This is a genomic window from Metabacillus sp. KUDC1714, from assembly GCF_014217835.1.
GTDB classification, from domain to species: domain Bacteria; phylum Bacillota; class Bacilli; order Bacillales; family Bacillaceae; genus Metabacillus; species Metabacillus rhizosphaerae.
In genome coordinates this window covers 1,995,001-2,052,500 of the sequence record NZ_CP055263.1, presented here as the reverse complement: position 1 = coordinate 2,052,500, position 57,500 = coordinate 1,995,001, and the positions used below count along the sequence as shown (strand labels likewise).

57 protein-coding genes, 2 tRNA genes and 2 rRNA genes (2 of these 61 only partly in view) are annotated in these 57,500 nt (G+C 36.3%); 1 reads left to right on the top strand and 60 read right to left on the bottom strand.

Going from position 1 to position 57,500, the window contains the following annotated elements; genetic code table 11:
- From lysS to metG, 47 genes are all read right to left on the bottom strand, one after another.
- Window positions 1-1,045 carry the 5' portion of a lysine--tRNA ligase gene (lysS, locus tag HUW50_RS09665; RefSeq protein WP_066333379.1) on the bottom strand. The gene continues 455 nt to the left of window position 1, outside the view, so only the first 1,045 of its 1,500 coding nucleotides appear in the window; the start codon lies at window positions 1,043-1,045; its stop codon lies off the left edge, out of view.
- Window positions 1,046-1,180: 135 nt separating this feature from the next.
- Window positions 1,181-2,182: a tRNA dihydrouridine synthase DusB gene (dusB, locus tag HUW50_RS09660; RefSeq protein ID WP_066333389.1), complete on the bottom strand. Its 1,002-nt coding sequence runs from the start codon at window positions 2,180-2,182 to the stop codon at window positions 1,181-1,183.
- A gap of 27 nt (window positions 2,183-2,209) precedes the next feature.
- Window positions 2,210-2,413 carry a helix-turn-helix domain-containing protein gene (locus tag HUW50_RS09655; RefSeq protein ID WP_066333393.1) on the bottom strand — a complete coding sequence of 68 codons (204 nt, stop codon included), beginning with the start codon at window positions 2,411-2,413 and terminating at the stop codon, window positions 2,210-2,212.
- Window positions 2,365-2,892: a 2-amino-4-hydroxy-6-hydroxymethyldihydropteridine diphosphokinase gene (gene folK, locus HUW50_RS09650; protein WP_066333397.1), complete on the bottom strand. Its 528-nt coding sequence runs from the start codon at window positions 2,890-2,892 to the stop codon at window positions 2,365-2,367. The genes HUW50_RS09655 and folK overlap by 49 nt, the downstream gene beginning before the upstream one ends.
- Window positions 2,889-3,251, bottom strand: coding sequence for a dihydroneopterin aldolase (folB, locus tag HUW50_RS09645; RefSeq protein WP_066333597.1), 363 nt, complete (start codon window positions 3,249-3,251; stop codon window positions 2,889-2,891). Before folB ends, folK begins: the two co-directional genes overlap by 4 nt.
- Entirely contained in the window at window positions 3,244-4,095 is an 852-nt protein-coding gene (gene folP / locus HUW50_RS09640; RefSeq protein WP_066333401.1) for a dihydropteroate synthase, read from the bottom strand. Before folP ends, folB begins: the two co-directional genes overlap by 8 nt.
- Window positions 4,096-4,110: 15 nt before the next feature.
- Window positions 4,111-4,971, bottom strand: a complete 861-nt coding sequence (gene pabC, locus HUW50_RS09635) for an aminodeoxychorismate lyase (RefSeq protein ID WP_066333407.1) — start codon at window positions 4,969-4,971, stop codon at window positions 4,111-4,113.
- Window position 4,972: 1 nt separating this feature from the next.
- Window positions 4,973-5,560: an aminodeoxychorismate/anthranilate synthase component II gene (pabA, locus tag HUW50_RS09630; protein WP_066333410.1), complete on the bottom strand. Its 588-nt coding sequence runs from the start codon at window positions 5,558-5,560 to the stop codon at window positions 4,973-4,975.
- A gap of 10 nt (window positions 5,561-5,570) precedes the next feature.
- Complete coding sequence (locus tag HUW50_RS09625) at window positions 5,571-6,989, bottom strand: anthranilate synthase component I family protein (RefSeq protein ID WP_185653866.1); 1,419 nt, start codon at window positions 6,987-6,989, stop codon at window positions 5,571-5,573.
- A 205-nt stretch (window positions 6,990-7,194) separates the two neighbouring features.
- A complete protein-coding gene (cysK, locus tag HUW50_RS09620; RefSeq protein WP_066333415.1) occupies window positions 7,195-8,118 on the bottom strand; it encodes a cysteine synthase A in 924 nt (307 codons plus the stop codon).
- Window positions 8,119-8,226: 108 nt separating this feature from the next.
- Entirely contained in the window at window positions 8,227-9,102 is an 876-nt protein-coding gene (locus tag HUW50_RS09615) for a peptidyl-prolyl cis-trans isomerase (RefSeq protein ID WP_185653865.1), read from the bottom strand.
- A 30-nt stretch (window positions 9,103-9,132) separates the two neighbouring features.
- Window positions 9,133-10,008: an Hsp33 family molecular chaperone HslO gene (gene hslO, locus HUW50_RS09610; protein WP_066333421.1), complete on the bottom strand. Its 876-nt coding sequence runs from the start codon at window positions 10,006-10,008 to the stop codon at window positions 9,133-9,135.
- Between the two features lie 97 nt (window positions 10,009-10,105).
- The gene (locus tag HUW50_RS09605; RefSeq protein ID WP_066333424.1) at window positions 10,106-10,900 is read right to left on the bottom strand and encodes a type III pantothenate kinase; all 795 of its coding nucleotides are present in this window, start codon (window positions 10,898-10,900) and stop codon (window positions 10,106-10,108) included.
- A 109-nt stretch (window positions 10,901-11,009) separates the two neighbouring features.
- Window positions 11,010-12,950, bottom strand: coding sequence for an ATP-dependent zinc metalloprotease FtsH (gene ftsH / locus HUW50_RS09600; protein ID WP_066333431.1), 1,941 nt, complete (start codon window positions 12,948-12,950; stop codon window positions 11,010-11,012).
- Window positions 12,951-13,058: 108 nt separating this feature from the next.
- Window positions 13,059-13,595, bottom strand: coding sequence for a hypoxanthine phosphoribosyltransferase (gene hpt, locus HUW50_RS09595; RefSeq protein ID WP_066333434.1), 537 nt, complete (start codon window positions 13,593-13,595; stop codon window positions 13,059-13,061).
- A gap of 21 nt (window positions 13,596-13,616) precedes the next feature.
- Window positions 13,617-15,002: a tRNA lysidine(34) synthetase TilS gene (gene tilS / locus HUW50_RS09590; RefSeq protein WP_066333436.1), complete on the bottom strand. Its 1,386-nt coding sequence runs from the start codon at window positions 15,000-15,002 to the stop codon at window positions 13,617-13,619.
- Window positions 15,003-15,135: 133 nt separating this feature from the next.
- Entirely contained in the window at window positions 15,136-16,161 is a 1,026-nt protein-coding gene (locus tag HUW50_RS09585; RefSeq protein ID WP_066333448.1) for a protein kinase domain-containing protein, read from the bottom strand.
- Window positions 16,145-16,882: a VWA domain-containing protein gene (locus tag HUW50_RS09580; protein ID WP_066333453.1), complete on the bottom strand. Its 738-nt coding sequence runs from the start codon at window positions 16,880-16,882 to the stop codon at window positions 16,145-16,147. The genes HUW50_RS09585 and HUW50_RS09580 overlap by 17 nt, the downstream gene beginning before the upstream one ends.
- A 126-nt stretch (window positions 16,883-17,008) precedes the next feature.
- Window positions 17,009-19,480 carry a stage II sporulation protein E gene (gene spoIIE / locus HUW50_RS09575; protein ID WP_066333458.1) on the bottom strand — a complete coding sequence of 824 codons (2,472 nt, stop codon included), beginning with the start codon at window positions 19,478-19,480 and terminating at the stop codon, window positions 17,009-17,011.
- Between the two features lie 250 nt (window positions 19,481-19,730).
- Window positions 19,731-19,802, bottom strand: a tRNA-Glu gene (locus HUW50_RS09570).
- A gap of 93 nt (window positions 19,803-19,895) precedes the next feature.
- Window positions 19,896-19,972: transfer RNA gene (locus HUW50_RS09565), tRNA-Met, on the bottom strand.
- Between the two features lie 331 nt (window positions 19,973-20,303).
- The gene (locus HUW50_RS09560; RefSeq protein WP_066333461.1) at window positions 20,304-20,774 is read right to left on the bottom strand and encodes a S1 domain-containing RNA-binding protein; all 471 of its coding nucleotides are present in this window, start codon (window positions 20,772-20,774) and stop codon (window positions 20,304-20,306) included.
- A gap of 87 nt (window positions 20,775-20,861) precedes the next feature.
- A complete protein-coding gene (locus HUW50_RS09555; RefSeq protein WP_066333464.1) occupies window positions 20,862-21,230 on the bottom strand; it encodes an FtsB family cell division protein in 369 nt (122 codons plus the stop codon).
- Window positions 21,231-21,241: 11 nt separating this feature from the next.
- Complete coding sequence (gene yabQ, locus HUW50_RS09550) at window positions 21,242-21,877, bottom strand: spore cortex biosynthesis protein YabQ (RefSeq protein ID WP_066333466.1); 636 nt, start codon at window positions 21,875-21,877, stop codon at window positions 21,242-21,244.
- On the bottom strand, window positions 21,874-22,185 hold the full coding sequence (gene yabP / locus HUW50_RS09545) for a sporulation protein YabP (protein WP_066333471.1): 312 nt from the start codon (window positions 22,183-22,185) through the stop codon (window positions 21,874-21,876). Before yabP ends, yabQ begins: the two co-directional genes overlap by 4 nt.
- Before the next feature lie 346 nt (window positions 22,186-22,531).
- The gene (locus HUW50_RS09540; protein WP_066333476.1) at window positions 22,532-22,795 is read right to left on the bottom strand and encodes an RNA-binding S4 domain-containing protein; all 264 of its coding nucleotides are present in this window, start codon (window positions 22,793-22,795) and stop codon (window positions 22,532-22,534) included.
- Between the two features lie 12 nt (window positions 22,796-22,807).
- Window positions 22,808-24,268, bottom strand: coding sequence for a bifunctional methyltransferase/pyrophosphohydrolase YabN (locus tag HUW50_RS09535; protein WP_066333478.1), 1,461 nt, complete (start codon window positions 24,266-24,268; stop codon window positions 22,808-22,810).
- An 18-nt stretch (window positions 24,269-24,286) separates the two neighbouring features.
- On the bottom strand, window positions 24,287-25,864 hold the full coding sequence (locus HUW50_RS09530; RefSeq protein WP_185653864.1) for a putative polysaccharide biosynthesis protein: 1,578 nt from the start codon (window positions 25,862-25,864) through the stop codon (window positions 24,287-24,289).
- 180 nt (window positions 25,865-26,044) lie between these two features.
- The gene (spoVT, locus tag HUW50_RS09525; protein WP_066333486.1) at window positions 26,045-26,581 is read right to left on the bottom strand and encodes a stage V sporulation protein T; all 537 of its coding nucleotides are present in this window, start codon (window positions 26,579-26,581) and stop codon (window positions 26,045-26,047) included.
- A 276-nt stretch (window positions 26,582-26,857) separates the two neighbouring features.
- The gene (gene mfd, locus HUW50_RS09520; RefSeq protein ID WP_066333492.1) at window positions 26,858-30,388 is read right to left on the bottom strand and encodes a transcription-repair coupling factor; all 3,531 of its coding nucleotides are present in this window, start codon (window positions 30,386-30,388) and stop codon (window positions 26,858-26,860) included.
- A 150-nt stretch (window positions 30,389-30,538) separates the two neighbouring features.
- Window positions 30,539-30,769, bottom strand: a complete 231-nt coding sequence (locus HUW50_RS09515) for an anti-sigma-F factor Fin (protein ID WP_066333502.1) — start codon at window positions 30,767-30,769, stop codon at window positions 30,539-30,541.
- A 91-nt stretch (window positions 30,770-30,860) separates the two neighbouring features.
- A complete protein-coding gene (gene pth, locus HUW50_RS09510; protein WP_066333505.1) occupies window positions 30,861-31,418 on the bottom strand; it encodes an aminoacyl-tRNA hydrolase in 558 nt (185 codons plus the stop codon).
- A 475-nt stretch (window positions 31,419-31,893) separates the two neighbouring features.
- On the bottom strand, window positions 31,894-32,520 hold the full coding sequence (locus tag HUW50_RS09505; RefSeq protein ID WP_066333508.1) for a 50S ribosomal protein L25/general stress protein Ctc: 627 nt from the start codon (window positions 32,518-32,520) through the stop codon (window positions 31,894-31,896).
- A 456-nt stretch (window positions 32,521-32,976) separates the two neighbouring features.
- Window positions 32,977-33,930: a ribose-phosphate diphosphokinase gene (locus HUW50_RS09500; protein ID WP_066333511.1), complete on the bottom strand. Its 954-nt coding sequence runs from the start codon at window positions 33,928-33,930 to the stop codon at window positions 32,977-32,979.
- Between the two features lie 19 nt (window positions 33,931-33,949).
- Window positions 33,950-35,326 (bottom strand): bifunctional UDP-N-acetylglucosamine diphosphorylase/glucosamine-1-phosphate N-acetyltransferase GlmU, encoded by a 1,377-nt coding sequence (gene glmU, locus HUW50_RS09495; protein WP_066333513.1) that lies wholly within the window; start codon window positions 35,324-35,326, stop codon window positions 33,950-33,952.
- Window positions 35,327-35,684: 358 nt separating this feature from the next.
- Window positions 35,685-35,975: a septation regulator SpoVG gene (gene spoVG / locus HUW50_RS09490; protein ID WP_046517517.1), complete on the bottom strand. Its 291-nt coding sequence runs from the start codon at window positions 35,973-35,975 to the stop codon at window positions 35,685-35,687.
- Window positions 35,976-36,270: 295 nt separating this feature from the next.
- Window positions 36,271-36,645 (bottom strand): RidA family protein, encoded by a 375-nt coding sequence (locus HUW50_RS09485; RefSeq protein ID WP_066333523.1) that lies wholly within the window; start codon window positions 36,643-36,645, stop codon window positions 36,271-36,273.
- Window position 36,646: 1 nt separating this feature from the next.
- Window positions 36,647-37,492, bottom strand: a complete 846-nt coding sequence (gene purR / locus HUW50_RS09480; protein WP_066333527.1) for a pur operon repressor — start codon at window positions 37,490-37,492, stop codon at window positions 36,647-36,649.
- Between the two features lie 59 nt (window positions 37,493-37,551).
- Entirely contained in the window at window positions 37,552-38,421 is an 870-nt protein-coding gene (gene ispE / locus HUW50_RS09475; protein ID WP_185653863.1) for a 4-(cytidine 5'-diphospho)-2-C-methyl-D-erythritol kinase, read from the bottom strand.
- 390 nt (window positions 38,422-38,811) lie between these two features.
- Window positions 38,812-39,000, bottom strand: coding sequence for a small, acid-soluble spore protein, alpha/beta type (locus tag HUW50_RS09470; protein ID WP_066333532.1), 189 nt, complete (start codon window positions 38,998-39,000; stop codon window positions 38,812-38,814).
- A 258-nt stretch (window positions 39,001-39,258) separates the two neighbouring features.
- Entirely contained in the window at window positions 39,259-39,528 is a 270-nt protein-coding gene (veg, locus tag HUW50_RS09465) for a biofilm formation stimulator Veg (protein WP_026562427.1), read from the bottom strand.
- 402 nt (window positions 39,529-39,930) lie between these two features.
- Entirely contained in the window at window positions 39,931-40,812 is an 882-nt protein-coding gene (gene yabG / locus HUW50_RS09460; protein ID WP_066333534.1) for a sporulation peptidase YabG, read from the bottom strand.
- A gap of 355 nt (window positions 40,813-41,167) precedes the next feature.
- Window positions 41,168-42,052: a 16S rRNA (adenine(1518)-N(6)/adenine(1519)-N(6))-dimethyltransferase RsmA gene (gene rsmA, locus HUW50_RS09455; RefSeq protein WP_185653862.1), complete on the bottom strand. Its 885-nt coding sequence runs from the start codon at window positions 42,050-42,052 to the stop codon at window positions 41,168-41,170.
- A complete protein-coding gene (gene rnmV / locus HUW50_RS09450; protein WP_066333543.1) occupies window positions 42,052-42,609 on the bottom strand; it encodes a ribonuclease M5 in 558 nt (185 codons plus the stop codon). The genes rsmA and rnmV overlap by 1 nt, the downstream gene beginning before the upstream one ends.
- Before the next feature lie 171 nt (window positions 42,610-42,780).
- Window positions 42,781-43,974: a G5 and 3D domain-containing protein gene (locus HUW50_RS09445; protein ID WP_185653861.1), complete on the bottom strand. Its 1,194-nt coding sequence runs from the start codon at window positions 43,972-43,974 to the stop codon at window positions 42,781-42,783.
- A gap of 241 nt (window positions 43,975-44,215) precedes the next feature.
- Window positions 44,216-44,986, bottom strand: a complete 771-nt coding sequence (locus tag HUW50_RS09440; protein WP_066333550.1) for a TatD family hydrolase — start codon at window positions 44,984-44,986, stop codon at window positions 44,216-44,218.
- 82 nt (window positions 44,987-45,068) lie between these two features.
- Complete coding sequence (gene metG / locus HUW50_RS09435) at window positions 45,069-47,051, bottom strand: methionine--tRNA ligase (RefSeq protein WP_066333553.1); 1,983 nt, start codon at window positions 47,049-47,051, stop codon at window positions 45,069-45,071.
- A gap of 715 nt (window positions 47,052-47,766) precedes the next feature.
- On the opposite strand from metG, the gene HUW50_RS09430 reads away from it, so the two are divergent.
- Entirely contained in the window at window positions 47,767-48,054 is a 288-nt protein-coding gene (locus HUW50_RS09430) for a transition state genes transcriptional regulator AbrB (RefSeq protein WP_185654051.1), read from the top strand.
- A 68-nt stretch (window positions 48,055-48,122) separates the two neighbouring features.
- Here HUW50_RS09430 and rsmI read toward each other — a convergent pair whose 3' ends face one another.
- The 13 genes from rsmI to HUW50_RS09365 all read right to left on the bottom strand — a co-directional run.
- Entirely contained in the window at window positions 48,123-49,004 is an 882-nt protein-coding gene (gene rsmI, locus HUW50_RS09425) for a 16S rRNA (cytidine(1402)-2'-O)-methyltransferase (RefSeq protein ID WP_066333558.1), read from the bottom strand.
- Between the two features lie 7 nt (window positions 49,005-49,011).
- The gene (locus HUW50_RS09420) at window positions 49,012-49,284 is read right to left on the bottom strand and encodes a GIY-YIG nuclease family protein (RefSeq protein ID WP_066333562.1); all 273 of its coding nucleotides are present in this window, start codon (window positions 49,282-49,284) and stop codon (window positions 49,012-49,014) included.
- 65 nt (window positions 49,285-49,349) lie between these two features.
- Window positions 49,350-50,108: a tRNA1(Val) (adenine(37)-N6)-methyltransferase gene (locus HUW50_RS09415; protein ID WP_066333564.1), complete on the bottom strand. Its 759-nt coding sequence runs from the start codon at window positions 50,106-50,108 to the stop codon at window positions 49,350-49,352.
- 102 nt (window positions 50,109-50,210) lie between these two features.
- The gene (yabA, locus tag HUW50_RS09410) at window positions 50,211-50,582 is read right to left on the bottom strand and encodes a DNA replication initiation control protein YabA (protein WP_066333566.1); all 372 of its coding nucleotides are present in this window, start codon (window positions 50,580-50,582) and stop codon (window positions 50,211-50,213) included.
- Between the two features lie 13 nt (window positions 50,583-50,595).
- On the bottom strand, window positions 50,596-51,423 hold the full coding sequence (locus HUW50_RS09405) for a competence/sporulation regulator complex protein RicT (RefSeq protein WP_066333569.1): 828 nt from the start codon (window positions 51,421-51,423) through the stop codon (window positions 50,596-50,598).
- A 2-nt stretch (window positions 51,424-51,425) separates the two neighbouring features.
- Window positions 51,426-52,418: a DNA polymerase III subunit delta' gene (holB, locus tag HUW50_RS09400; protein WP_066333574.1), complete on the bottom strand. Its 993-nt coding sequence runs from the start codon at window positions 52,416-52,418 to the stop codon at window positions 51,426-51,428.
- Window positions 52,419-52,434: 16 nt separating this feature from the next.
- Window positions 52,435-52,875 (bottom strand): YaaR family protein, encoded by a 441-nt coding sequence (locus tag HUW50_RS09395; RefSeq protein ID WP_066333579.1) that lies wholly within the window; start codon window positions 52,873-52,875, stop codon window positions 52,435-52,437.
- 71 nt (window positions 52,876-52,946) lie between these two features.
- Window positions 52,947-53,276, bottom strand: coding sequence for a cyclic-di-AMP receptor (locus tag HUW50_RS09390; protein WP_066333581.1), 330 nt, complete (start codon window positions 53,274-53,276; stop codon window positions 52,947-52,949).
- A gap of 82 nt (window positions 53,277-53,358) precedes the next feature.
- On the bottom strand, window positions 53,359-53,988 hold the full coding sequence (tmk, locus tag HUW50_RS09385) for a dTMP kinase (protein ID WP_198165153.1): 630 nt from the start codon (window positions 53,986-53,988) through the stop codon (window positions 53,359-53,361).
- 5 nt (window positions 53,989-53,993) lie between these two features.
- Window positions 53,994-55,442, bottom strand: a complete 1,449-nt coding sequence (locus tag HUW50_RS09380) for an aminotransferase class I/II-fold pyridoxal phosphate-dependent enzyme (protein ID WP_066333591.1) — start codon at window positions 55,440-55,442, stop codon at window positions 53,994-53,996.
- Between the two features lie 155 nt (window positions 55,443-55,597).
- Window positions 55,598-55,801 (bottom strand): sigma factor G inhibitor Gin, encoded by a 204-nt coding sequence (locus tag HUW50_RS09375; RefSeq protein ID WP_066333595.1) that lies wholly within the window; start codon window positions 55,799-55,801, stop codon window positions 55,598-55,600.
- Between the two features lie 235 nt (window positions 55,802-56,036).
- A 5S ribosomal RNA gene (rrf, locus tag HUW50_RS09370) occupies window positions 56,037-56,152 on the bottom strand.
- A gap of 80 nt (window positions 56,153-56,232) precedes the next feature.
- Window positions 56,233-57,500 (bottom strand): 23S ribosomal RNA (locus HUW50_RS09365) (it continues 1,663 nt past the right edge of the window).

The window sequence follows — 57,500 nt, the reverse complement described above, 5'->3', positions numbered from 1 at the left end:
GGTTGCGCGCCTCTTCAATAGTCATCTCTTTCCAGAAGTCAGCACCTGTATATTCCTTAATAGCATCTACCATATGAAGTCTAGTCCATTCAGGCGCAAGATTTACTTCGTAGTCACCATATTGAACAGTCGTTGTACCTAATACCTCTTTCGCTATATGTGCAATAACATTTTCTGTTAATGACATAATATCCTGATAATCCGCATATGCTTCATAAAGTTCGATCATTGTGAACTCAGGGTTATGTCGTGTAGAAACACCTTCATTTCTAAATACGCGCCCAATTTCATATACTTTTTCTAATCCACCAACAATTAAACGTTTCAAGTGAAGTTCAATAGCTATCCGCATGTATAAAGGCATATCTAATGCATTGTGATGAGTTATAAATGGACGAGCAGAAGCACCACCAGGAATTGCATGCATAGTAGGTGTTTCAACTTCCAAATATCCTTGGTCATCTAAATAACGACGCATTGCTTGAATAATTTTACTACGAGTAATAAAAGTTTTTTTACTTTCAGGACTCATAATAAGATCTACGTATCTTTGACGATAACGTTGCTCAATATCCTTTAAACCATGGAATTTATCTGGTAATGGTCTTAGGGATTTCGTTAATAGTTCAAAGGTCTTTACTTTAATCGATAACTCTCCAACTTGTGTCTTAAACACAACACCAGTTACACCGATAATATCACCAAGATCTGCTGTATTAAAAATTTCATAGGCATCTTCACCAATTGCGTCCTTACGAACATAGATTTGAATTTGACCAGATAAATCTTGGATATGTGCGAAACCCGCTTTTCCTTTTCCACGCTTAGTCATAATACGACCCGCTATCGTAACAGAAACAGCCTTTTCTTCTAGTTCTTCTTTATCAAAATCGTTATATGAAGCAAGAATATCAGCTGTTTGATGAGATCTTTCAAAGCGTTTACCAAATGGGTCTAATCCTTTTTCCTTTAAAGTATGTAGTTTCTCACGTCTTACCTTTAGCTGGTCAGTTAATTCTTCTTGATTCAATTCATCGTGACTCATAATTAACAACTCCTATTGTTTACTAAATAAAAAGCAGAAAACTGCCAGGGGATACTGGCAGTAAAACAACATAACGTTTAACCAATAAAGTGAGAATTCATAAAATGGGGTTTCCCACTGAATCTCGCCTATTACTTATCCCACTTGACTAGCACTTTCTTGCTTTGCTTCAATTTCTAAAACAAACTCATCTAATAGTGTAACAAGTTCGTCTCTTGTGTTCATTAAATTAATTTCATTTCTTACTTTCGCATTACCTCTAATACCCTTAAGATACCAAGCAGCATGCTTTCTCATTTCTCGGACTGCTATATTCTCATTTTTAAGAGCTATTAAACGGTCTAAGTGGAGTTTACAAACCTCCATTTTCTCGCGTACACCTGGCTCACCCAATAATTCACCAGTTTCTAGATACTTAACTGTACGATAAATCATCCAAGGGTTTCCTAATGCAGCACGACCAATCATGACTCCATCTACACCTGTTTCATCAAGCATACGCTTAGCGTCCAGCGGTGTCGTAACATCACCGTTCCCAATAACCGGAATATTTACAGATTCCTTTACCTCTTTAATGATATCCCAATTTGCAGTCCCTTCATACATTTGTACTCGTGTACGTCCATGTACTGCTACTGCCTTACCACCTGCCCGTTCAACTGCTTGGGCATTTCTAACAGCATAAATATGCTCATCATCCCAGCCCATGCGCATTTTTACTGTTACTGGCTTCTCTACAGCTTCAACCACAGCAGAAACCATATCATAGATTTTATTCGGATCTAATAGCCATTTTGCACCTGCATCACATTTCGTTATCTTCGGGACTGGACACCCCATATTTATGTCTATAATATCAGCTGTTGTATTTTTATCAACAAATCTAGCAGCCTCTACTAGTGTTTCTTTCTCGCCACCAAAGATTTGTAGGCTTAAAGGTTTTTCACGCTCATCAATATAAAGCATACCCATTGTTTTTGCGTTATTAAATAAAATTGCTTTATCACTGACCATTTCTGCACAAACTAAGCCAGCACCAAATTCTTTAACCGTTAAACGGAAGGCTGCGTTACATATACCAGCCATTGGAGCTAATACGACTCTATTTTTTAATTCGATATCACCAATTTTAAACATACTTCTAACCTCCTTTCCTTTTATTGTTTAATTTGGGGTTAGCTCTTCTACTGATACATTAAGAGCTTTAGCTACCTCTTCAATAAATTTTTTGTTGGGTTCACGATTGCCTCTTTCTATTTCACCTAGAACAGAAACAGAAACACCAAGATCCTTCGCAAAACTCTCTTGGGTAAAGCCTTTTAACTTTCTAAAAGCGCGAATACGTCTACCCCATTTTTCTGCTTCCATATTCGTACTCCTTCTTTATCTTGTAATTGATCTATGATAGATGAAAGTGGTTCTTCTATAGTAGGAATGCAGATGTTCTTGTTTAGTTCAAACAAAGGAATTAAAACAAAGGCACGTTCATGCATTCTTGGGTGTGGAACAATAAGATGCTCTGCATCAATATTTTCATGATTATAAAGCAAAATGTCAAGGTCTAATGTTCGAGGACCCCATTTCACCTCACGTTTTCGATCAAGAAATATTTCGGTTTCTTGCAACACATTTAATAGTTCAAATGCTGAAAGATCAGTGTTTATCTTAATCACCATATTTAAAAATTCATCTTGATCTGTATAGCCAACTGGATCAGTTTCATAAATTGAGGAAATATCTTCTACATGTATCGAAGGGTGAAGATGCAACTTTCGAATAGCTTTTTTTAAAAATCCTTCACGGTTTCCCATATTTGATCCAAGTGCAACATATGCTTCTACTTTCATGTCCTACCCCTTTTGATTTCAACAGCTACTTCTTTATAATGACCTGGAATTGGCGGATCAGGTTTTATCATTTTTACCGTACAATAGTGAACAATGTTAAAATCCGCTAATATTTCCTTGGCAATTTGTTCAGCAACTGCCTCAACAAGCTTATATGGTTTACCTTCTACAATTTTTTTACAACAATTATAGAGTGATGCATAATTTACAGTATGCTCTAAATTGTCTGATTCCCCTGCATTTTTCAAATCTAATTCTACAGTTAAATCAACTCTAAATCTTTGACCAAGTTTATTTTCTTCCCTAAGAACACCATGATACCCATAAAACTCCATACCATTTAAATGAATTTTATCGATGATCTTGCCCCCCTTTTCCAAGCATTGCATCCATCATTTTAGCCATCCTTGACATCTCTAACACGTCATGAATTCGGATAATTTGGCATCCCTTTTCAATCCCTAAGCAAATGGTTGCACCTGTTCCTTCCAGTCGTTCAGTTGGAGGTAAATCTAAAACATATCCGATAAAAGATTTTCTTGATGTACCTAATAATACAGGATAACCTAACTGAACAAAAGAATCTAAATGTCTCATCACAAGTAAATTATCATCCATCGTTTTTGCAAAACCTACGCCCGGATCTAGAATAATTTTTTCATCCTTTACTCCAGCATCCTTTACAAGCTTAACTGACTCCATTAAATCAACAATCATATCTGGAATTAATTGATCATAGTCACGATTATGTCGGTTATGCATAAGGATAATTGGTACATCATATGTCGCAGCTACTTTACCCATATCAGGATCTGCCTTTGCGCCCCAAATATCATTGATGATTGTTGCACCCGCTTCAATGGCTTGCTTAGCAACCTCAGCTTTATACGTATCAATAGAGATCGGTACATCTATTTCCTTGCAAAGCTTACGAATTACCGGTATGGTCCGTTCTATTTCCTGTTCAACTGATACTGGATCAAACCCAGGCCTAGTTGATTCTCCCCCGATATCAATAATATCAGCACCATTTTTAATCATTTCCTTAGCATGAAAAATAGCCTTATCTATATCGACATACTTACCGCCATCTGAAAAGGAATCAGGTGTTGTATTTAAAATCCCCATTATTTGAGTTTTCCCACTGTAATCAAGGGTATATTTCCCACATTGAATTGTTTGTTGTTTTGTTGCAAATTTCATTTTTTATTCAATCCTTTACAACTGATCTATACTTAATAGTTTCGACCGATAATGGCAATATAACTCACTGATCTTCTGTACAATTATTCCATTATTGCCCTCAAAAACATATTCATCCACTTTCTTTACTGGAACAACCTCTTGAGAAGAATTTGTAATCATTACTTCTGTTGCATCTAATAATTCTTTTTTCGAGTAAAATCCTTCGCGAATTGGAATCCCAAGCTTATCCAAGCATTTTATGACAAATTGTCTAGTAATCCCATTTAATATACCTGTTTCTACTGAAGGGGTGTATACAATACCTTCTTTCACCCAAAAAATATTTGAAACAATCCCTTCTGCAACATACCCTTGTTCAGTTAAAAAGATCCCTTCCATATCCGGAGACTCTCGTAATTCACGCTTCCCTAAAATATTATTTAAATAGTGATGGGATTTTAACCTATGCGTCCCTTCCGGTGTATTTCTACGCAACTGTAAAATTGCAGTACTTTTTTCTGCATTCCGGATTGGGGGTGCCTTACGTAAGAAACAAAGAACAGTAGGATGATTATACGGTTGCAAAAACTTACCTACCTCGCCGTTTCCTGCAGAAATATTTAAACGGACAGTAACATCCTCTTCCTCAAGATGATTTAACCGTAGCAGTTTCTGAAGCATTTCATAAACGTACTCAGCGTCAATCCTATACGAGATTTCTAGCTCGTCCAAGGCATGTTGCAGCCTAGTTAAATGGTCATGGAGAAGAAAAGGGAAAGCTCTATACATCCTGAAGGTTTCAAAGGCTCCTAAGCCATAAAGAAAGCCATGATCAAATGGAGAAATCGTGGCTTCAGTATCTTTAATAAACTTTGAGTTGCAATATATATACACGTTACGAACTCTTTTCTACTAATTTATATTGATTGATAAAGTTCTTTAATAAATCTTTACCAAATGAAGTCATAATTGATTCAGGGTGAAATTGAACACCTTCGATAGGCAATGTTTTATGACGGATCGCCATAATTTCATTTTCATCTGTCCAAGCTGTTACCTCCAAGCAATCCGGCAATGTCTCATTCTTCACAATTAACGAGTGATAGCGTGTTGCTGTAAAAGGATTGTCCATATCTTTGAATAATGTTTCTCCATTGTGGTTTATCTCTGATGTTTTTCCATGCATTAATCGTTCAGCACGCACAACATCCCCACCAAATACTTGAGCAATGGATTGATGACCGAGACACACGCCAAATATAGGAATTTTCCCAGCAAAATACTCAATTGCTTCCATACTAATCCCTGCTTCATTTGGACTACATGGTCCTGGAGAAATCATTAGAAATTGCGGATTTAGCTCTTCAATTTCCGAAATGGTGATTTCGTCGTTACGTTTTACTATCAACTCTTCTCCAAGTTCACCCAAATATTGCACTAAATTAAACGTAAAAGAATCATAATTATCAATCATTAAAATCACTATACTCACCTCAGCCTAATATTTTCTCTTCTTTACTCAACTCAATTGCCTTAATCATAGCTCTTGCCTTTTTTAAAGACTCTTTATATTCATACTCTGGATTAGAATCAATAACAATACCTGCTCCAGATTGTACATACCCATAACCATCTTTAGCCAGTAACGTACGGATGACGATATTTAGCTCCATGTTTTCATCAAAGCCAATCCAACCTATGGAACCTGTATAAATTCCTCGCCTTGTAGGTTCCAGCTCCTCAATTATTTCCATCGTTCTCACTTTAGGTGCTCCTGTTATTGTACCACCAGGAAAGGTCGATTTGATAACATCTGCATAATTTGCTTCTTTTTTTAAATTCCCTTTTACATTTGAAACAATATGCATAACATGTGAATATTTCTCAATGACCATAAATTCATCCACATGAACAGATCCATACTCACAAACTCTTCCTAAATCATTTCTCTCTAAATCAACAAGCATGACATGCTCGGCTCTTTCCTTCTCATTTTTAATTAATTCATTTGCAAGTCTTGTATCCTCTTCTTCATTCTTGCCTCTAGATCTTGTCCCAGCAATTGGCCGGGTACTTACGGAGCTACCTTGTTTTTTCACCAATAGCTCAGGTGATCCACTCACAATTTGAAACTCAGGAAAATGCAAATATCCCATATAAGGAGAAGGATTAAGCTTTCGCAATACTTCATAGATCTCAAGTGGATAATTACCTTCTAATTGAAAGTGTTGTCTAATAGACAAATTCACTTGAAACACATCACCTTGAGAAATATATTGTTTAATTTTTTCAACTGCTTTCATGAAAGAGGCTTTAGAGAAGGTAATTGGTTCTTTCATAGCTGAATTGTGTACTTCATTTACATGTTTTTGTATATTCGGCCTATTAGTCCAATTATCCTTCATCTTTTCCAACTTCGCTTGGGCAGTCTGTTCTTCCTGCTTATCATAATAATGTGTGATCAACCAGAGCTTGGATGTGTGATGGTCAAAAACAGCAACATCATCAAAAAGCAAAAAATACAAATCAGGCGTTTCTAAATCATCAACTGCAACACTAGGTAGCTTTTCGAAATACCTAACACAATCATAGCTCATAAAGCCAATCGCACCACCTTGAAAATCTGGTAGGCTTGGATCTGTTATCGTTTGAAATTGACGAAACCAATTTTGAAAAAGATCAAGCGGCTCCCCTTCTAAAACACTCATCCCTTGCTTATCAGTAATGAAAAGCTGATGGTTTTTTCCCTTTACAGTAGCAATCGGTCTTATACCAGCAATACTGTATCTACCACCTCGACCACTTTCCAAAAATGCATGCTGATCTTCATCTCTTGTTAAATACTTATATTGGTCAAAAAAGTTGCCCTTATAATCAAAACTTATGCTTAAAGATGCCCTTCGTTGCTGCATGACAAATCTCTCCTTTAAAACTCTTACTTACATTTTACATAAATGTACGGGAGAAACCATAATGATTTTATTATTTTATTTAAAATGTAAGACCTAGTGCTTTTAGTATGCTGCAATCCTCAATGCATATAATGATATAAAGAAAAGAGGTTGACCTTTTTAGTCAAACCTCTTTTCAAGCTATTTTACGGGTATTAAACCGATATTAATCGAATTGGTATAATGGAGTACTTAAGTAACGCTCTCCATTACTAGGAAGCACTGCAAGAACCTTCTTACCTTTTCCAAGCTCTTTTGCTACCTTTAACGCAGCAGAAATTGCCGCACCAGATGAAATTCCACCTAGAATGCCTTCTTCCTTAGCTGCTCTTCTAGCTGTTTCAAACGCTTCTTCATTTTTAACAGTAATAACTTCATCATAAATGTTTGTATTTAAAGTATCTGGAACAAATCCTGTACCGATACCTTGAATTTTATGCGGACCAGGTTTTCCACCTGAAAGAATTGCTGAATCTGCAGGTTCTAATCCATAAATTTTTATAGATGGATAGTTCTCCTTAAGAACTGACCCTACTCCTGTAATTGTTCCACCTGTACCAATTCCAGAAACGAAGGCATCTAATTGCCCACCCATTTGTGACACAATTTCCTTACCTGTTGTTAAGCGGTGAATTTCAGGATTTGCTTCATTTTTGAATTGTTGAGGCATAAAGTAGCCGTGCTTTTTTGATAGCTCTTCTGCTTTACGAATCGATCCTGATATTCCTTCAGAACCTGGAGTTAAAACAAGTTCAGCTCCATAAGCACGCAACAAGTTTCTACGCTCCATACTCATTGTGTCAGGCATAACGATAATAGCTTTTAGACCTTTAGCAGCTGCTACCATTGCAAGTCCAATACCAGTGTTTCCACTAGTTGGCTCAATGATTGTATCTCCAGCTTTTAAATCGCCGCTTTTCTCAGCAGCCTCAATCATAGCAAGAGCAATACGATCTTTGACACTACTACCTGGATTCATAAATTCAAGCTTCAAGTAAACGTCAGCACTATTGTCATCTACAAGTCTATTTAACTTAACTATTGGTGTTTCCCCGATTAATTCATGTATAGAATTTGCTACGCGTGCCATATTCTTCCTCCTCTATCCCGAGTAAATTTATTGGATTTATATGTAATATAACAATTCTTTTCATAATTGTCAAAACCTTTTATGCTATTTGAACTATTTTTTTACTACTTACTTTCCATAAAACCAAGTAACATTCATTTCTTCCCACAATGGTTCAACTGTCACAGAACCATCCATCTGCTCTAAAGCAATTTGTCTCCGGATTTGTTCCTTTACATCCTCATAGCTGTAGGATTTCCCTTCAAGCCTTTCGTGAAGTAAAATTACTGCATAACCTGTTTCGACTTTGAATGGATCACTCCACTCTCCTTCACTTAACTTAGGCGCTATCTCGAGATACTCATTAGAAATAAACTCATTATCTTTCGAAACAAATCCAATATCACCACCTGAATTAGCCGTAAATTCATCTAGTGATTTTTCTAGGGCTAACGCTTCAAAGCTAGAACCACCTTTAAGCTCCTCTACGATTAAGTCTGCTTCATTTTCTGTTTCGACGATTATATGTGATAAATGATAGGATACATCTATATTATATAAATCTTTATTCTTTTCATAAAAAGCCTTCATTTCTTTTTCAGGAATTGTTACATCTCTAGTAAGGATCTCTTCTAACAAGATACTATACCGTATCTGATCTCTCCAAGTGCCTTCATCTAACGAATTATACATTGATTTATAAACAGCTAGCTCTCGTTCAATTACCTCATCAGAAACAGTAATTTTATATTTTTCTGCCAACTCTTCCACTACTCTAATATTAATTAATTCCTTTAACGTTTCCTTCCCAAAACGAGACTCAAGTTCAGCCATCCATTGTTCTCTAGTAATGGAGGTTTCCCCAATAGTAGCAATTGTTTCACTTGTTTGGTCATTACTCGAAACAGGAATAACATTTCGCTCTTTTGAAAGAAAATAGCCAACTGTAAAGCAATTTATAATAACCAAACAAAAGATAACACTCCATAACGTTTTTCCACTCAATTTCTCCACTCCTAGTAATTCAACAGACGTTTATTTCGCTTCTTTCTTTAGTTCCTCTAGATCCTCTCTAGTTAGCAAATAGACCTCATTGCAAAAATGACATTGAGCCTCAGCTTGCCCTTCTTCATCAATCATAGATTGAATTTCTTCCTCACCTAAACTTACAACGGCATTCTCAATACGTTCCTTAGAACATTGACATTGAAATTTTACTGGTTGTTTTTCTAAAATTTTAACGTTTCCTTGTCCAAGAACCTCTTCTAAAATTTCCTCTGGAGTTAGCCCTCGTTGGATCAACTTCGAAATAGGATCAATTTTGATAAGTCTTTCTTCTATTTTTGTAATTGTTTCATCATCTGTCCCAGGAAGTAGCTGAATGATAAATCCACCAGAGGCTAATATCGTATTATCAGGATTTACTAGGACTCCAACACCAACTGATGATGGAATTTGTTCAGATGTAACCAAATAATAAGTGAAATCCTCACCAAGCTCTCCTGATACAATTGGTACTTGCCCAGAGAAATGGTCCTTTAATCCAAGGTCCTTTACAATTGTTAAATTTCCCTCTGTACCTACAGCTCTGGCAACGTCAAGCTTTCCTTTATTATTTAACTCAAAATGGGTTTGAGGATTCGTTACATATCCACGTACTTCTCCTTTAGAGTTACTATCTACTAAAATTGCCCCAATTGGCCCGCCGCCCTCAACTTTTATGGTAAGCTTAGCGTTTCCTTTTAACATAGAACCCATCATGACTCCAGCCGTCATAGCTCGTCCTAAGGCCGCAGATGCAGTTGGCCATGTTTGATGTCTTTTTTGAGCCTCAGAGATTGTCTCAGTTGTCTTTGCTGCATAAGCTCTTACTTGGCCATTATATGCTAATGCCTTTATTAAATAATCCATGGTGTTAGACTCCCTTCGAGTAACGTTTCAATATAAAAATTCAAGTATATACCACTTAATTTCTACTCATAACAGTAGTACTAAGCAGAGCCAAATTTTATAAACTGTGCTCTGTTCCCAATTCCTTTAATGTGTTTCGTTCATAAATTAACTGTAAACCTCTTAGTGTTAAAAATGGGTCAACAATATCAATACAATCTGATTCCCTCGCGATTAATGATGCAAGACCACCTGTTGCAATAACTTTTGGCACTTCCTTTGATTGATCTTTAATTCTTTTAACAATTCCCTCTACTTGTCCAACATATCCATATAAAATTCCAGCTTGCATCGCACTCACAGTATTCTTACCAATAATGTTATTCGGTCTCGTAATTTCTATTCTTGGTAGTTTGGCAGCTCTAGAATAGAGGGCTTCAGTAGAGATATTAATACCAGGCGCAATCGCCCCACCCATATATTGCTTATGTTCATTGATGTAACAATATGTAGTAGCTGTACCAAAATCAACAATAATTAGTGGACTGCCATAATCTTGTATACCAGCAACAGCATTCACGATACGATCGGCTCCAACTTCACGAGGATTTTCGTATTTAATATTCAAGCCTGTCTTTATTCCCGGACCTACAACTAATGGTTTAACATCAAAGTACTTCATGCACATTCTTTCAAGCGCAAACATAATTGGCGGTACAACAGAAGAAATGATAATCCCTTCTATTTGTTTAAAGGGAAGACCTTCGTGTTCAAATAACCCCTTTATTACCATACCAAACTCATCTTCCGTTTTATTACGGCTTGTTTCTATTCTCCAATGATGCTTTAAAACATCCTGATCATATACCCCTAATACAGTATTAGTATTTCCTACATCCAATACAAGAATCATTAGTATCACCACTTTATAATATTTCTTTTTACTAGTTTACATATTCCTTTTCATTTTATCAAAAAAAAGACCGATGACATATTAGTTTGCCATCGATCTTTCATCTTTATTATGATTTTTCAGAAGGATTATCTTCATCTTTTTTTGTTTGAATATTTACTTTAACATCATCAGATTTTGCATCCTTATTTTCACTATCGTTCACGATTACCGGACGATCAGGAAGCTTCCCATGCTCAACAAGACTTGCTATTTGAGCTGCATCAAGGGTTTCAATTTCTAATAATGTTTGTGCCACCAACTCTAACTTTTCACGATTTTCAGTTAAAATTTGGCGAGCACGCTCATAACTTTCTTTAATAAAGCGTTGAATTTCCATATCAATTTCATGAGCAATTGCATCACTATAGTTTTGCTCATTATGAAGGTCACGTCCTAAAAATACTTGACCTCCTTGTGCTTGACCGAATTGCAACGGACCAAGCTTTTCACTCATACCGTATTCAGTAACCATTTTCCTTGCTATACCTGTTGCTCTTTGGAAGTCATTATGTGCCCCAGTACTAACTTCTCCGAAGACAATTTCTTCTGCAACACGACCACCAAGCAAACCAGTAATTTTATCTAAAAGCTCTGGTTTTGTCATAAAGTATCGATCTTCTTTTGGGAGCATGACAGCATATCCACCAGCTTGACCACGAGGAACAATTGTAACTTTATGTACCATGTCAGCTTCATCAAGCACGACCCCAATAATGGTATGTCCTGCTTCATGATAAGCAACGATATTTCGCTCTTTCTTAGAAATAACACGGCTCTTTTTAGCTGGACCTGCAATAACGCGGTCTGTTGCTTCATCAAGGTCTGTATTATCAATTTTCTTTTTATCTCGTCTGGCAGCAACTAGAGCTGCTTCATTTAAAAGATTTTCTAAATCAGCACCTGAGAAACCTGGAGTACGAGCAGCAATTGCCTTTAAATCGACAGATTCATCAAGTGGTTTATTACGAGAATGTACTTTTAGGACAGCTTCACGGCCTGTAACATCTGGTCGGTCAACAGTAATTTGACGGTCAAAACGTCCAGGACGTAATAATGCTGGGTCAAGAATATCTGGTCTATTAGTTGCTGCAACAATGATAATACCTTCGTTTGCACCAAAACCATCCATTTCAACAAGTAACTGATTTAGTGTTTGTTCACGCTCATCGTGACCTCCACCTAATCCTGCACCACGTTGACGTCCAACGGCATCAATTTCATCAATGAAAATGATACATGGGGCATTCTTTTTCGCATTCTCAAATAAATCACGAACACGGGATGCACCGACACCGACAAACATTTCAACGAAATCAGACCCACTGATTGAGAAGAATGGCACTCCTGCTTCACCGGCAACAGCTCTTGCAAGTAAGGTTTTACCAGTACCTGGAGGTCCAACTAAAAGGACACCCTTTGGAATTCTTGCACCTAACTCTGCAAATTTACGAGGATCTTTTAAGAATTCGACTACCTCAACAAGCTCTTGCTTTTCTTCATCTGCACCAGCTACATCTTTAAACCTAACCTTCTTCTTTTCTTCGCTGTATAACTTAGCTTTACTTTTACCAAAATTCATTACACGACTACCGCCGCCTTGAGCTTGATTAAGCAAGAAGAAGAATAAAATAAAGATAATAATGAATGGGATAATGGATGTGAAAAAAGTAACCCATCCACTTGTTTCCTCAGCAGGAGCAACATCAAGTTCTTTGACGTTATTTGCCTCAGCTGCTTTGTCAACTCGATCTAGCCCTTGTTCTGTTGGTATATATGTTAAAAAGGTTTCGTCTTCGTCATAGCCCTTCATTTTACCTCTAACTTCAAATACACCACGAACCGGCTGTACCGTCATCTCTGTTACATTCCCATTATTTAAGTCAGAAATGAAAGTATTATACGTTATTTGTTCCGTTTTAGGATTAGCACCAGTAAAGAAGCTTACAACCCCAATAATGACTAGAAATATTAATAAATAAAATATGGTATTACGGAAGATCCGATTCATTCCTTACCTCCTCCCACAGTAGACACGACTATATTAAATAGTATCATAGAAAATCATGGTAACACAACAATTTAGACTACAATGAACCTGTGTTTCAATTAATTGATATTATTGATAAATTTCAGGCTTTAAAACTCCGATATAAGGAAGATTTCGATATTTCTCAATATAATCAAGTCCATAGCCAACAACAAATGCGTCTGGAACAGCAAACCCTACATAATCAGCCTCAATATCCGCTTTTCTACCAGTTGGTTTATCAAGCAAAGTCACAATTTTAATTGATTTTGCTTTGCGATAGCGAAACAACTTAACTAAATAGCTTAAAGTTAAACCACTATCAATAATATCTTCAATAATTAAGATATCTCTTCCTTCAACAGAAGTATCTAAATCCTTAATGATCTTTACTTCTCCGGATGATACCGTGGATGTGCCATAGCTTGAAACATCCATAAAGTCCATTTCCAAATATGTATCAATATTCTTTAAAAGATCACCCATAAAAGGCATTGCGCCCTTTAGTACACCTATAGCAAGTGGAAAGCGATCATTATACTCTTCAGTTAGGGCCTTTCCTAACTCCTTCACCTTAGCTTGAATTTGTTCTTCAGTTACTAAAATTTCTTCAATATCTTGTCTCATAAAAGTGTGCCCCCTAGAAGATCATAGCTCCTTATAATGTAATACTACGTATTCATCCACGCTTCCATTTTCAGCTTCAAAAATTGATTTTTTTAAGCCTGGTAACCAAAGGATGTTCCCATCTCCATCTTCTACTATCGGCCATGAATATCGGCTTTGTAATGGTACTTTCTCATCAATAAATATATCTTTTACCTTTTTCCGACCGTTCATGCCCTTCAATTTGATTTTATCTCCCTGTTCTCTTGTTCGAACAATAAGCGGTCCAACTAACGTTTTGGGATTTAAAAGGAATGATTTATTTCCTATAGACTCAATAGAATCATTCTTTATTAATTCACACGTTATTTTATACCCATTTGGAAGTATGATAACGGAAGGGATTTCAAGATCAAAACAGTATTCCTTTACTTCATCTTGTTCAAAAGTAAACAAACAATTTTGATATGATTTAATCACTTTTAGACCGCCTGGGTAATTAAGTGAACCTGAAGGGTGATCTTGAGAGAGTAACGTCAGTAAACTCTCAATATGTATTGAAGATAGTGAAGTTGGAATATTTCCGTATAGATAGTTTAATATTAGTTGAATCCCTCTTCTTTGTAAAGGCAAAGGTAGGCTTTTAAACCTATCAATGTCTATCTCGACAGCTGACGTTTCTTTTCTTTTCAATACTGTATTCATATGTTCCTTCGTTAATACCTGTAAATACGTTTCATCCTCTAATAAGGTTTCACTAAAATACTGAAATCTTTCATGTACCAATGGGTTTTCTTTTTTCAGAAAGGGTAGCACATATTTTCTAAAGCGATTTCTAGTATAAACTGTCTTTTCATTACTCGGGTCAAACCTTGGCATTAATTGTTGATCCCTACAATACGTAAGGATATGTTCTTTTGTATACCCAAGCAAAGGCCTTATGATGTATCCATTATGAAATTTACGTTTTAACTGAATACCTGCAAGTGCCTTTCCTGTACTACCTCTTACCATCCTCATTAAGATCGTTTCGATTTGGTCATCACCGTGATGACCAAGTGCTAAGGAACTTGACTCATACTTATCTAAAACCTCTTTAAAAAAATCATATCTACACTCTCTCGAAGCTACTTGAGAACTTAAATTATGCTTAGTAGCGTACGCAGTTACATCAATTTGCTTTGCTTCACATGTTATTTGATGTTCTCTACAGAAATCGAGCACAAACAGCATTTCCTCTTCTGATTGTACACCTCTAAACATGTGATCAACATGTGCAGCAACTAGCTTTAGGTTCCACTTCTCCTTTATTTTAACTAGTAAATGGAGCAATGCTAAAGAATCTGGTCCTCCCGAAACACCAACAATAACTGTTGAATCCTTTTCAAATAATTGGTGCTTTTGAATAAGGGTATAAAATTTTTCCACCTTTTCTTCCCTCTTTTGCACAAAATCCCTTTTTTATTCACTCTCTATCCTACCATTATTTCTAAAGTAACAACAAAGGAGAAGAATGCGTTCACATATTCATCATATTTATTGAACAAATTTACAGCCATTTCTACATTAAATAGTGATAAGCATATAATGAATAAATGATAAATACTCCTAAAATAATAATAATTGTTTCAAGAAAACCACTCGTTTTTTTTCTCCTTTTTTTTTGCTTTGCCTGTTTTCTTGTTTGGTTAGCTTGAGGGTTTGCGCTTTTTGGTGACTGACTCTTTGCCTTGTTAGGTGTAGCTACTTGGGTTTTATAAGTTTTTGTTCTTGGTTTTACTTTGCTAGTTTCTACAGAAAGCAGATGAACAAAGTCTGTTTTCATTTCTAATGCACTTGTATATTTCCCTAAAAGTGCTTTTTGTAAAACTTGCTTATGTTTAAGCAAGTATGGATGTTGCTCAATTCGTTCAAATAATTGAGATTCCCCATCCACATCTACCTTTTTTGTAAAGCGTTTAGGAAATGATGCATTTATAAGGACCATCGCTACTGAAAAAAGATCGTAAGACGGCTCAGCTTTCCGCGTACCTAACCCCCAATATCCTCGGTCAAAAAACTCTGTGAACTCTTTAATTGATCTTCCTTGCTGTGTCGTACCACCAACATCGATACATCTTATTTTTGGGGGCGGGCCTGAAATTAATAAGTTTTCTGGCTTCAAGTCACCAAAAACCCACCCTTGTTGATGAAGCTTTTCTAGATTAGATAGTAACTGAAGGACCAACACATCTGCCCACACTATTCCTCGTTCTTGAATAAATTCGAGGAAGTTATTACCTTGTACATATTCCATCACATAAAAAGGAAGAATTTTTTGCGAATCTACCTTCCAATCATCTACATCAAGCAAAGAAGGTCCAAGCGAAGTACCTTGGACCTTAGAAAAACGCTTAAGCACATTTACCTCTGAAGTAATCGCCATACTATTTTCACTCAGCTTTAGAGCGACTTTCTTATTTTTACTATCAGCTAAGTATACGTTGCCTGTTGCACCTTTTCCAAGTAGCCTTAAAACGGTGTAATTCTCACCGTTCCACTTACCCCGTACTACAGTACCCGAAGAAAGATTACATACCTGATTCATCGTAGTATTCTTCTTCACTTCTTAATAAATTTCTTAAGGAACGCATCTTCTTAAAATGTTGGATTGCATCTCTTATTGCTGGACCAGTAGGTGTAATACCTCCTGTTGAAAGCTTCGGAAAAATGGACGATAGTGATTCAAGCTTAGGAGTCCAATCAAGGACCTGTTCTACCTCATCCTTTTTCCCAGGAAATACTGATACTGAATATTGATTTTCTCCAATTCTTGAATTAAGGCTAATTGAAAGGTCTAGAAGTGCTTCCTTTACTGTGGGAAGCTTCGGTTTCATGCTTGCACTTGTATCAACTAATACAAGGATTTCTAAACTCACAGTTTCCCCTAGTTCATCTACAACCTCCATTACCTCTCCTCTTTTTTCAGGTGGTAACTCTTCCATTGATGTATGCTTCCCAAGAATTTGCTGGAGCTCCTTATTCACAACTCCTTGAAGTGTTTGTGTCATAGCCTTTCTTGTTACCATTTGTACTGTTTGAGATAACTGATGCGCATATACAATTTGGTGAACGCCACCACCTGACATTGCAATTCCTTCGATTTCCTGTATCGCCTTTTGGTCGATTACGTTCTCTTCTATGACACCAATTACATTTATTGTTATCCCTTGTTCCTGAGCTAATGCAGCCATTGCGATTGGATCTTCCCCATGATTTGAGCAACCGTCAGTAATTAATAAAATTTGCTTTAAATGACCCTTTGCCATATACACCCTCCTAGAGAGACGTCTAATTTTTCAAATTCAATATTCACACTTGACTTAAAAAGATTTGAATTTTCATATTAGTATCATCCTCGCCAGAAGGTAGGGTTTTTATACTCTAGTTTATTCTTAACCTATTTTTTTCTTCGTTACAGGAATACTAGCCCATTTCGGGGTATTGTGCTCAATAGATGACACAACCACCGTCATATCGTCTTCGATTTTCCCAGATCTTGTTCTGATAACTTCTTCCATAATGAGATCTGCAACCTCCTGAGGATCAGTTGTCTTAATCTCATTAATTTTCCGCTTCATCCATAAGTCATAATTCTCAACATGTTTCGGTCCCTCAAAAATACCATCACTCATCATGATAAGAAGATCTCCCGCTTTTAGCTTTTCACCCACAACATCCACGTCAAATTCATCAATAATCCCCATTGGTAGATTACTAGCCTGAATTTGAATTATTTTATCTCCCCTTTTTACAAAGCTTGGAGTGGATCCAATTTTCAAAAATTTACTACTTCCATCTTGAAGATCCACAATTGCGAGATCAAGTGTGGAGAAAATTTCATCTGTCGTCCTAAGAGATAAAATCGAATTAATCGTTTTAATCGCAACTTTTTCTTCGATCCCCGATTGTAAAATCTTTTGCAGAAGCTTAATTGTTTCATTACTTTCAAAATGGGCTCTTACACCATTCCCCATCCCGTCACTAATCGCAACAGCGTATTTCCCCACCCCTAAATCAATCATAGAATAGCTGTCACCAGATACTAGGCCACCACCCTTTGCTGCATGTGCTACACCAGTTTCAATTCGAAATTTTTTAGCCGATCCAAATGATACATGACAAAACCCATTAGGATAATTAGCACATTCCTCACTTTTCACAATAACAGACTCCTCTAAAATATCAGACAACATCGGTGCAATAATTTTTTCACATTCTCCATGACCATTACAGAATGGAATACTCATTTCAATATCTACATTACCTTGATCTAGGCTATATATATCTACATTTATAATTTCAATTCCGAAGTTTTGTAATGCATCTAGAATTTGTTCTTCCTGTACAAAGTGATTTTCTCGTTCTCTTTTAATTTCCTTCGAAAGATCCTCCATAACATGAGAGACACCCAATAATTGTTCTGCAACCAATCGTCTACTTTCTTGAACTTCTTTTTTAAGCTTTTGATTCGCTTGAAAATAATTAATTTCCTGCTCTATCGCCTCTTCTACTTTATTTGCCTTTGAACAGTGACGCGCAAATTCTTTTTTTACTTTAAGATTGTTTTGGTAAGTATGTTGTTTTGTTTCATGCATAATTGTCTGCATATAATCATAGGTTTTATCAAAGTTCTCAACCCAGCACTTCTCTTTCTTAAAACAATGCTGACAGGTACTTTCAGTTATACTACTTAAAAATAAATCAGTTTCCCTTTGTTCATCATCCGTTTCTTCTTTATCATAAAAAGTCGCAAAACTCTCAGATAATGCATGAAAAACTTGAGAAAATTGATCAACACGGTGAGCTGTAACATCACGTATTTTCCGAACATATTGCTGTTGTTCCTGGGCATGTTCATTCGTACCAGGTATATGTCTCGCAAGTCTCCCTGTTATTGCTTTCGGTGTAACCAGGAATAATAAAATAGCGATCATCGACTCAAGTAAAGTAGTCATTAAGTCCGCTGAGCCTTGTCCATATAATGAGATCAGTACTGAGCCAATTAGCAGCCCAATAGCCGTTCCTATCTTTTGTCCTTCACGCAAAAGGCCACCTAATAAACCTGAGAAAGCCAGTAGACTCATATGATATAAATTTCCTACATTAGCTAAGCTCAAAATCAGTCCAGTAACGACCCCTACTGTACTCCCTATACTTGAGCCTCCTATGAATGCAAACAAGAGAACAATATATCGAGAAAATATATGCTCCGCCTGGAGATTTTGATAAGAAACCCCAACAAGACCTGTCATTACGGATGCTAGTAAAATCATGATGCAAATAATTTCTTCAACCTTTAGTGATTGCTTGTACTTTCGAGCTGATATGAGTGGAATACTTTGAAGAAAAATTAACGTTAATATAAATGATAAACCAGATTCAACTCCTGCCATCATATAATCATATAATGTCAATGAGGATTTCATCGCAAAGGAATAGACAATCCTTGTTATTGCCACAGTCCCAAAGATAATAAAAGGAAGAATTTTCAATTGATCTTTAAACACATATACCGATAGTCTCTTGATTACAAGAAAGCCTATTATTGACATCACAATTATTAAGGAAACCTCTAAGGAAACTGTAGATCCACCAGCAATTAACGATAGACCTGCTAAAAGTGCTTTATCCTTTTTCATGAGTAAGACTGCTCCGAAGAACGGTAATGCGAATGGCAATACCTCCGATAAAATAATAGCTCGTCCTAATAAAAACCCAATCAAAACATACACAAGTCCTTTATGTAAGAGGAAGACCTGTAGTTTAGAAGAAAATCGATGAAAGAATCGATTGACCACTTGATGGGTTTTTGCCATGCCCAAATCCGAAATCGGCTCCATTAACCTTCTTTCCACTTTTTCCATCGTTCATTCCCCCACTAGTTCATTGTTGCTTGTAATTATATCGAAGGTTTGAACAAGATTTTGTCAAATGAAGGTAGTATATTCCAAAAACAGTTCGACTGTTTTTGAAAAATGCGACAAATATCCAAGAGTTTTGAAGTTTTTTATTATGTCTTTCGTCAAAAAGTTATGAATCAAGTGTTAGCTAGTTAGGATTATGTAAGTTAAAGGGGAAAACAAAAAAAGTTGCTAGCATTAGCAACTTTTTGTATGACCCGTACGGGATTCGAACCCGTGTTACCGCCGTGAAAGGGCGGTGTCTTAACCGCTTGACCAACGGGCCGTTTTAATTATTAGAGATTTGATACGAGATGTCAGAGTTTTTTGTATGACATACATTCATCTAACTTTCAACCTCAAATTTCTATTTCTAGAATGGTAGCGGCGGAGGGAGTCGAACCCACGACCTCACGGGTATGAACCGTACGCTCTAGCCAGCTGAGCTACACCGCCATAACATATCTCATCGTCCTCTTCTGAGGCACAAGATATATAATACAATTGAATTCAAAATTCGTCAATACAAAAATTATTTTTTAGGATTTTCAATAAGAAAAGAGCAAGCGCCTTGATCAGACTAAGGCAGGCATAAGACGCTCAGGAATAGAAGACGTTCTTTGTCTTCAATTTCTGAGTGGCTTATGACCTCGAGGGGCTATTCGCTGGAACTGGATGTCATAAGCTTATCCAAAGTTCAATTTTTTTTAATTTCCTAACCGATAAAAAAGGAAAACATCTAGATGATGTTTTCCTTTTACGCAAAATGTATATGAAAGCAGCAAGCTTAACCTCTTCTAGCTCCACGACCACCGCGTTTAGATTCAGTATTGCGCTTCAATGAAGACAAACGATCTTCACTATCTTTTAAGAAACGACTCATTTTTTGTTCAAAGTTTTCTTTGTTATTACTACGGAAATCATTTCCTCTTTGTCTTGGGCGATCTGAATTCCTTGGACGATCTGTGTTTCTTGGACGTTCTGGACGTTCTGAACGCTCTGGGCGCTCTGGGCGCTCTGGACGATCTATTGCTTTTTTAATAGATAGACCAATTTTACCATCGTTCTCAACATTAATAACCTTTACTGTAACCTCGTCTCCGACTTTTAAGTGATCATTAATATCCTTCACATAATTATCGGCAACTTCACTGATGTGTACGAGTCCTGTTGAACCTCCTGGTAGCTCCACAAACGCTCCAAAATTAGTAATTCCCGTCACTTTACCCTGTAACTTGCTGCCAACTTCAATCGACATAAAAATAATGCTCCTCCTTAAACAGATAAAAAATCATTCGAATCTTTATTATATTATACATAAATAAAAAATCGAGTGTCAACAAGGCTAATCTTTTATATTAAAGATGATCTCATCATCATCCGATAAGAAATAGTCTCTTCTTGCAATCTTAGCAATATACTCATCATCATTAAGCTTAACGATCTCTTCTCTTAATATTTTTTCTTCTTTTTCTAATCCGGTCAGTTGTTTTTCAAGATTTTTTAATTCTTCACGCTTTTCCTCTATCGCACTTGATTGGTTGAAAATGGTGGTTACCATAATAACAGAGGAAATAATCACCAAGAGTCCGATCATTACTAACCTTCTAAACAAGCCTCTTTTACGCCTTTTTGAAAGCTGTAGTTGTCTCTCCTGCTGCTGCATATATTGTGATTGTAATTCCGTAATTTTTCTTGATCTTTCGAGACTCATACATACCCTCCTTACTTCTTCTTTATCCGTAGCCACCACGCTTTTATTTTACTAGCTATATTCTTGATTTTTTTACTGAATCCTGCTAAACGCACAATATTTTTTGTAAGAAAGTTCCTAATTGTAAACGGGACAAGCTTCCATAAAATCCGTACAAGAACTCTAACTGGTGCTAATAAAATTTTAACCAAAGAATATAGAATTTGAAAAGCCCATTTTGTTATTCTCCATAAAAAATTTAATGTACCTAGTATAACTACAATGATTAACTGCACTAGACCTACAATTGGTTTCACGAATAAAATATGACAAACCTTTAGCATAAAGCGATAGATGCTGAGGCTTGTCTGAATTAATCGTTCAAGGACACGTATATAAATTCCTTTAAGGAGACTTTGGTAGGCTGCATATCCACATAAAACAGCTAGGAAGATGTAAATTCTTAGTTCTCCTTCATTCACGAGCAGCAATAGATAGAAAAGGATAAGTCCTTGAACAACCCAAAACATAAAGTCATTGATAAAGATCACCCATCTAGCTCTCAATGGTCGCTTTAAAAAGCGACCATATGTATCAAGAGCTACACCGATCCAGCCTCCCATACCGACCATTGCTAACATTGTGTAAAACTGTGTGGTTAGCGTCATTTAAATAACTTGCTAAAGAGCCCTTTAGCTTTCTCCCCATGCTGTTCATCTAAGTAAATAAGATCAAAAATTCTGCTTCCTTTTATTGAAACAATTCCTTTATCTACATCAAGGTTTTTCATCTGAAGATTTTGACCACGAATAGCTAAAGCTCCCATAACTGTATCTAGTAGAAACTCCTCACTGTCAAAGCTTTCTACTTGTTTTACGCCCGTGATCTCTAACATTTTTCTTCCCCTCATGATCACATCATGCTCTTGAATTGTACCTTTATGGACAGACGAATTGTTATCATAGTATTGATTCATGTTTTACCCCCGCATTCTAATAAAGGATTTTCCTCTACATTTGTATGTAAAAAGAATGCGGTTTAGAACAAGCTATACAGAAAAGCGGAAGTGCCTTGGTCAGTCCCGACAAGCATAAGACAATCCATAATAGAAGGCGTTCTTTGCCTTCAATTATGGATTGTCTTATGACTCGAGGGACTAGGCGCTGGAGCTGGACACTTAGAAAAGCGGAAGTGCCTTGGTCAGTCCCGACAAGCACAAGACGATCAGGAATAAAAGGTGTTCTTTACCTTCAATTCCTGATTAGCTTGTGACCTCGAGGGACTAGGCACTGGAGCTGGACACTTAGAAAAGCGGAGACGCCTTACTCTTGATTTACCCTCTCTTCCTTAACGACTCGGTAAAGCTCGGATGCTTCTTCTTTTCTTGTTGTTTCCTTCAAGTCAATAATTTCAACTGTCATTAGTCTTTGACCAAATCGAATTAAGAGCTCATCACCAATTTTCACATTTGAACTAGCTTTACCTGGTATGCCATTAATTGAAATTCTCCCTTGATCTGCAATTTCTTTTGCTAACGTTCTTCTTTTAATTATTCTTGATACTTTTAAAAATTTGTCTAGTCTCATACTTATCCCTCTTTATCCTAGTTTCTTTGCTTCATTCCAATATTTATCCATTTCTTCTAAGGACATGTTTTTTAACTCTATTTGATTTTCAGTCGCTTTTTTTTCTATGTAACGAAAGCGATCGTAAAACTTATTATTAGTTGAAGATAAAGCTTCTTCCGGTTCGATTTTGTAATGCCTTGCCACATTTACGAACGCAAATAGAATGTCACCAAATTCCTTCATCATTAAGAGCTCGTCTCTATTTAAATTAAGTTCTTCTTCAAATTCACTTATTTCTTCTTTTACCTTTTCCCAAGCACCATGAGTAGTAGGCCAATCAAAACCAACCTTTGCAGCCTTTTTCTGCAAGTGATAGGCTTTAGAAAGTGCTGGGAGAGCTGTTGAAACAGAATCAAGAATTGACTCTTCATCTGTAGTATCCTTTTCTTTGCGCTTAATAGCATCCCAATTCATTAAAACTTCATCACTGTCTTGAACAATCGTTTCCCCAAAAACATGTGGATGTCTACGGACCATTTTATCTGAAATTCCTTTAATCACGTCATTAATTGAGAACATCCCATCATCTTCCCCAATTTGAGCATGAAGAACAACTTGTAAAAGGACATCACCTAATTCTTCAACTATATGGTCAATATCCTCCTTCTCAATTGCCTCAAGTAATTCATAGCACTCCTCAATTAGATACTTTTTTAATGAATGATGTGTTTGCTCTTTATCCCACGGGCATCCATTTGGTCCACGTAACTGAGCAATAATTTGACGTAAGGATGTAAATTGATGGTGTAACATTTCTACATTTTTAACTGGCGGTATGTAAACACTTGTTAAATTATTTACACTTGTTTCACGGTCAAGTTCATAAAGCGCAACCTCTTTAATGATCTGTTGACTACTTCCTGCTGCCGTTACTACCACAACTTTATAATCATCAGAAAGTTGCTCCATTAACGTTAGCTTTACTTCTGATGCTACCATTTGATCATAGACCTGCGTAATGATAACATGCCCGTTTAATTGAAGTTGGTCACTTTTTAATGTTAATGCATCAACAAGTTGAAATCCTTCAATTGGGTCAATTTCTAATACCTGAAATGTCGAGTCCAGAAAGCTCTGCCCTCCTTGTACAACAATTGTATAACCCCGCTCTCTTCCCTCAGTCAGTAGAAGCTGTACAGTTTTCTCTGCTACAAGTGGGTGACCTGGTACGGCATAAACAATGTCAGTTTCGGCAGCCTTAGTTAATAAAACTTCGACAATTTTCCTATACACTTCACCAAAATCATCATTCTCTTCATAAATAAAATCAAAAGCTTCATAGGTTATTTCACTATTTAATTCATCAATAATCGGGTGCTCTTTTGTTCGCAAAAATAAATGTTCACTTTTCGTAATCAATTGATATACACCAAAAGGTAATTGGTTTAAGTCACCTGCACCTAAACCAACAATTGTGATTTGTTTAGCCATTTATGATCCTCATTTCTATCATTTTACAAGTTTTTTTACTATCGGAATGTATTGAAGCTCATCACGTGAAAATACGTTTAGTTTTAATATAGCCCATCCATAAAAACCTCCGCCAACCAGTATCCCACTAAAAGATACAACGCTTGCATATAGACGAGTATCCAAGTCAATAAACAAACCTGTAACCATTATAAACATTATTAATATACTGATCATCAAAATGGTTGCGAGACTTATCTTAAACAAACTCTTACCTTGCTTAAATGTATAGCCCTTTACTATCATAAACAAAATAGTTATTAACGCAATTAAACTATAAGAAAACACCGTCGAAATAGCAGCTCCCACTACACCATACTTTGGTACTAGCCAGATATTCATCAAATATTTAACCCCCACACCCACTAAAACGGACAGAGCTGGTAAAAAGGTATAACCTAGCCCCTGTAGAATAGCAAACATTGTTAAGCATAATGAAGTAAACAATATCGATGCACTTAAGATCATTAATACGAAAGAACCCGAGGCATTTGTAAAAAGCATAACATTCGTTGGTTTCATGATTGCGATTAGCCCTGCTGATGCACCTGCACCAATGACAATACAAATTTTTAAAGAAAGATTTAGCTTATCTTGAATTAATTTAAAATTATTTTGAGCCTTTGCACTTCCAATAAGAGGAACAAGTGACAATGCTAAAGACGTAGCAACAACAGTTCCTAATTGAATAAGAGGTTGTCCACGATCATATACTCCCTTAGTTTCTTTCGCTAAAACCTCTCCCATTCCTTCTCCGATTAAAAGAGAATATAGATTGAGTGCATCAATGAGTTGAATAAAAATAAGCAGTAAGCTACTTAAACCGATTGTTAAACTATACTTTATTAAGGAGGCTAGGATTTTCAATGTGTGAATAGGTGCTGAAATATTCCATCTCATTAGCTCCTGCTGTTCTTTTCTCCAAAAAATTAGCAACATCATGAAGGCCGCGAGACTCCCAACAATTGATCCTACTAACGCTCCAAAACCCGCTTCATAAAGATTATAGCCAGCCCTTATCATTAAATAAGAGCTTATTAAAATACACGATACCCTAATTCCTTGCTCAATAACCTGTGAAACTGCAGTTGGATGCATATTTTGCTCTGACTGAAAGTACCCTCTGAATAACGAGACGAAAGGTACAATAATAAATGAAATTGATGTTACTTTAATGAGCGCCGTTAAGTGTGAATCCCCCATAATAGCAGCTATTTCATCAGAAGATATGTATAAAAAGATAGATAAAATAAGACCAAATACTGTTAAATATAAAAAGGTTATTGTCATAATTTTCGATCGGATTTGCACAGACTTTCCATATCCATAATCTGTCATTACCTTCGAGATCAATACTGGAAATCCTGAGGTTGCTAAGATCACACTCATACCATAAAAGGGGTAAACTTGTTGGTAAATATAAAAGCCGATATCTCCTACTATGTTTTGATATGGAACACGATATGCAGCGCTTAATATTTTTGTAATTAATCCCGCAATCGTTAGGACAACTGCACCCTGCATAGCCAGATTAATACTATTCTTTTGGACGTTCATGTCCATCTCCTCTCAAAAATCCTTTAGCAGTATTATATAAAAGCGGAAGCGCCTTGAACAGACTTATGACCTAAGAGGGTCTAGGCGCTGGAGCTAGACACCAAAACTAAGTAAGAAAAATTATAAATTCAGTTACGTTAAAAAAGGGTAGCGAATTCGCTACCCTTTTTAATTTAAGGATCACTGTTCCATTTGACGGGCTAAAAATCCTGAAGCTGTCTCGACAGCCTTATGTTCAACTTCTCCAATCGACTGTTCTCTGGAAAAGATAATAACAGCGCCAATTGGATCACCGTTTGCGACAATCGGGCCAATTGTATATGATTTGATCTCTTCACTCACTCCATCGATAATCTGAGTTTCGCCACCATCTGTTTGCAAAACAGAACTTCTATCTTCCATTACCTTCTCGACAATCTCACCTATGTTCTTATTTAGGTAATCCTTTTTAGAACCACCAGATACAGCAATAAATGTATCTCTATCACAGATTAAAACTGGATGACCTAAACTATCGTAAAGGGCATCTGCGTATTCCTTAGAAAAGTCGCTTAGTTCGCTAATAGGTGAATATTTTTTTAATATTACCTCACCATCTCGATCCACAAAAATCTCTAGAGGATCCCCTTCACGAATTCGAAGTGTTCTCCGAATTTCCTTTGGAATAACTACGCGACCTAAATCATCAATGCGACGAACAATACCAGTTGCTTTCATCTTATGTTGCCTCACTTTCATCGGATGATAGGAAAAAAGATGATTGTTTTATTTCCTGTTCATTGGCAAATTGAGTTGTAATCAACTCTTACCTTCTGATTAAATGTTTTTATTAAAAAACTTTCTGACAGGAGCTTGCTTTTTATGTAACAATCACCATTTGTTGAAATTAGTATCCTTCACAAGAGATGTAATATACATCATGAAAGTGATTTTTTAACATTTTAAATGAAGCAGCAACTAATAAGCCTTTCCTTAAACTATTCCTACTAAACCTTAATTTAGGGTCATTTCCTCTTTTTTCACTTGTGCTAAGCCATTAAGTAACTCATTAATAATATCTAACCATTTTGGGACAGCCAGTCCTTTTGTAGCAATAGTTAGCTTCAGTCTGCTACCATCCATACCTAGTCCTACGATTCGGTTATATCTATTGCTTAATTCAAAAAGCCTATGACCATCAATTTTATTACTTGCTCCCTCTTCGATCAGTATATTAATTACATCTTTATCTTGCTTAATAAGCTCCACTCTCTCTTGAATAGCAAATACCTTTATTCGTGCTATTTGGAACAAGTAAGAAACCTCAACTGGATATTCTCCGAATCTGTCAATGATTTCTTCTTGTAGCTCTTCTAATTCTTCAAGCGATGTAATAGCTCTAAAACGCTTATACATATCAATTTTTTGACGACCATCTGTAATATACTCTTGTGGTAAATAAGCATCCACCTGCAGGTCAATTTCAACCTCGATTGCTTTTTCTTTTGTTGGATCTGTTTGCCTTTCTTCAATTGCTTCTTTTAGCATTTGTGAATAAAGGTCAAATCCAACTGAATCGATAAACCCGTGCTGTTGGGCTCCTAACAAATTACCCGCACCCCTAATTGATAGATCACGCATCGCAATTTTAAATCCAGAGCCCAATTCTGTAAATTCTTTAATAGCTTGTAGCCTTTTTTCAGCTACTTCTGTTAGAACCTTATCTTTTCTATGTGTGAAATAAGCATAAGCAACACGATTTGAACGCCCAACCCTACCTCTGAGCTGATAAAGCTGTGATAAACCCATCTTATCGGCATCATTTACAATTAATGTATTTACATTTGGAATATCTACACCAGTCTCAATAATTGTCGTACTGACGAGAACATCAAACTCACCTTCAAGGAAATTGAGCATAACAGATTCTAGTTCATTTTCTGTCATTTTACCATGGGCATATGTAACCCTAGCATCAGGTACAAGCATAGAAATTTCTTCTGCCTTTCTTTCAATATCCTCAACCCTGTTATATAAAAAGAAAACTTGACCGCCACGTGCCATTTCTCGTTCAATTGATTCTCTTACAAGAGCACCATTGTATTCAACAACATATGTTTGCACTGGAAAACGATTTTCAGGCGGTGTTTCAATAACAGATAAATCTCGAACCCCTAGCATTGACATATGTAAAGTTCTAGGAATTGGAGTAGCGGTTAATGTTAGTACATCAACATTTGACTTTAACTGCTTTATCTTCTCTTTGTGTGTTACACCAAAACGTTGCTCTTCATCTATTATAAGTAATCCTAAATCTTTATATAAAACATCTTTTGATAATAGTCTGTGCGTACCGATAACCATATCTACTGTTCCATTACTAAGCCCTTTTTTCGTTTCGTTAATTTCTTTCCTAGATCTAAAGCGACTTAGCAGACCTACCTTTATTGGATACTCTTGAAACCGCTCACGAACTGTCTCAAAATGCTGTTGTGCCAGGATTGTTGTTGGAACTAACAAAGCGACCTGCTTTCCATCAGCAATGGCTTTAAACGCTGCTCTTATTGCAACTTCTGTTTTCCCATAACCAACATCACCACATAGAAGTCGGTCCATTGGACGTAGGCGCTCCATGTCCTTCTTAATTTCTTGAATAGAGCGAATCTGGTCCTCTGTTTCTTGATACGGAAAGGCTAACTCAAATTCCTTCTGCATTTCCCCATCAGGTGAAAACGCATACCCTTCACTCGCCTCACGCTCTGCATATAGCTTAATTAAATCATCGGCTATATCTTGTACAGATGATTCTACTTTCTTCTTAACTCTACGCCAGTCACTTCCACCAAGCTTGTAAATCTTTGGTTCTTTACCTTCTGATCCTACATACTTTTGTACTTGGTCTATTTGCTCAACCGGTACATATAATTGATCGCTACCTTGATATCTAATATTTAAATAATCTTTATGAATTCCATTAATCTCAAGTGTTTCAATACCGAGATATTTACCTATCCCATGATTAACATGAACGACATAATCACCAATCTCCAATTCGGAATAGCTCTTTATTCGTTCAGCATTAGAAAGCTTCTGCCTTCTAACCTGTTTTTTAACTCTTTTTTTGAAAAGCTCCTCTTCAGTGATCACAGCAAGCTTTTGCATAGGTAGCTCGAAACCAGTCTGAAGGTCTCCTTCGATAATGCAAACTTTCCCGCTAACTAATGCTTCCTTATCACCTAGTATAGTTGCGTTTATTTCATAGTCCTCTAAAACTTGTTCTAACTTTTTAGTACGTTCCTCGTTAACCCCTAAAAATACAACAGCATAATTTGATTTTTTCCAACGATCAAGTTCATTTTTTAAAACATTCATCTGACCGTGAAAGTTTTGCATTTGCTTACATGATAAATTTAAGATATTTTGGGGGCTTGTATAAGGGACATGCCTTAAGAATAATGATAGATAGATTAAGGGATGCTTGGATTTTGTCACAACATCCACATAGGAATGTGACATTTTAACATCTTGAAAAATCTTTCCATCTTCAAGTAGACTTGTATACCATTCAGCCTCTTCTCTGTCTAACTGGTCATATGTTTCATGAATTCTACTTATTTCATCAAGGATTACAATAGAGTTATCTGAAAAATAATCTAGTAAACTAGTAGGCTTATCATAGATAAGCGAGGAATATTTAAAGATATCTTGGCTAAATTGCCCATTACGCAGGCGTTCCAAATCATATTGAATATTTTCAATAAGTAATTCCTTTTGCTGTTCGTTTTTCATTTTTTTTAGACTTTTTGCTAAACCGAATTCGACTGCTTGTATGCTTCTAGCTTTAGAATCTTCATTTACAATCATTTCAATTGCAGGTCCAATAGAAATCTCATTCAGCATATGTATCGAACGTTGATCATCAATATTAAATGAACGAATGGAGTCAATCTCCGTATCAAACAGTTCTATGCGAAGTGCATTTTCTTCGGTTAGAGGGTAAATATCAATTATGCCACCTCGAACACTAAATTCTCCCGGTGAGCTAACCATATCAGTTCTTTCGTAGCCAAGTGAAATAAACTGTTGAATATATTCCTCTAGATCAATATCTTGTCCTAGTGTCAATTTCAACTGCTTATCTTTCCAAATCTCTGTAGGTGGAAGCAAGCGTCTAACCCCTGCCACTGGTGCGACAATGATTGAACGCTTCCCTTCAGCAAGTCTATTAAGAACCTCAATTCTTTGAGCCTTTAGCTCTGGACTAGCAATGGCAATTTCAGATGCAATTAAATCATTCACAGGATATAGATAAACATCTTCCACTATTAAGTGGACTAAATCCTCATATATTTTTTGAGCTTGGTAAAGGTTATGTGTGACAATTAACACTGATTTCTTTAAATCATTATAAAGAGCTGCAGTAAAAACTGTTCTCGCTGAACCAGACAAACCAGCTACAAGTTGTTCCTTTAATCCTTCTTCGATTCCTGAAACGATTGTTTTAAAATCGTCTGTATCATAAAAGTATTGTTGCAAACTATTCAAGCTAAAGCCCCTCCTCTCAAAATAAATTCATAGATTCATCTATTATCAGGTTATTGGTTTTAAAATTCGTACTGATACTTATGTTTACACGTACTTACCCATCATGAAAAGTCAAAACAGAAAAATGCTTTGGGGTTGCACCCAAAGCTCTTACTGAATAAAACTCTCATATTGGTGTAAATCTGGATTTCTATTTAGAGCATCCTGACAATCCTCACAAATTGTTTTTATGTGAATATCACCATTTTGCTGGTAAGTGATCATCTCTTGACGTTCATCATTTGTTAAATGATCAAACCCTAGCTGTTCGCTTGAAACAGAGATATTATCAATGCTTCCTACATTCACACCACAGTGTCTACAATGATAATGCAGAGCCATAATTGCCTCCCCTAAAAAGGTTTGTTTTAGTCCTAGTATGTACCTTTTAGAGGCTCAATATACATGTATTAAATGCGCTCTATAGCTTTTCTTAATTATATTCATTCATAACTTGGGTGAAAGAGGTTGATAACCATTTTTCACATGCATTTGCTGAACGTTCAATTGCTTCAATTATCCCCTGAGCTTCATCGGAAGAAAATCGGCTTAATACATAATCTGAAATTTTCATTCCATTTGCCGGACGATCAATACCTACACGGATCCGATTAAATTCTTGTGTCGCTAAGTGTAGAATCATTGATTTAATCCCATTATGACCTCCAGCACTACCTTTTGTTCTTAATCGAATTTTTCCAACAGGTAGGTCAAGGTCATCGTAAATAACGACTAGTTCGTCATCATTTATTTCATAATAATCCATCAAAGGTCGAATGCATTCCCCTGACAAATTCATGTATGTAAGTGGTTTTAATAATATGACTTTCTCTCCTGAAATATGCCCCATTCCGTATAGCCCATTAAACTTGTGACGATCAAGAGGGATAGATAACTCTTCTGAAAGCCTATCTATTATCATAAAACCTACATTGTGTCTTGTTTGATCATACTCTTTCCCAGGGTTACCTAACCCGACTATGAGTTTCATAACTAGAAACCCTCCCAACACAAATCATATTAGAAAAGCGCAAGCGCCCGTTTAGCGACGAGAAACAAGAGCACTCCGTATGAGATAAAGGACCTTTACGGGCAGTTATCATTTACTGCTCGTTAAGATGCGGCAAAGGAAACACGAAGAGCACGAGCGTTCGATGTTGACTTACCGTATAAGGAGTGTGAAGTTCACTAGGCGCTGGAGCTAGCCACCAAAACTAAGTGAAAAGATTTAATACCTTGTTATTACTTAAAAAGCATCTGACCTTATTATATACTTATCATTAAACTTTTACATTTTATTTTCAATTATTGAGACTATTTATATAACAATAGCACAAAAGTGGATTCCTCAAAAGTAAAGTGTCAGCCCTTACCAATGGCTTTTTTAAAGAGAAAAATGAATTCTCTCTAAAAACATTTGGTTACAGACTGACACTATATATTAAATATGCATTTTCTATCTAGTATTACTCAGCGTTATGCTCACGACCCTCTTCATTTTCAGGAGTTCCAGCTTCTTGCTCTTCTCCACTATCAATTTCTGCTTCTTGTTGAGGTGGGAGAACGGATGCAATAACCTGTTCTTCATCTTGCACGAAAGAATAGTTCCCGTTATTTGGAATATCCTTTATCAATAGTGTCTCATTTACTCCAAGGTTCGTAATATCAACATCAATCGTCTGTGGAATCTTCCCTGGTTTCGCAGTGATTGTTACTTCATGAAGAGGTTGCTGTAAAACACCACCATCCTTCACTCCTAGAGCTTCGCCTGTTAAGTGAATCGGCACTTCAACTTGTACATCTGATTTCATGTCCACTATATGAAAATCCGCATGAACAATTTCATTTTTTAATGGGTCTTTTTGCATATCATAGAGCATAACTGCATGTGATGATCCATTAACATCTAGAGTAATAATTGAATTCTTACCTTCTTCTCTCAATGTCTTAATTAGTTCAATACTATCTAACGCTACTGATTTATTTTCTGAAGCCTTTCCGTAAATAACCGCGGGTACTTTTCCTGATTCACGAATTTTTCTTTTAGCTGAGTTTGTGAATTCCGTTCTTTCAGTTGCTTGTAATGTTGTCATATTAACACCTTCCTAACGAATTTTGCCTATATCTATTGTTTGCCCATAACAGGGGAGGTATAAACATTTTTTTAAGAAAGGCGATTAGAAAAGCGTAAGCGCCTTGATCAGCGACGTAGAAAAAAGAGCACTCCGTATGAGATAAAGTAAGACTCCCATCAGGGTTTTTCTGATGTATAGCGAGACTTATCGGACTTTTAAGGGGAGTTCTTTCATTTAGTGCCCGTTAAGGTGCGCAAAGGAAACACGAAGAGCACGAGCGTTCGATGTTGACTTAGCGTATAAGGAGGGTGGATTTCACTAGTCGCTAGGCGTTGGACCTGGATTTCAAAGCGCTATCCACGGTAGAAGACTTTTAAAAAATAAAACAAAAAAGCCTAACCTTAAGCAAAACTTCTCAGGTGAATTGTATAGTTCCCTCACCTGAAAAACGTTTAAGATTAGGCTTCAATTATATTAATCGAAAAGTAAACTTACAGATTGTTTTTCATGTACACGTATGATAGCTTCACCAATTAATGGAGCCACAGATAATTCAACTAATTTATCAATACGCTTCTCTTCAGGTAATGCAATTGAATTTGTAACAACTAGTTCTTTAATTTTAGAATTTTGAATACGCTCAATAGCTGGACCAGATAAAACTGGATGTGTGCAACAAGCATATACCTCTTTTGCGCCATTTTCAACAAGCGCGTTAGCTGCTAGAGTAATCGTTCCTGCTGTGTCGATAATATCATCGATTAGGATGGCTGTTTTCCCTTCGATATTACCAACAATATTCATCACTTCAACAACATTAGGTCTTGGGCGTCTTTTGTCAATAATCGCAATAGGAGCTTTTAGCTTATCTGCTAATTTACGAGCACGTGTAACACCACCATGATCCGGGGAAACAATGACAATATCATCTAATTTCTTACCCAGGAAATACTCTCCTAAAATTGGAACTCCCATAAGATGATCGATTGGTATATCAAAGAATCCTTGAATTTGTGGTGCATGTAGATCAAGCGTGATAACACGAGTTGATCCTGCTGTTTCTATTAGGTTTGCCACAAGCTTAGCTGTAATTGGCTCTCTAGCTCTTGCTTTACGATCTTGTCTCGCATAACCATAGTAAGGAATAACGAGGTTAATCGTTTTGGCTGATGCACGCTTTAAAGCATCTATCATAATTAATAGCTCCATTAAGTGCTCGTTGACAGGACCACTTGTTGATTGGATAATATAAACATCACAACCACGAATACTTTCTTCGATATTAATTTGAATTTCTCCATCACTAAAGCGAGTTACAGAACTCTTCCCTAAATCAACCCCAACAATTTCAGCAATTTCTTGTGCTAAAGCAGGATTAGAGTTTAGCGTAAATATTTTTAAATTAGAATCTCCATAGCGATTAGACATGGTAAAGTGAAAACCTCCATTAGGAATTTTTATTATTTAAACGATCGACATAATTCTCTTTATTTACTTGTCTTGATCGCGCAACCGATAACGCCTTTTCTGGTACATCATTTGTAACTGTTGATCCAGCGGCAACATATGCTCCTTTACCGATTGTTACAGGGGCAACTAAGTTAGAATTACAACCTATAAAAGCTCCATCTTCAATCTTTGTTAAAAACTTATTTTTACCGTCATAATTAACAGTAATAGATCCACATCCAAGATTTACATCTGCACCAACTTCAGCATCTCCAATATAGCTTAAATGTGATGCTTTACTTCCTTTACCCATTGTCGATTTTTTGATTTCAACGAAGTTCCCAATTTTCACTTCATCAGAAATAGTAGATGAAGGACGAATGTGCGCAAATGGCCCAATTGCAACACTATTACCAATATGACTATCATGGGCAACAGATTGGCGGATTGTTGTTTCATTTTGAACTGTGCAATTTTTTATTTCTGAATTTGGACCAATAATGCAATTTTCACCGATTACAGTTTCACCAATAATCATTGTTCCGGGATAGATAACTGTATCACGTCCAATTACGGCATCTGCTGAAATATACGTGTGATCAGGATCAATTAACGATACACCATTTCTCATATGCTCTTTATTGATGCGTTGCTTCATAATTTTTTCTGCCTGTGATAACGCAATACGATCGTTTACTCCCAAAGTTTCATCAAAAGAAGCTGTTTGATAAGCTGAAACGATCTTTCCTTCTTTTTGGAGAATTTCAATTACATCTGGTAGATAATATTCTCCTTGAACATTATCATTCGATACATTTGATAATGCTTTAAATAATTCTTTATTATCAAAGCAATATGTACCTGTATTAATTTCCGGAATACCTCGTTCTAATTCAGTTGCATCTTTATGCTCAACTATTTTTTCTACTGTCCCCATTTCATTCCGAACGATGCGACCATAGCCAGTTGGATCATCGGCTTTTGCAGTTAAGATCGTTGCCATTGCATTTGTTTCTTGGTGATGAGTTAATAAAGAATTAAGAGTGTCTGGTGTGATAAGGGGCGTATCACCGCAAATAACAATCGTTGTTCCTTCTTCATTCTCTAAGTATGATGCAGCTTGCATAACAGCATGAGCAGTCCCTAACTGTTCACTTTGCAAAGCATACTCACTAACATCTCCAAGTTCAGATTTTACTATTTCAGCCCCATGCCCAACTACAGTAACAATCTTTGCTAAATCTAATTTAGATACATGATCTAAAACATGCTGTACCATTGGTTTTCCACAAACAGGATGTAGAACTTTATATAGTGAAGATTTCATTCGTGTGCCTTGACCAGCAGCTAAAATAACTGCGAACCGATTATCCATTTACTAGGCCTCCATTTTAATATTTAACCTTTTTCAACAAAACATTTATACGTAAATACCTATTTATCCATAAAAAAATATATCCTAAAACAACGCGCATTTCAAGATAGCATTTAAAAGTACACGATATTTCTAATTTTATCATAGTTTTATTTTTTAGTACGTACCTAGAAAACTTTAACAAAATAATGAGAGAAGCGTAGCATCCGTTTAGCGACAGTAAACCAGAGGACGCTTAATCCAGCTACCGAACCTAGCTCTCTTCGAGTCATTATCTAGTCAAGAAAACAAAGTGGTGAATTAATACAAAACAAAAAAAAGGACTCTGCATAATATATGCAAAGTCCCTTTTCATATTTTATGAAGCACCTGCTTCTTCAAATTCTACTTCTAGCTCACCTAAACGATGATATTCAGCTAATACAGCATCTTGAATCTTTCCGCGTGTATTAGAGTTAATAGGGTGTGCAATATCTCTGAACTCTCCATCAGGAGTACGCTTACTTGGCATCGCAACAAAGAGACCGTTATTTCCATCAATAACACGAATATCATGAACAACAAATTCATGATCTAGTGTGATAGATGCAATCGCTCTCATACGACCTTCGGTATTTACGCGGCGTAATCTAACGTCTGTAACTTCCATTCTGTTCACCACCTTTTCCCCCATATGAAAAACTTTAGTTACTAAATTCAACGTTTTTTTGTTTATTCCTGCATTATTTGAAAATTTTTTTAATTTAGCCTAATAAATTTTAAATAAAAGCTCCCTATTCATCCACACAGACATACAACGACTGATAATAATACACTACTCCTCATAGATAATGGAGTGAAAGTGAAAAGAGGTACTAGGATTTAGATGAAAATACAAGAAAAGACTTCTTTTTTAGCAAACAAAAAACCAACCGTCTATTAAACGATTGGTAATTAAAAGATCTTTATTTAATTAATGCTATTACTTCAATTTCTACAAGAACATCCTTCGGAAGACGTGCAACCTCTACACAAGAACGTGCCGGTTTATGCTCTGCAAAATAATGGCCGTACACATCATTAAATGCAGCAAACGAATTCATATCCTTAAGAAATACTGTAGCTTTAACAACTGATTCAAATGAAGCTCCAGCCTCTTCTAGTACTGCTTTTAAGTTTTTAAAAACTTGATGTGTTTGTTCTGCAATATCTCCTGTAACCAATTCGCCCTCAGCAGTTAAGGGAATCTGGCCTGAACTATAAAAAATATTACCTGCGATAATACCTTGAGAATATGGACCAATAGCGGCTGGTGCCTGATTTGTACTTACTATATTCATACTAATCCTCTCCAATCTCCTTATCCTTCACAAACTGTAAATATGTTCCCGCCATTACCTGGATGTGTTTTTCACGAGTATCTACATCAGTTAATTTCACGAGAGAGACGTATTCATCAACCAATCTCTCTTCTACTCCCTCAGTTTCTACAAGAACACCGATACCTGCCACATTAGCCTTAAACTCTTCCAAGAGGCTAATCATGCCATTAATTGTACCTCCAGCTTTCATGAAGTCATCAATAATTAATACATTTGAACCTTCTTTTAAACTTCTTTTTGCTAATAGCATCGTTTGTATCCGCTTTGATGAACCAGAAACATAATTAATACTTACCGTAGAACCCTCTGTTACCTTACTATCTTTTCTTACCATAACAACAGGCACACCAAGCTGTCCTGCGACTGCATAGGCGAGAGGTATACCCTTAGTTGCTACAGTCATTACTACATCAATTTTACGGTTGCTAAAAACCGTTGCAAATAATCTTCCCAACTTGTTTACAATAGAAGGGTTACCTAGGATATCCGTTAAATACAAATAACCTCCAGGAAGTAACCTTTCTGGTTTAGCCATTAATTCACAAAGCTCGTCAATGAATTGTAATGCTTCATTTGCCTCGACTTGTGGAATAAACTTCACTCCACCAGCAGCACCAGGTACGGTTAGTAAAGTTCCAATTCCATGTTGCTCAAAAGTCTCTTTAATAATCGTCAAGTCTTCGCTTATGGAAGATTTAGCTGATTTATATTTCTCAGAAAAGAATGTTAATGGCACTAACGAATGTGGATGATGAAGCATGTAGTTTGTCATATCCACAAGACGACCACTACGACGAAATTTCATGAAATGGTAACCTCCAAAATCCGAATATTATTATAGTAAATATAACTTAATATCCGTATTTAATCAAGGCAGTTTCGTTCTCCAAGCATCCTTACCGCAAAAACTTGGTCACAAAATCCCCTTAAACCATTATAAACTCTTGGCAAGCGTGATTCATATTGCACGAGACCAAAAACGGTTGGTCCGCTACCACTCATTAATACTGCGTCAGCGCCAAATCGTTTCATTTGGTCTTTTATATTTGCGACCTCAGGATACATATGTAATGTTACACTCTCTAATACATTTCCCATAAGATTGCATATTTGATCATAATCACCGATTTTTAACGCTTCAATCATCCCCTCTACATAAGGATGATGAATAGAGTTGATGTTTAAATTCTTATATACGTCAGCTGTAGAAACACCAATTGTTGGCTTTGCAAGTACGACCCAACAATGTGGTGGTGAAGTAATATGTTGAATAATTTCACCTCTACCAGTAGCTAACGCAGTCCCTCCATATACACAAAAGGATACATCTGATCCGATTTCTGCTCCTAGATTTGCTAATTCATCTAAAGTTAAACCTAAATTCCATAACCGATTTAGCCCTCGTAAAGTTGCAGCCGCATCACTACTTCCTCCTGCTAAGCCTGCAGCTACTGGTATTGTTTTTGTAATTGAAATAGATATCCCTTTTCTAATCTTAAATCGGTCTTTTAATAATTTAGCTGCCTGATATGCTAAGTTCCGTTGATCATCTGGAACAAACCGGTTATGAGAAATAATCCTTATTTCATCATATGGTAAATCAACTAGCTCAACACGGTCGGCTAGATCTATCGTTGTCATAATCATTTTCACTTCATGAAAGCCATCCTTACGTTTGTGAAGGACATCTAATGATAAATTTATCTTCGCTGGTGCTTTTTCTAAAACACGCATCGTATTCACCTACTTTGACGATCTGAAATTTTATCAACATTGTACCACAAAAGCAGGTAAAGTATTTCCTTTTTCGACATTTATAGAAAAGCGTAAGCGCCTTGGTCAGCGACGAAGAAAAAGAGCACTCCTTCCATCAGTGGTTTTCTGATGGATATCGAGACTTATTGCCGCATTAACTTGCAGTTATAATTAACTGCAAGTTAATGCGGCAAAGAAAACATGAAGAGCACGAGCGTTCAATGTTGATTTAGCGTATAGGGAGTGTAAAATTCGAGCTAGACACCAAAACATTTAATTCAATATTTTTCCTATAGAAAGAAAGGGCTGACTACAAGAACAGTCCTCAAAATGAGATCACTGAACTTACAAGTCAACCCTGCCGCTTTTCTATTTATTCCTATTATTCTGTTGAGCAAGCTGTGATTGTGCTAATTCAACGGCGCGCTTAACCATATTACCAGCATCACGCGACCGAATTGCTCCCCAGCCTTCTTCTTTAACTGTATCGTAAAAACCTAAGTCCTTTGCCAATTCATATTTAAAGCTTTCAGACATAATTCCACGACGTCTGCCCATGCTAAAAACACATCCTTTCAAAGGATAAGCTTGAATTTGAAAGAAGAAATTTAACGCGGCATTTTATATCATTTGTATTAAAACATCATATTATGAAGATAATTAATTGTTAAATCCTGCTTCTTAGGCTCCCGCCACCATTAATTACAACGGAAATCTTGAGTAGCCCCTCAACACTTATTAAAAATGGCCTAAACTTATTTAATCTATAGTAGTACTCTTTTTTTCCAAAAGAAAAAACAGTAAACAATTCGCTGTCTACTGTCCACTAACTGCAAATGAACCTGTTGTATCTTCAAAAAATGTTAATTGTACTGTTTCAGTTAAAACATCAGCATAGCTGTAAGATACACGTTCAAAAGAATTTTCATCTTGATCAAGCTCAATAACAAAGACAGATGGATAGGTTTCTGCAAGTACACCACAGCGTTCTATCGTTTTTCTACGACCACCGTTTGCTTTAAGAGTTAATCGTCTGCCAAGATTACCATCCAAGGACTTTTTAATATCCGTTAGAGTTTTTCCCATTGCATCCACCTCACTAGTATAATTATACATCTTAAGCCTATGTAAGTCAAATAAAATTTAAATTATATCAATAACTTTTCCCTACTGTCAATAAATTATTTTCAACAAAATTCTCACTCGACCTACATGTAGTTTGAACAAAGTCGTACACTTTTATGTGTAAAAATGAATGTTTTTTTTATTTCATAATTAATTGTTCATTTTTTGACTGAAAATAGCTTAAATCATAAGGTTTTTTGGGATTAAACGTAAGAAATAAACATTTGGAATAGACACTACTCTAATAATAAATAACCATGATTTTTATCAAAAAAAATAGATTTTTTTTTAGAATTCCTTTGAAGTTCTTATCCTTACAGAAAAAAAGCCACTTACATTACATAAATGCTAAGCGGCAAAATATTATTGGAAATCATGTTTTCTATATGGCATACCTGTTCGAAGAACTCCCTTTGTTTCTACACCACCAAGTCCTTTTTCTCTTGTTAGGGTATTTCTAAGAACATCCCATACATTTATTCTTTCAACAAAAGGTGTAAAACTTATTTTTGCAACAATGTATACCGGGTCTAATGCATGTATATTAACTCGTGAAGGTGAACTGGCAAAATTAGCACCTGCACGAATTAAAGATTCAAAGTGAGACTGACAAGCTCCTGCAAATATGACTAGCTGATCAAGATGTGGAACTTTATTACGGGCATTTCTCACAGTTTGAACAAACTGTTTAGAATGCCGATATGCATTTAAATCATCTATATTTCCTTTATGCTTTGAATAAGCATCATGGCCCGTCACCACTAATATATCTGGACGGTATTTATCTAGTAGCCCAATTATTTTTTCTGGCATCTCTTTTTCACTTACATGTATCCCATTTACTGGGACTCCAATCTTTTCATATAAGGATAAACACTTTTGTAAATAAAGTGGATCTCCATCAACATGAAGAACTCTTCCAGGAATATGGAAAAACTCTTCATTATGACTATAGCTAGATGTTGCGTAATATTCCTGTTTTTCTCGCAATAGTTGATAATCCTGTCTAAATAAATAATACGATTGATCAATGATTTCCTTTTCCTTTTGCTTACGACTATTCTTTTCATTTTCATCCACAACAACTAGATCATCACATTGTGCATCTGCTATTAGCCTAACTTCATCTCCATATAAAATTGCAACCTGCTCACCATTAGCAGATGTTTTTACATTAATCACTCTAAATAACAGGTCAAGCTTATAGGATTTTCTTGCTACTACATCTCCAATTTTCACCTGCATGTTTATCACTCCAATGTTTAAGAAAAGCGCAAGTTCCCTTGCCCAGTCTAAAGAAAAGACGCTCATGATTAGAAGATATTCTTTTACCTTCAATATTGAAGGGCTTAGCGCTGCAGCTAAATACAAAAACTCCGTACAAAATCTAATTCCCTCTAATAAGGTATCCTCCTCTAGCCTATGTTGATTTTATTAATTTGTGATATCACATTGTAAAAAACATGAAGGTAGTGCTACTTCCCTTAATTCCTGATTCAAATAAAAAGAAAAAATCTAGACTTAGTCCCAATAAAGACTTCACCTAGATTTCTATACTCTTTATTTATGCTGTTATCTTAATATTTGCTAAGGTAATAAGTTAAGCTTTTGTGAGCACTTTATCTAATGCATCACTAAGCTTGGCAAACTCTTCAATGGAAAGAGACTCTCCTCTTCGTTTTCCATCGATATTTACTTGTGACAATGTTTCTTCTATCACCGGCTTTAATTCTTTTCCATTCGGTAAGAAATGAACCAAATTATTTAGCAGTGTCTTTCTTCTTTGTGCAAAGCTAGCCCGGACAATTTGGAAAAAGAATGATTCATTTTCCAATTCAACAATTGGCTCATTTCTTACTAATAAGCGTATAATTGCTGAATCAACATTAGGCTGAGGTACAAATACTGTTTTAGGAACAGTCATAACTGTTTTGGCATCAGTATAATACTGTACAGCAATTGATAACGAACCATATTCTTTAGTAGATGGTTTAGCTGAAATTCGATCTGCCACCTCTTTTTGGAGCATTACGACGATCCCTTTAAGTGGTAATTGATCTTCTAATAGCTTCATTATGATTGGAGTTGTTACGTAATAAGGCAAGTTTGCTACAACCATAATTTCCTCACAGTCGCTAAAGTGCTCCTTTACAGCTCTCTTTAAATCTGCCTCTAAAACATCTTGATGAATAATTGATACATTTGGATATGGCGCTAATGTTTCATTTAAGATTGGGAGCAATCTTTGATCGATCTCAAATGCGACAACCTTTTTTGCTCGTCTAGCAAGCTGTTCTGTTAATGCACCTATTCCTGGTCCAATTTCAATAACACCCGTTTTATCGGTCACCTCAGCATGATCAACAATTCTTGATAATATATTGGGTTCTATAAGAAAATTTTGACCTAAACTTTTTTTAAAGGAAAAGCCGTACTTTTCTAAAATTGCCGTAGTTCTAACCGGAGTTGCAATATCTTTCATCATTAATTATTCTCCTCCTGTAAGATCGTGGTTACTGCTTTTATGTATTCTTCTCTACTTATTTGAAACATTTGCAGTCTTTTATGAAGTTGTTTTCCATTTGTATAGCCGATTTTTAATAAAGCACCTAATTTTTCACGTCTAGCCCTTGCTCGATTTCCACCCACAAGACCAGCTTCTAATAAATCATCCAAAAATATTTCACTAATGAATTCATCCATTTCTTCTTTAACTGACTGTAATGCAATACGTATTGATTCAACAGAGGCGTGCTCCACTCCTATCCCCTTACCATTTTTCGGTCTTGCCTCCTCTTTAGGCAAGAAAGCATGTTTACAGCCAGGGACTTTTTCTGAAATTGTTTTTCTTATCTTTTCTCCAGGAAAATCCGGATCGGTAAATAAAATGACACCTCTTGTTTGTTGAGCAAGCTTTACCTGCTCTATAACTGACTCACCGATTGATGATCCATTCGTTTCAATTGTATCTGCATCAACAGCTCGTTTAATAGCAGTTGTATCATCTTTCCCTTCAACAACAATAATTTCTTTTATTTTCATTTTTTCCTCCAAATGATGAAACTTTTTAAAGAGTTGTATCGTCTAATATATAGAGACTATTTAAATAACAATACTGAGTTTCAGTGTCTAGCTCCAGCGCCTGGTCAAGGCGCTTGCGCTTTTAACCATTATAACGCAAAAAAACAGAGGGATAAAAACCCTCTGCCAGTTCTAATCTAAAATTTTAATTTTCACTTTTTTCGAACCCCATCGATAGGCAGCTGATTTTGTTGGTATGAACACGTCGATTTTGTTTCCCTTTATTGCTGAACCAGTGTCAGCAGCAACTGCATATCCATAGCCCTCGACATACACTTTTGTACCTAGTGGGATCACATTTGGATCAACTGCAATCACCTTAGCATTAGGATTTGCCCGTAAATTAACTCCTGTGGCTGTTGTTCCTGAACAACCACTACAACTTGCTGTGTAGGCAGTAGAGTTAACATAAAACTCTTTTGCAACAGAATCATTTCCGCGTGAAACAGTAGCAGTACTTACTGGGCTAGCAACCTTTGTACCTAAAGCGACAACACGATTTTTACTTTCTTCAACAGTTTCTTTTTTAAGTAGTTTTCTAGAAATTTCTTTTCCATTTTCAACAACTACTTCATAGTGCTTCTTTAGTTTACCTTCTTTTCCAGAATCAATAACTTTCTGCTTCCCTTTATCAATGCTGCTATCGCTTTTCGTAACAACATCAAAGGCAATTGGTTCTTCCACTACATCGGTGACTTTTTCTATACGTGTAACCGTTATGGCGCTCTTTTCATTGATTTTTGCTGTAAGAGCCGGTTTTACTTCATCTAATTCGTTTAATTTAACGTTGTGTTCTTTTAAAAAGTCAGCGACAGTAGTCGAAGTAGTCCAAACTTGTTGTTTTTCTTCGCCAACATTTAGTGTAAGCTTGAATGCTTTATCAATGGTTAGTGACAAATCTTTTTCAATCTTTGTATCTAATGCTGGTTCAATCTTATCATGCTCTGTAACATCTAGGTTCTCTTGCTGAATTAATTCTTTCACTGTATCCGCTGTCGTCCAGATTGTCCTTCGCTTCTCGCCTATTGCAACATTTATTGGTTTAGAAGCTTCATAGACTATTTCCATGTTATCTTCTATCTTTTTACCTGCTGCAGGTGAGATGCCATCTTCTTTTCGTATATCTATTTCTATTTCTTTAAGTAATGCACTCACTGTATCAGCATGAGTTCGAATCTTCTCTTCTTTACCATTCACAGTCAATGATACAGTATCCTTCGTTCCCTCATATGTACCATACGCGGTACCTGACCCTAATACTAGTAAACTAGCAGCAGAAAGGACAACCTTATTCTTTATTACTTTTTCGGAAAACAGCTTTTTCATGTTTTGAATGAAAATGAAAAACGCCTCCTTCTTCCTCGTGGATTATATAGAGTATCTGTCATCTTGTCAACCCTCTCGACGTTGTCTCATTTTTCCAACGTATTCATAATTATGCGCAATAATAAGACAAAAGTGAAGAAAGAGTTATCGACAAAGATATACTATGAAGGAGATGAGACATGTAGAACTTTTAGATATTGTAACCATCAGGACAAGCTATTCCAAAACTCGACATGTTTCCTTATCGAGTTATGCCGAATAATTTCCTCGCATTGTCGGAAGTTTTTGTTCCTATTTCCTCCAAAGTGACTCCTCTTAACTCTGCAATTTGTTCAGCAACATACTTCACATAGCTTGGCTCATTGCGCTTTCCTCTAAAAGGATGCGGGGTCAAATATGGACAATCGGTCTCAATTAAAAGTCGATCCATTGGTATTTCTTTGACGACTTCCTTTGGTTTCTTCGCATTTTTAAAGGTTACAGGTCCCCCAAACGATATATAGAAGTTCATATCCATACACTGCTTAGCTACCTCAAGGCTACCTGTAAAACAATGCATAATACCGCCTACTTCACTTGCATTCTCTTCTTGAAGTATCCTTACAACATCTTCTGTAGCATCACGGTTATGAATAATAATTGGAAGTTTAACCTCTTTTGCTAATTGGATTTGTTTACGAAAAACTTCCTTCTGTATATCTTTAGGGGATTTATCCCAATAATAATCCAGTCCCATCTCACCTATTGCAACAACCTTCGGATGTAAAGCTAATTGTTTAATCCAATTTAAATCTTCTTCCGTCATATCAATTGCATCAACTGGATGCCATCCCACAGCTGCATAGATCATGTCATATTGATCAGTTAGTTCCATTGCTTTACTAATCGTTTCCCTATCAAAACCTACCACCACAATATGTGTTACTTTTTCATCTTTTGCTCGTTGAATGACCTCTACTATATCTTTTTCGTATTGAATCGCATTTAAATGAGCGTGGCTATCAAATAGCATTATTTACCTCTTCCTTTCCATTCGACAAATCAAAGGGGTGTTCTACAAAATGTTACACGTGGAACACCCCTTTTTTATGTTGTTATTTTACTCTTGAACCATTAGGTAAACTAGCATCAACCGTTGCAACTGACAGGACATCATCCTGTGAACCTGCTAAAATCATCCCTTGGGAAAGCTCACCGCGAAGTTTTACTGGTTTAAGATTAACTACACAAATGACTTTCTTCCCGATTAATTCTTCAGGTTTATAAAATTTTGCAATTCCAGAAACTACCTGTCTTTTTTCGTAACCCAAGTCTAACTGGATTTTCAATAGACGGTCTGCTTTTTTAACTTGCTCTGCATGGATCACCTCTGCTACACGTAGATCAACCTTCATAAAATCATCGATTGTAATCTCTTCTTCTATTGATGGCACTTCTACCTGCTTCTCTTCTTGTACAGGGGCAGATCCCTTCATTTGTTCTTTAATATATTGGACTTCTTCCTCAACTTCTAAGCGTGGGAAAATTGGCGCTTGTTTATTCACCTGTGTTTTATTAATTTGACCAAAGCTTGTAATACTATCCCATGCTTTTAGGCTTTCATCCTCAATCCCTAACTGATTAAAAATATGATTTGGTGTTACAGTTAGAAATGGTTTTAATAATACAGCCGTAATACGTAATGATTCTGCCAAATGGACCATAACTGATGCTAATTTGTCACGATTAGCTTCTTCTTTTGCTAACACCCATGGCTGTGTCTCATCAATATATTTGTTTGTTCTGCTAATGAATTGCCACAAAGAAGAAAGTGCGATTGAAAATTCCATTTTATCCATAGCATCCTCGTACTTTTTCACAGTATTTTGTGAAACTGCCACAAGTTGCTCATCAAATTCCGTTTGGCTACCATTATACTCAGGTACTTGTCCATCAAAGTATTTATCAATCATTGCTACAGTTCGATTTAATAAATTTCCTAAGTCATTTGCTAGGTCATAATTCACACGGTCAATAAAGCCTTCTGGTGTAAAGACACCATCTGAACCGAAGGGAACCTCTCTAAGTAAATAATAACGCAGTGCATCTAACCCATATTTATCAATTAATGTGACTGGGTCAACAACATTGCCTTTTGATTTTGACATTTTGCCATCCTTCATTAAAAGCCAGCCATGTGCAAATACCTTCTTAGGTAGAGGTAAATCTAAAGCCATTAACATAATTGGCCAATATATAGTGTGGAAACGAACGATTTCCTTTCCTACAATATGAACATCTGCAGGCCAATACTTTTTATATTTCTCATCATGATCAGTCCCGAATCCTAGTGCTGTGATATAGTTAGAAAGTGCATCAATCCAAACATAAATTACATGCTTTGGATCTCCTGGGACTTTTACTCCCCAATCAAATGTTGTCCGTGAAACAGCTAAATCCTCAAGACCTGGCTTAATAAAATTATTAATCATTTCATTTTTTCGTGATTCTGGCTGGATAAATTCAGGATTTTCTTCATAGTAAGCTAAAAGACGATCAACATATTTCCCCATTTTAAAGAAATAGGATTCTTCTTTTACTAATTCAACAGGGTGACCACTATCAGGACTTTTCCCACCAACTATTTTTCCATTCTCTTTTATAGGATCTACAAGTTGAAGCTCTGTATAATAGGTTTCATCTGGTACAGAGTACCAGCCTTCATATTCATCTAAATAAATATCGCCTTGTTCAACAAGCTGTGTAAAAATTCTCTCTACAACTACCTTATGTCGGTCTTGTGTTGTTCTTATAAAATCATCATAAGAAATATCCATCTTACCCCATAAGTTTTCAATACCTGAAACAATATTATCAACATATTGTTGCGGAGTAACATTGCTTTCCTCAGCTTTACGTTGAATTTTTTGACCATGTTCATCAGTACCAGTTAAATACATGACATCATATCCACGCATCCGTTTATACCGAGCCATTGCATCCCCAGCTACTGTAGTATAGGCATGTCCAATATGTAGCTTTCCACTTGGATAATAAATTGGAGTAGTAATATAAAATGTTTTTTGACTATTCTCCATTATGTAACCTCCTCAATATTCGAAAAGCGCAAGCGCATGTTTAGCGACGTATGAACTAAGTGCACTCCTATGAGATAAAAGAAACACGAAGAGTAAGAACGTTCGATGTTGACTATGCGTTAAGGAGTGTGAAGTTCACTTCTGCTTTAGCGCTGGAGCTAGTCACTAAAACTTTGTCTATAACCTTATACTTGGCTTTTCTTTTCAAAAAACGCTCTCGCCCCTAAGGACGAGAGCGTTATGAAAAAACTAATATTCAAATGGATCAAATTAAATAGTGACCTAGCATTACTAAACTATCCACCCTTGATCATTTCATACTCTTTATGATACCATCTTGGCCCCTAATATCAAATATATATACATAAAGATTTTTGATTTCTACAATTCGACATCCATTTCGACATATATATAGTAGATTTGTCGAAAATTCGGTGAATCATGTCGAAAGCTTCATAGAAAAATATAAAGTTATTTAGTACTAATAAAATTACATTTTTAGGTTTATATTCCATATTTTGAGGGTATATATCCGATGAAACCTTATATCTACAAGGATTAAAAACCTCCACCTATTTTTTTACATGGAAAAATAAATAAAATGATTGACGATTATTGGAAACACTGATATGCTTAAAAAGCAAATCAGTTTTTGTCGAATATTGACGAAGTTTAATTTAAAAACATAGAGAATGTCAAAATTGAGAGGAGATTTATCATTATGAAATCTACAGGTATCGTACGTAAAGTTGATGAGTTAGGTCGTGTGGTTATTCCGATCGAACTACGACGCACATTAGGTATTGCTGAAAAGGATGCTTTAGAAATTTATGTGGATGATGAAAAAATCATTCTTAAAAAATATAAGCCAAACATGACTTGTCAAGTTACTGGAGAAGTTTCTGACGACAATCTTGCATTAGCTAATGGTAAGTTAGTACTTAGCCGTGAAGGTGCAGAACAAATTTTAGCAGAAATTCAAAATCAACTAGTTCAAAAGTAATTAGTAAAAAAAGAGGGATCTGATACTCATATTTTGAGTAATCAGATCCCTCTTTTTCATTAATGTATTTAATCAATATGATATGCTTGATAAACTTCTCTTTTTTGGATTCCTCTTTCAATTGATACTCGTTTAATTGCCTCTTTAGAAGGCACATCTTGCTGAATGTAATGTTCCACATGATCCATTATGGTTAATTCACTCCACCACGTATTCTCAGCAGTTGAAATCTCATCTTCATCCGTTCCTTCAACTATTATACAAAATTCCCCACGGATCTCATTTTCTTCAGACCACTTAATTATCTCATCAATATTTCCTCGTATAAATTCTTCAAATTTCTTTGTTAATTCTCTTGATAAACAAATCGAGCGATTTCCTAGATACTCTTTCATCAGCTGTAACGTTTCTTTTAATCGATGTGGAGATTCATAAAGGATTATTGTTTCAACCCTTCCTCGTAAAGATTCAAGCTGATTTTTCTTTTCTTTTTTTTGACGATCTAAAAAGCCAAAAAAGTAAAAGGGCTGTGGACTAATTCCTGAGGCAATTAATGCTGTTAATGCCGCGTTTGCACCAGGTAGAGGGATAACACTCCCCCCTAAAGCAAGTACTTGTTTAACTAATTCACTACCCGGATCAGATATTGTTGGCATTCCTGCATCACTAATAAGAGCAATATTCTTCTTTTGCTGTAACAATTCTAGCACTCTGTTACCGCTTGTCTCCTTATTATGCTCATGGTAACTAAAAATTGATGTTTCTATTTCAAAATAATTACATAATTTTCTCGATTGGCGAGTGTCTTCAGCTGCAATTAAATCGACTTCTTTGAGAATTTTTATTGCACGGAATGTCATATCCTCTAAATTTCCTATTGGAGTGGGAACTAAATATAAATCTCCTATTTCCTTCTCTCCATTATGAAAGCTTTTTTGCCTTTTTAGCATGTCCCCTTCACCCTTCTATATCAGATGTTTCACTGCTTATGTATTGTTCTTTAGCCTTTCTTGGTAGCTTTTTAAAGGATATTTCCATTTTTAAAGCTTCACTCTTTGTTTTAAATTCTTCTGAATACAATAACTTAACCGGAGTTCTTCCTCTTGTATATTTAGCACCTTTACCATTATTGTGTTTTTTTAATCTTTCGTTTATATCAACGGTATATCCTGCATAGTAACTTCCATCACTACATTCAAGTACATAAAAATAATGATTTGTTTGTTCCATATAAACTCCTTATAGCTTTTCCACGCTAGCATTTAGCATCTAAATGTGATTATGTCGCACGTTAATTAGCTAGTACCGTCCTCTTTATCTCCATATAATATCTTCCGGATCTCATTTGTATATTCATTTTCTCCATTATAAACAAATATAGGGGCCATCATTTTTAAATCTGAATTCCCACCCTTGATCCCTTCGATTAACAATGTATTTGCATCTTTCCCTATTCTAGGGTAAACAAATTGAATCCGTTTTGGTTCAACTCCATATTTTCTCATTAATTCTACAATATCAACAAGCCTACCTGGTCGATGTACAAGTGCAATCTTTCCACCTTGCTTCACAAGCTGACTACTAACTCTAATAACATCTTCTAACGTACAAAGAATCTCATGCCTAGCAATTGCAAGATGCTCATTTAAATTTTGTTTATCCTTCTGAGGAGTAGCAAAATAAGGAGGATTACACGTGACAACATCAAACTTTCCAAACCCTAGCTCCTTCGGCATTTCTTTAAGATCACCATGAATCATTTCTAACTGATGTTCTAGTTTATTATAAGCAATACTTCTTACTGCCATATCATACAGTCTTTCCTGAATCTCCACTCCAATTACTTTACCCTTTGTTCTTGTACTTAGTATTAATGGAATAATCCCATTCCCTGTACACAAATCAATAATATTCCCTTTTTGAATGGGCATATAGGTAAACCTAGAGAGTAAAACTGCATCTAAAGAAAAAGAAAAGACTGTTGAACTCTGAATAATCCTCAGATCCTCTGCCAATAAATAATCTAATCTCTCATCACCTATTAATTTCACCATAATTGTATGACTCCTTTTAAAAGAAAAAAAGACTGACACATATCAAAGGGTTTTGTCCCTCCATGGTTCTTCTAGAGGGCAAACCATCATGAGTCAGCCGCATTACTTCTTATTTAGGAATGATAAGCAAAATAAACAATCTCCATCTTTACGAATACTGCCATAATGTAAATTACAAATATGGAAGCCTTCTTGGTACAATCTCGCTAAGTTATCATACCCTTCACCTATATCAATTTGATTTTGTTTCGTTTGCTGCTTTTCCTTTGACTTTTTTTCCTTTGTTTTAACACTAGTTGAGTTAATTAATGTTGAATCTAATCTTCGGCGTAAGTTCTCATTTTCAATTATTAAATGGTGATTTTCTTCAATGAGTTCACCTAGATATTGCTTCAACTCACCCAATTGAGTGTATAAAGATCCTATTTGTTGTTCCATGCTGTTTATAGATTCAAATATCTCTTTTTTATCCACTTGTTCCACCTCATCAATCTGTGGATTGCATTGGAACTACGCCTTCTTTCTGCAATTCATCCCAAGTGTATTCTACCACGCGTTCCTGTTCTACTAGATTTACCTGTATAATTTTCTCTAATATATTTAGGCCAATAACCTTACCTAGTCCATTCGGAGTACCAATCATTTCGCCTAAATCTGGTAATAGTTCTTTGGCAGCCTCATACTCATCGTTTTCATACTTTAAACAGCACATTAAACGACCACATAAGCCAGAAATTTTTGTTGGATTTAAAGACAAGTTTTGGTCTTTAGCCATTTTAATCGAAACAGGCTCAAAATCACCTAAAAATGTAGAACAACATAACATGCGGCCACAAGGTCCTATTCCACCTAACATTTTTGCTTCATCTCGAACGCCAATTTGTCTAAGCTCGATTCGTGTTTTAAAAATAGCCGCCAAATCTTTGACAAGCTCACGAAAGTCAACGCGACCATCTGCTGTGAAATAAAAAATCACTTTATTACGATCGAATGTATACTCGACATCGACTAACTTCATATCTAAACCATGTTCAGAAACCTTCTTTTGACACACATGATAAGCTTCTTCTGCCGCATCTTGATTTTCCTGAACCATCAGTCTGTCTTTATTATCTGCAAGTCGGATGACTTTTTTTAAGGGGAGTACTACGTCATTCTCCTCAACTCTTTTATTATTTAATACGACTTTACCGTATTCAATACCTCGAATTGTTTCTACAATTACAAAGTCGTCATCCTCTATATGAAGACCATTAGGGTCGAAATAATATATTTTGCCCGCCTTTTTGAAACGAACACCTACAACATCATACAAACTTATCCCTCCTGCAATGTTAAAACCAATTTTTCCATCAATAATTGTGGATTTACATTGGCATGAAGCCTTTTTTTAGCCTCTAAAATAGAAGTAATCTTCTCAGTCACACTTCTTTGTGTCATTTGAAGGGCATGCTGCTTTAATTGCTGAATCAAGTCTTGATAAATGACTTGTTCCTCGTTTCCTAATTGGACCGATAAAACATCTTTATATATATATAATAACAAGTCTAACCCTGTTTCTTGCTTATCTTTATCATTAAAGTGGCTCATCCAATCTGTATGAACATAGATTGGTGCCTGTCCTTTTCGATTAACGACTATTTCATATAATTTTATCACTTTCAATCTTCCTTGCGCAAACCAATCATCTTGTGCAATCTCAATTGCTGCTTCCGTATCATTCGTTAGCTGTGAAACGAGAGCTGCTAAATGCTTAGTAATACTTGATTCAATAAGTGCTTCTTCGATAGATTTTGGTTGTAAAGGTTGAAAGGATAATAGCTGGCAACGAGATAGGATCGTATTTAAGATTTTATGATACTGCTCAGTCATTAGAATTGCAATTGTATTTGCATTTGGTTCCTCTAAAAACTTCAGTAAACTGTTTGCAGCATTTACCGTCATTTTATCAGCGTGAATGATCATATAGAGCTTTTTATTAGATTCAACACCTGATTTTGAAAATTCCTCTTGTAACGCTTGAATCTGTCCTTTCTTTATAGACAGACCATCAGGCTCAACAATATGAACATCTGGATGGTTACCAGATTGTATCCTCTTACAATTTTTACAACTCTCACACGGCTTATAGTCTTGGAGATTTTCACAAAAGAAACTTTTTGCTAAAAGGATTCCTATGTCCTTTTTTCCTGTTCCCCTTTTCCCCTCAAATAAATAGGCATGCGCTAACCGTTGCTTTTGAATACTGTTCGCTAGTAGCTTAATAACACGCGGTTGATATGACGCTAAATCTTGCCAATTTTTCGCCATTAATATTCATCACTCCCTACGTATATAGGTTGATAAGCAATCCCTTAACTTCACCTATTTTTGCAAGGATATCGATTGTTGAGCGTTCCTTGTTCACTATTTCGTCGGCTAATTCAACAAGTGATTTATCTACCTGTTCAATAATTCTTAAGGACCGACTATTTCCATTGTAATCCCAACTTCTTGACTGTTTCATTGTCATGCCATATTCAACAGCCTCATGTATAAATTTTTTAACCAGTAATTTATATTTTGAGAGATCACTAAAATTTCTTGATTTAGAAACTCGACGACCTGCATCTTCAATATTAACTAACAATTTATTTAACTGTTCCATCTGAAGCTTGTTCCCTTGCTTGGAAATTAAATCTTGAAACCCTTTAGAAGTTGTTTGTGCAGCTTTTTGCTCTAAACCTCGTTTATCCATTGTTGAACGTATATCTTGACTAATTTTCATAAAAACCCCCATGGCGTAATTTCGCCACCATCTGTTATGAAAAAGATTATGAAACCATCTATATCAGCACATTAAAATTGATGAAACTGCTCCACAGGAAGAACAAAAACTGTTGCACCGCCAACCTCTACTTCTACAGGATATGGGATAAAGGAATCAGCATTTCCCCCCATAGGTGAAACTGGTGCAACTAGTTGATCTCGCGATTTACAATTATCCTTAATGATTTGTAAGGCTTTATCAACTCTAATATCTTCTGTTCCTATCATAAATGTCGTATTACCAGACTTTAGGAATCCACCTGAACTAGACAATTTTGTTACACGGAAATTATGCTCCATCAACGCATTCAATAGTTTATTACTATCTTGATCTTGTACAACGACAATAACTAACTTCATAATGAAAGGCCTCCTTATATTGTAACATGTTCATCTATGTGATTCATTGCTTGTTTAATAGTAATTTAATGCCAACTAGAGATTAAAATTCAAAATGCACTTTCAAAGCATCTCTAACGTCAGATACTACTTCTTCAATTGGTTTCTCAGCATCGATTACAATAATTCTCTTTTTAAACCTGGTAATAACCTTCTCATACCCCTCCTGAACCTTTTTGTGGAATGAAAGGTCTTCTAAATCAAGTCGATTCTTCTCTCTTTCCTCACTTTTTGCAATTCTTTTAAGTCCCTTTTCAGGATCAATCTTAAAATAAAAGGTTAGGTCAGGCATGAATCCGTTAATGGCAAATTCATTTATTGAAAGAACTTCATCAATACCTAACCCTCTTGCATACCCTTGATATGCTAAGGAACTATCGATAAATCTATCACAAAATACAGTTTTCCCTTTGTTTATTGAAGGTATAACCTTCTCAACAAGATGCTGTCTTCTAGCCGCAGCATATAAAAGTGCTTCTGTTCTTGAATCCATCTCTGTATGTTCTTTATTTAATATTACTTCACGAATCTTTTCTGATATGCTAATACCTCCAGGTTCTCTAGTAAAAATAGCCTCAATACCAGATTGCTGTAATTCTACCATTAACAATTCTAAAACCGTCGTTTTGCCAGCTCCTTCTGGCCCTTCAAACGTTATAAATTTCCCTTTCAACATACTCACCTTCTTTTCATAAATATAGCTATTTTTCCTTGTTGAATATTATGATCACCTTGAATACTTACTCCAGATTTCATTAATTCCTTCATTTGCTCAATTAATGTAGTAGTTATTTTCTCACCAATCATAATAAATGGTATTCCAGGTGGATATGGAATAATCGATTCTGCTGAATAATAGCCGATTGCCTCATCAAATGCCACCAGCTTCCTTTCACATTCATTCAAATATGAATATGGCTTTTCTAATGATTGGATACTATTACTATTAGATTGACTAATTTTAGTATGGACTAGTTGTCTGTTAGTTGTAGAGTGAGAGGGATTAGGAAACTTTCCTTTTATTTTTTCTAGTTCCTTTATGCTTAATATCGTGTTAGCGAGTGGTAAGATAAACAGCAAGTTAGTAGGATCAGCTAGTTCCGCAAAAATATTTTGTGATTCAAAGTAGTCTTGAAGTTCAAATCCTGTTAAACCTTTTGTTGAGCGTATTGTAACCTTTAATGGATCAGTCTTCACTAATTTATCAGCAGATCGGACGATGACAATTTCATCAATAGAATGTATTTGTTGCTTTACAGACTCTATTACCTGTAAAATTTCGGCCTGTTTTTTATCTTCCTTAATACTTTTAAGATATGCTCTAGCTAAATCTAATGATGCCATTATCGGATATGATGGACTACTGCTTTGCAGAACAGATAAGTAAAAATCAAGCTTTTCCTTTTCAATTAATTTACTATTAAAATGAAGGAATGAACCCATTGTCATTGCTGGTAATGTTTTATGGGCAGAATGAACAACAATATCTGCACCTGCCTCTATTGCTGAAGTAGGAAATTCATTTCCTACTATAAAATGAGCACCATGTGCCTCATCTACTAGCACAGGGATCCTATGTTTGTGAGCAAGCTGAATAATTGCAGTTAAGTCTACTGTTAATCCGTAATAATTTGGATTTGTTAAAATTAATGCTTTTGCCTTTGGATAACGTCTTATTGCCTCTTTTATAGTCTCTATCTCAACATATGTAGGTACTTGATACTCATTATCTACTTTAGGTGATAAAAAGATCGGACTAGCACCAGCTAATTGAATTCCATTGATGATTGATTTATGAGAATTTCTTTGGACTAAAACCTCATCATTTTTACTACTGGAAGCTAGAATCATTGCTAAGTTTCCGACCGTTGATCCGTTCACTAAGAAGTATGTATTCTGCACACCGTATAATGTTGCCGTTAGCTGTTGCGCCTTTGCTATTGCTTCTTTAGGATGGTGCAAATCATCCAATCCGGTTAGCTCTGTAACATCGAAAGGTAAAATTCCTCTATAGACCTGTTCTGCCTGATTCATAAAGACAGTCCCATTTTTATGTCCAGGAACATGTAAGGACAGAGGGTTCCTCTTTGTATGTTTCATTAATGCTGTAAAGAGGGGTGTTTCCATACATATATCAGCGTCCTTTATTTTATATAAAATAATTATAACAATACTTCACTTGATGAGTATATACTTAGTCTCAATATAAATATTTATGTATGACTAAAAATAAAAAAGACTGATTTGAAGTCAGCCCTTTTTAATAGGTTTTAGTTTTTTTATTATGAGTATAGTGGCGGGTTTTTTACCCTTCTTAATTTCTCTAAGTAATATTGGTATTTAGGATCAGATGTTTGTGTACTAGTCATTTCTTTTTCACAATCTACACAAATAAAACTCGTATAGAGATGAATTCCTGTCATTTTTTCTAAATCACATATTATACAAGTTTCCCCTTTAAACCTTTGTAAACTATTAGAATTCATTTTCTCCACCTCCATACTTTATAGTTTGCCCAAACCCTTACATTGTATACACAATTTTGAATTTAATTAATTTGTTTTCATTACTTTATGTACGGATAACTTACTTTGTGTTTGTCTTGAATAAAAACTTTACGTTTTTAGTTGATTTTATATATTTCCACCCTATCCTTTGGATAGTAGTTCAATTTTACACCAATAAAAAAGACCAGTATCTCTACTGATCTTTTTCTCTTTTACCTGGCAACGTCCTACTCTCACAGGGGGAAACCCCCAACTACCATCGGCGCTGAAGAGCTTAACTTCCGTGTTCGGCATGGGAACGGGTGTGGCCTCTTCGCCATCATTACCAGATAATTTATGAAATTGAAGGGATGTTCCTTCAAAACTAGATAACGATTCACAATTCAATTCACTTCATTTAACGCTTTTATTAGGTTAAGTCCTCGATCGATTAGTATCTGTCAGCTCCACACGTCACCGCGCTTCCACCTCAGACCTATCAACCTGATCATCTTTCAGGGATCTTACTAGCTTACGCTATGGGAAATCTCATCTTGAGGGGGGCTTCATGCTTAGATGCTTTCAGCACTTATCCCTTCCGCACATAGCTACCCAGCTATGCCTTTGGCAAGACAACTGGTACACCAGCGGTGCGTCCATCCCGGTCCTCTCGTACTAAGGACAGCTCCTCTCAAATTTCCTACGCCCACGACGGATAGGGACCGAACTGTCTCACGACGTTCTGAACCCAGCTCGCGTACCGCTTTAATGGGCGAACAGCCCAACCCTTGGGACCGACTACAGCCCCAGGATGCGATGAGCCGACATCGAGGTGCCAAACCTCCCCGTCGATGTGGACTCTTGGGGGAGATAAGCCTGTTATCCCCGGGGTAGCTTTTATCCGTTGAGCGATGGCCCTTCCATGCGGAACCACCGGATCACTAAGCCCGACTTTCGTCCCTGCTCGACTTGTAGGTCTCGCAGTCAAGCTCCCTTGTGCCTTTACACTCTACGAATGATTTCCAACCATTCTGAGGGAACCTTTGGGCGCCTCCGTTACATTTTAGGAGGCGACCGCCCCAGTCAAACTGCCCACCTGACACTGTCTCCCAGCCCGATAAGGGCTGTGGGTTAGAATTTCAATACAGCCAGGGTAGTATCCCACCGACGCCTCCACCGAAGCTAGCGCTCCGGCTTCTCAGGCTCCTACCTATCCTGTACAAGCTGTACCAAAATTCAATATCAGGCTACAGTAAAGCTCCACGGGGTCTTTCCGTCCTGTCGCGGGTAACCTGCATCTTCACAGGTACTATAATTTCACCGAGTCTCTCGTTGAGACAGTGCCCAGATCGTTACGCCTTTCGTGCGGGTCGGAACTTACCCGACAAGGAATTTCGCTACCTTAGGACCGTTATAGTTACGGCCGCCGTTTACTGGGGCTTCGGTTCAAAGCTTCGCTTACGCTAACCTCTCCCCTTAACCTTCCAGCACCGGGCAGGCGTCAGCCCCTATACTTCGCCTTGCGGCTTCGCAGAGACCTGTGTTTTTGCTAAACAGTCGCCTGGGCCTATTCACTGCGGCTTTTCCGGGCTATTCACCCTAAAAAGCACCCCTTCTCCCGAAGTTACGGGGTCATTTTGCCGAGTTCCTTAACGAGAGTTCTCTCGCTCACCTTAGGATTCTCTCCTCGCCTACCTGT

Excerpts from the sequence above, each read along its gene's own strand:
- dusB (WP_066333389.1), bottom strand. The coding sequence starts at position 2,182 with ATGTTTAAAATTGGTGATATCGAATTAAAAAATAGAGTCGTATTAGCT.
- HUW50_RS09655 (WP_066333393.1), bottom strand. The coding sequence starts at position 2,413 with ATGGAAGCAGAAAAATGGGGTAGACGTATTCGCGCTTTTAGAAAGTTA.
- folK (WP_066333397.1), bottom strand. The coding sequence starts at position 2,892 with ATGAAAGTAGAAGCATATGTTGCACTTGGATCAAATATGGGAAACCGT.
- folP (WP_066333401.1), bottom strand. The coding sequence starts at position 4,095 with ATGAAATTTGCAACAAAACAACAAACAATTCAATGTGGGAAATATACC.
- HUW50_RS09625 (WP_185653866.1), bottom strand. The coding sequence starts at position 6,989 with ATGCAGCAACGAAGGGCATCTTTAAGCATAAGTTTTGATTATAAGGGC.
- cysK (WP_066333415.1), bottom strand. The coding sequence starts at position 8,118 with ATGGCACGCGTAGCAAATTCTATACATGAATTAATCGGGGAAACACCA.
- hslO (WP_066333421.1), bottom strand. The coding sequence starts at position 10,008 with ATGGATTATTTAATAAAGGCATTAGCATATAATGGCCAAGTAAGAGCT.
- HUW50_RS09605 (WP_066333424.1), bottom strand. The coding sequence starts at position 10,900 with ATGATTCTTGTATTGGATGTAGGAAATACTAATACTGTATTAGGGGTA.
- ftsH (WP_066333431.1), bottom strand. The coding sequence starts at position 12,950 with ATGAATCGGATCTTCCGTAATACCATATTTTATTTATTAATATTTCTA.
- hpt (WP_066333434.1), bottom strand. The coding sequence starts at position 13,595 with ATGAGACAAGATATTGAAGAAATTTTAGTAACTGAAGAACAAATTCAA.
- HUW50_RS09585 (WP_066333448.1), bottom strand. The coding sequence starts at position 16,161 with ATGAATCAGGTATGTAATCTTTCTTCGGGTACTGTAGTACGGGGTAAG.
- HUW50_RS09580 (WP_066333453.1), bottom strand. The coding sequence starts at position 16,882 with ATGGCAAAGGGTCATTTAAAGCAAATTTTATTAATTACTGACGGTTGC.
- spoIIE (WP_066333458.1), bottom strand. The coding sequence starts at position 19,480 with ATGGAAAAAGTGGAAAGAAGGTTAATGGAGCCGATTTCGGATTTGGGC.
- HUW50_RS09560 (WP_066333461.1), bottom strand. The coding sequence starts at position 20,774 with ATGTCGATTGAAGTTGGCAGCAAGTTACAGGGTAAAGTGACGGGAATT.
- HUW50_RS09555 (WP_066333464.1), bottom strand. The coding sequence starts at position 21,230 with ATGAGTCTCGAAAGATCAAGAAAAATTACGGAATTACAATCACAATAT.
- yabQ (WP_066333466.1), bottom strand. The coding sequence starts at position 21,877 with ATGACGCTAACCACACAGTTTTACACAATGTTAGCAATGGTCGGTATG.
- yabP (WP_066333471.1), bottom strand. The coding sequence starts at position 22,185 with ATGAATCAATACTATGATAACAATTCGTCTGTCCATAAAGGTACAATT.
- HUW50_RS09540 (WP_066333476.1), bottom strand. The coding sequence starts at position 22,795 with ATGAGACTAGACAAATTTTTAAAAGTATCAAGAATAATTAAAAGAAGA.
- HUW50_RS09535 (WP_066333478.1), bottom strand. The coding sequence starts at position 24,268 with ATGGCTAAACAAATCACAATTGTTGGTTTAGGTGCAGGTGACTTAAAC.
- HUW50_RS09530 (WP_185653864.1), bottom strand. The coding sequence starts at position 25,864 with ATGAACGTCCAAAAGAATAGTATTAATCTGGCTATGCAGGGTGCAGTT.
- spoVT (WP_066333486.1), bottom strand. The coding sequence starts at position 26,581 with ATGAAAGCAACTGGTATTGTTCGTCGCATTGATGATTTAGGTCGCGTA.
- HUW50_RS09515 (WP_066333502.1), bottom strand. The coding sequence starts at position 30,769 with ATGGCTCTGCATTATCATTGTAGACACTGTGGTGTGAATGTAGGAAGC.
- pth (WP_066333505.1), bottom strand. The coding sequence starts at position 31,418 with ATGAAACTCATAGTCGGGTTAGGTAACCCTGGGAAAGAGTATGATCAA.
- HUW50_RS09505 (WP_066333508.1), bottom strand. The coding sequence starts at position 32,520 with ATGACAACATTACAAGCAACTGAAAGAACGGAATTCACAAACTCAGCT.
- HUW50_RS09500 (WP_066333511.1), bottom strand. The coding sequence starts at position 33,930 with ATGTCTAATCGCTATGGAGATTCTAATTTAAAAATATTTACGCTAAAC.
- glmU (WP_066333513.1), bottom strand. The coding sequence starts at position 35,326 with ATGGATAATCGGTTCGCAGTTATTTTAGCTGCTGGTCAAGGCACACGA.
- spoVG (WP_046517517.1), bottom strand. The coding sequence starts at position 35,975 with ATGGAAGTTACAGACGTTAGATTACGCCGCGTAAATACCGAAGGTCGT.
- HUW50_RS09485 (WP_066333523.1), bottom strand. The coding sequence starts at position 36,645 with ATGAATATAGTAAGTACAAATCAGGCACCAGCCGCTATTGGTCCATAT.
- purR (WP_066333527.1), bottom strand. The coding sequence starts at position 37,492 with ATGAAATTTCGTCGTAGTGGTCGTCTTGTGGATATGACAAACTACATG.
- ispE (WP_185653863.1), bottom strand. The coding sequence starts at position 38,421 with ATGCGTGTTTTAGAAAAAGCACCAGCGAAGATAAATTTATCATTAGAT.
- HUW50_RS09470 (WP_066333532.1), bottom strand. The coding sequence starts at position 39,000 with ATGGGCAGACGTCGTGGAATTATGTCTGAAAGCTTTAAATATGAATTG.
- veg (WP_026562427.1), bottom strand. The coding sequence starts at position 39,528 with ATGGGAAAAACTCTAACGGATATTAAAAAGTCCTTGGATGGTAATCTT.
- yabG (WP_066333534.1), bottom strand. The coding sequence starts at position 40,812 with ATGCAGGTGAAAATTGGAGATGTAGTAGCAAGAAAATCCTATAAGCTT.
- rsmA (WP_185653862.1), bottom strand. The coding sequence starts at position 42,052 with ATGATGAAAGATATTGCAACTCCGGTTAGAACTACGGCAATTTTAGAA.
- rnmV (WP_066333543.1), bottom strand. The coding sequence starts at position 42,609 with ATGAAAATAAAAGAAATTATTGTTGTTGAAGGGAAAGATGATACAACT.
- HUW50_RS09445 (WP_185653861.1), bottom strand. The coding sequence starts at position 43,974 with ATGAAAAAGCTGTTTTCCGAAAAAGTAATAAAGAATAAGGTTGTCCTT.
- HUW50_RS09440 (WP_066333550.1), bottom strand. The coding sequence starts at position 44,986 with ATGCTATTTGATAGCCACGCTCATTTAAATGCGATTCAATACGAAAAA.
- metG (WP_066333553.1), bottom strand. The coding sequence starts at position 47,051 with ATGGAGAATAGTCAAAAAACATTTTATATTACTACTCCAATTTATTAT.
- rsmI (WP_066333558.1), bottom strand. The coding sequence starts at position 49,004 with ATGCTAAAAAGGCAAAAAAGCTTTCATAATGGAGAGAAGGAAATAGGA.
- HUW50_RS09420 (WP_066333562.1), bottom strand. The coding sequence starts at position 49,284 with ATGGAACAAACAAATCATTATTTTTATGTACTTGAATGTAGTGATGGA.
- HUW50_RS09415 (WP_066333564.1), bottom strand. The coding sequence starts at position 50,108 with ATGGTGAAATTAATAGGTGATGAGAGATTAGATTATTTATTGGCAGAG.
- holB (WP_066333574.1), bottom strand. The coding sequence starts at position 52,418 with ATGGCGAAAAATTGGCAAGATTTAGCGTCATATCAACCGCGTGTTATT.
- HUW50_RS09395 (WP_066333579.1), bottom strand. The coding sequence starts at position 52,875 with ATGAAAATTAGTCAAGATATACGTTCAACAATGGATAAACGAGGTTTA.
- HUW50_RS09390 (WP_066333581.1), bottom strand. The coding sequence starts at position 53,276 with ATGAAGTTAGTTATTGTCGTTGTACAAGATCAAGATAGTAATAAACTA.
- HUW50_RS09380 (WP_066333591.1), bottom strand. The coding sequence starts at position 55,442 with ATGGAAACACCCCTCTTTACAGCATTAATGAAACATACAAAGAGGAAC.
- HUW50_RS09375 (WP_066333595.1), bottom strand. The coding sequence starts at position 55,801 with ATGAATTCTAATAGTTTACAAAGGTTTAAAGGGGAAACTTGTATAATA.